We start from the raw sequence: 57,067 nt of genomic DNA on the forward strand, positions 1-57,067 counted from the left end.
TCCTACCGAACCCGTCACCGGCGAGAACTCCTCGCCAGAGAAACACGCGCCAACCGCTCATAACCGCAGGTCCGTGGGGTCAACTTTCCCGAACCCGCAGAGGGTCAGATTTCAGAAAGCGCTGACAGAGGGAGCCGTTAGCGTGCACCCATGCTCGACATGGACGTCACGAAGCAGCCGCGTCGGATCAGTGAATGGGACGCTGTGCTTCACGCCGTCGTGAATGCCGACGACAACGACGAACAGACATGGCTGGAGTGGAAGTCCACGCTTGACCTGCGCTCCAAGGAACAGATGGCTACGGTCGTAGCCAAGGCGATCATCGCGATGGCCAACCGGGAGCCGGACAAGGCCGCCGCCCGCGTCGGAGGCATCGGTATCCTGCTGATTGGTATCGAACCCGGCACCGTGCACGGCGTGAAGCCAGTCGACAACGCCGACCTGGACAAGCTGATCACCCCCTACGTCGGCGCCGACGGCCCGGTCTGGAGTCCGCACTGGACCCGGTTCCAAGGCCGTACCGTGTTGATCATCGAGGTCGCCGCTCCGCAGTGGGGCGACCCCATCCACTGCTTCCACAAGGAAGCGCCGGGCGTCCCCGACGGGGCGGTGTTCGTCCGCAAGCTGGCCCAGTCGACGCGCGCAAACCATCTCGACATCGCCCGGCTGGGCGACCGCAGGGCCGCCCGAATCCCGGACACCTTCGACGTCACGGTCAGCGTCGAAAGCGCCCGTCCGCTGTCGCGTTACGGCTGGCGACCAGAACATCTTGAGCGTTTCCTGGTCATGCAGAAGCAGGAGATGATGAAGCCGCTGATGGCGGTCCGAGAGCAGCGGACCCGCTCGGCGCCGGTGGACACCTTGATCTCCAAGATCATCGCCCAGGATGGCAGGGGCGTCTACGGTCTCGGGCTCAGCGGGTTGAGTGGCAAGATCGCCGAGGACCGCAGCGAGAAGCAGTACGAAGCTGAGGTGGACGCCTACCTTGACGCTATCCGCTCGAAGTGGCCGGCCATCGTGCGCCGTGCCGCCGTACACGTGCTGACATCGGCAAGCTTCGTTCTCAGGAACAACTCGACTCGCAACTACCAGGACGTCCTGGTCGAGCTGCACGTTGCCGGCATTGCCGAGGCCGCCGAGACCGACACCGACGCCAAGGGCTTCGACCTGTTCGCCCAGCTGCCGAAACGACCACGCGCCTGGGGACCCCGTGACAATCCCGCGATGAAAATTGCCGTCCCTAATTGGCAAGCCAGCACGTTCGTGGCCTCCCGCCCGCAGCTGCCGCCGCCTTTCACGATCACCAACGGCGGTAGCTTCACCCTGGCCTTCGCACCCGTGGCCCTACGGCCCCAGCAGCGCCAGGTGCTCGCCGACAACGTGTGCCTGCTCATCCCCACGACCCGCACCGAACCGGTCACCGCAACCTGGACCGCGACCGCCACCAACGCCGACGGGCCACCAGCCACCGGCAGCTTCACCATCGACTTGCACGGCGAGGGCCTTGACGTCCTCGCCGCAGCTCTCCCGCCCCGGCGGCACCGATGACTGACCCCGCCGGACACGATGACGGCGCCGTCATCGACAAGACCGTCGCCGTCCTGGCCGGCGCCGGGATGAACGCGCTACTGACATTGCTGCTAGGGCCCGGCGGGACAGCAATGGCAACACTGATCTCCGCCGCCACACAGCCCACCTTCGAGGAACTCGCCTACTTCGCCCGAGCGGCCAGCGCACGCCGCGCCGCCCGCGCCCAGCGTGCCATCGACGTCACCGCCGCGAGCGCCGGCTGGACTCCCGACAGGGTCGTGCAAACCGCCCTGTCCGACGACCGTCTGCTCGAGATGACCACCCGCGCCCTCACCGCTGCGGCTGAAGCCGCCACCGAGGCCAAGATTGAGGCCCTCGGACGGGCCCTCGCCGCCGGCCTCCTGGCCGACGACCCGGCCCGCGTAGACACCCAAGTCCTCGTACTCGCCGCACTCGCCGAGCTGGAATCCGCTGACCTGCGCCTCCTGCTGCTGATGGACCAGCCCACGGACTATGGCTCACCACGCAGATGGACGAGGCACCAACTGGCCGACGCCGATGACGGCCTCACTCTCGCGGTCGATGCTCTGCTTGCCCGCTGCGCGCGCCTAGGCGTCATCTCCGACGCTTTCGCCGAAAACGTCATGTGGGGCCACCCGACCTGGTGGATCACCGACTTTGGGAAGCACTGCCTCACGGAGCTCAACGCTCACGGGACCGCCGACACGGTGCCAGCAGCGCCAGTCCCGCGTGAAACCCTCTGAGAGGGCGGTTGTGAGCTTTCCGCAGTTCGTCATCGCTCGATGTCGTGACCTTTGAGCTGCGCCGATGTCTGATCGGTGGCGTGCTGGTTGTGCAGGTCATGGGCGAGCGGAAGGCGTATCCCAGCGACCTCACCGATGAGCAGTGGGCGGTGGTGGGCCCGTTCCTGGACGCGTGGAAGGCAAAGCATCCGTCGGTATCGGGGCATCAGGGCCGCTACTCGTTGCGGGAGATCCTGAACTCGATCTTCTATCAGAACCGGACCGGCTGTCAGTGGGCTTATCTGCCACATGACCTGCCACCGAAGTCCGCGACGTACTACTACTTCGCGTTGTGGCGTGACGACGGCACTGACCAGGCCATTCACGATCTGCTGCGTTGCCAGGCAAGGGAGAAAGCCGGCCGCCGGGAAGATCCGTCCGCGATCATCTTGGACACCCAGTCGGTCCGTGCCGCGAACCACGTCCCGGCCGCCACGACCGGCAAGGACGCCGGGAAGAAGGTGCCAGGCCGTAAACGGGGGCTGGCCGTCGACGCTCTGGGGCTGATCATCGCGGTAGTGGTGACCGCGGCGTCGGTCACCACTACCGTGATCGGTGTCCGCCTGCTCGACAAGGTCGTCGAGCACACCCCGACCGTCACCCGGGCGTGGGTGGACGCCGGGTTCAAGCACGACCTGGGCATCCACGGTGCTGTGCTCGGTGTCGACGTCGAGGTGGTCAAACGATCCGACACCAAGCCCGGGTTCGTGCCGATCGCGAAACGGTGGGTGGTCGAGCAGGTCAACGGCACATTGGTGCTGCACCGGCGCCTCGTGCGTGAGTACGAGAGCCGTCCGGAGTCGTCGGTGTCGCGCACGCTGTGGGCCTCGGCGGCCAACCTCGTGCGCCGGCTGACCGGCACCAGCACACCGTCCTGGCGGTGACCCGGCGTGAACACCACTACCGTTCTCGACCTGATCGCCGCCCGTGAGGGGGCCGCGTCGGCTGCCCGCGACGAGTTACTCCAGCAGCAGGCCAAGCTCGCCGCCGCCGTGGCCGCCATCGATGCGGAGCTGGCCGACCTGGCCACCACCCGCCAGACGCTGACCAAGATCCTCGAAAACGAAGTGACCGCATCCGAGCCGGCCGTCATCAGCGAGCCCTACCAACAGACCCTCGCAGCGTTCACCCCCGACCGCGGTGGCCTGCGTGCCAAAGACGTGTGCCGCGTACTCGGCCTCGGCACCGAGCCCAAAGACACCGAAGGTGTCCGAGTCAAGCTGAAACGCCTGGTCAACCGGCAAATCCTGACCGAGAGTCAACCCGGCCTATTCACCCTCAACCCGGAACGGACATAACCTCCCGGACCGCCCTCTGAAACGGCTGCAGACCCGAAACAACGACGACCTCGCCCGGATGCGGCGCGAGGTCGACGCCGCTCGCCGCTACGGCAACCACCCCAACGTCGTACCCGTCCTGGACTTCGGTTCGACCGGCGAATGGTTCGTCATGCCGCTCGCGCAGGACACCGCCGGCAGCCTCCCCGACGCGTTCCACAACGACGAAGCCCTCCGCGAACTCGTCACGTCAATCTGCCACGCCCTGCGGGAACCGCACCAGGACGGATGGATCCACCGCGACCTCAAACCGGACAACATCCTTCGCCTCGGCGACCGATGGGCGGTAGCCGACTGGGCCTCGGACGCCGCCCCCGAGGCCAGACCACCGATCCACGCCGCACCCGAGTCGGCGGCGCATTCGGAACCGAGGGATTCGCCGCCCCCGAGCTGTCCATCAACGCGCACCTCGTCGGCCCCCAACCGACATCTACAGCATCGGACAGATCGTCGGCTGGGCGAAGCTACACCGGATGCCTCAAGCCAATGTCCCCCTGCTTCCCCACAGCGGGCCCTGGCGCACCATCGCCAAAGCCGCGACCCACTCCGACCCCGCCCGCCGGCCCGCCACCTTCGACGAACTAATCGCCCTGATAGCGCGAGAACTGGACGAGCCCGCCGAGGACCCCACCAACCACGGGGAACGGCTTCTCGCCGCGATCCGTTCCGGTGACCCAACCGGCACCGGACAACTGGTAGATCTCGCCGTACAGCACGCCGGTCACTACGAGCTGTACCTGAACGTCCTCGTCCAGCTCGGCCACGACCAAACCCAGGCGGCCGTCGCCGCGAACCCGTCGGCGATGCGGGAGATTGTGCGCGGCGTACTCAAGTTGGACAGCGGCAACGGGGTGACGCTGGAGTACGGCGACGTCGACCAGCTCATCACCTGGCTCCTGATCGTCGCCCGTCATGCCGAGACATGCAGCGAGTGGGATCTGCTCGAAGATACCGCCGACAGCATCTTCTACCTGGACTTGTGGGACCGCTGGGCAGTGCAGTCCGACATCAGCGCGTGGATGGCGGGACTGTCCGGACACGCGGCCTCCGTCGTCGCCGAAGCGCTGCGCCGCAACCCGGAAAGCCGCCCGCACTTCACGCAGCTTGCCACCAACCATCGTGTCGACCATCGGATCCGGCGGGCATTGGACGGCTGAACCGCGCGCCAGAGCGCGAGCCGAACTGGCTGGCGGCGTAGCCCCCGGAGACTAGTCAGGCCAGGTCGGGGTGTGTCCATGTCTAACGCGCACGCCTCTTCGAACGAGTCGGCTTCCGGCAACTGGCGGCCGCTAATCGTCACTACGGTCGCGATGTGCGCAACGACTGCCGCGGACCAGCGGTGGCACGCACTGGACCTGCTCGCCGCCGACTGGCCAATCGGAGTGGAAGGTGCCCGCTCTCACGTCCCCGACGCGACAGCGGGCACCGCCTTGCTCAGCCGCTGAAGGGGAGCTCGATTGCTGGTTCCAGCACACAGTCGAAAGTAAGTTCCGGCTGCACGTATGGCTCGAGAGGGATGATGTGGCAGTTCCAGCGCAAGGTCCATGCTTGATCGGAAGTGAACGCTACCCGCGAGTAGTGATCGTTCCAGTCGAACTCGACGACCTTGGCGCTGCAGTTGTGCACGTCGCTCTTGGGCACATAACCGACGAAGCTGAATCGAACACTGACGTAGAGCCACTCGTCTGAGCCGCCCGAGCCGTCAGTAACTACCGAGTCAAGATCAGGTTCAGCCAAGTCGATCGTTACGTCTTCAACCCAGAAGTCGGGCTTGCCGATCTCCCCGAAGTCGAAGCCCTGGGTGCCAGCCCTTCTACCGGTCAGCTCCTCGCACGCTGCCTGGATTGCCTCATTGAGGAGGTCGTCCTGCGTGGGTTCCCACTCATCGGCACCGGCTGGACGCAGGAGATGCAATGCCCTGGCATAGCTGATTCCCTTGAGTTTTGCCACTCTCTTGGCCATGTAGTCACGGCTCATGGTGCTTGCCCACAATCTCGGCGGATCCCACGCGACCACCGGATTGGATACAGCACGGTGGAGGAATCTGCGTGACGATCGCCTTGTCCCTCTGTGTCACTTCGCCGTGCGTGGCCGACATGCGACAGGAGAAACCGGCGGCGCAGAAGCCCCCGTGCTCGTCATATTACGGCGGAGGGCTCTGTTCGTCCAACTCTGCACCGGGACCGATTCCGGCGGGTCGGCGACACGGTGAGGCGGTGCTGGTACCGGCGTCACGTCGCGGTCGCCGCGCGATCGAGGGAGTGACGGAGGACGTCGTTCCCGGCTGCCGAGATCGGTTGCGCCTAGAATGAGCCGCTCCGCTGAGCTTCGTCACTCGGGCGGTTGGCGGTGAGTTTCGAAGGGCGAGTGGATGCCGGACTATGACCTGAACCGACTTGGGTCGCGCGCTTTCGAGCAAATAATCGTCGCGCTGGGCCGTCTTGAGCTAGGGCCTGGCGTCCAGGTCTTCGGGGACGGGCCAGATGGCGGCCGAGAAGCTACTTTCGACGGAACGATCAACTGGTCATCCACCTCCGTTGGCGGCGACACAACCTGGATCGGGTACACGATCATCCAGTCCAAATTCCAGGTCAAGCCGAAAGCGCAGCCCCACGATAATGCGGTCTGGCTGCAGAACGAGATCAGCCGGGAGATCGGCCACTGGGTCGACGCCGCGAATGAGCACACACGTACCCGGGCTCCCGACTATCTGATCTTCGTCACGAACGTCGACCTGAGCGCAGTCGCCAAGTCCGGCGGCATCGACACGCTGACCGACTTCGTCCGCAAGAAGCTCACCGACAAATCCACCCTCAAGGCCGGCCTGCGGGTGAGGGGCTTCATGATCTGGCATGCCGAACAGGTTCGGTCGATGATCGACGCCCACCAAGATGTCCGATGGGCGTATCCGGGCCTACTCACCGTCGGCGACGTCCTGGCGATGCTGGGATCGGAAACCGTTCCGCTGGGCGGCATGGACATGCGAGACCCACTACGCGAGGAAATGCTGCGCTCGCTGCGACTCGACCGGCACATCCGGCTGAGCCAGGCAGGCGGACCCGGAGACGCCACGCTTTGGCTAGACGACATCGCGATCGATCTTCCCGCCCAGATCGATGAAGATACGGTCGCGTCATCGCGGGCCGTGCGCCACATCCTCGAGCTGGGGGACACGAACTTGCGGCAGCGGCAACCCGACCGCATTGCCCGCCCGAACGTGGTCGTCGTCGGCGGCCCGGGTCAGGGCAAGTCGACCCTGAGCCAGTTGATCGCCCAGGCTTACCGGACCGCCATGCTCGCCGACGCGGACCCCGCCCCACGGGCACGTGAAATCGTGCGAGGGCACCACCGCCGTCCTCGAGCGGCTAGCCATTGCCGTTCCAAAGAACCACCGCTGGCCTGTCCGGGTCGATCTGGCCAAATACGCCGAGGAACTGAGCACCGGCAGCGAGACGACCTTGCTGCGGTGGATCTCTCAAGTGGTCCAAAAGCGGACCGAACAGAACATCCAACCCTCACAACTACGCAGCTGGCTGACCGTATGGCCGTGGGCACTCATCCTCGACGGACTCGACGAGGTCCCTCAGTCGCCGCCCGACGCCTGCTCTACGAGCAGATCGAAGACCTGCTCACCACCGCGGAAGACGTGGACGCCGATCTGCTCGTCGTCATCACCACCCGACCTACCGGCTACGACGAGCGCTTTCCACCGGACCGCTACCTGCACCTGCACCTGCAGCGTCTGCCCGCAGCCGAAGCAGCAGCCTTCTCCGAACGCATCACCAACCTGCGGTTCGCCAACGACCCGGAGATGCGTTCCAAGGTCGCCGACCGCATGCGGGAAGCCTCACGAGACCCCGCCTCTGCCCGCCTCATGGAGACCCCGCTGCAGGTCACCATCATGTCGCTCATCGTGGAGAAGTACCCGAACCTCCCACCGGACCGGTTCGCCCTGTTCGACCTGTACTACCGCACCGTCTGCGACCGGGAGGTCGCCAAGGAGATCCCAATTGCTCGGTTCCTCAACGAGAACCGCGCCCGCATCGACCGACTCCACGAGGAAGTCGGCCTCGTCCTGCAGACAGAGTCCGAAGCCGCCCAAGGCGCCGAAGCCGCCATGAAGCCCTCTGAGCTGCGAGAACTCGCCGCCCGGCAACTGCTAGAAAGCGGCTACCGAGCGGAGGAGGCCCACAGCATCGCTCAGGACCTCGTTGACGCAGCCACCAAGCGTCTGGTCCTGCTCGTGCCACGCGACAAAGGTATCGGGTTCGAGATCCGCAGCCTGCAAGAGCTCATGGCGGCCCACGCGATCACCGAAGGCGAGGACGGTGCGGTACTTGGCCGGCTTCGCCTGCTTGCGCACAACCCACACTGGCGCAACACCTGGCTGCGTGCCGCCGGGAACCTACTGCGATCGGAGCGTTTCGAACGTTCGCTGGTCCAGCTGCTGCGTGACCTCGACAACGAGCCCGGACGCCTGGGATATCGATATCCCACCGCCCCGCTGCTGGCGGCGGACCTCCTCGAGGACAACCTCGCGGTCTCGCGACCCAACTTCGAACGCGCACTCATGAACCGGCTGTTCACCGTGCTCGATCGGCCCCCGGTGCTAGGACTCGACCAGGCGGCACGAGCAATCCTCGCCCTCGCGCGAGTCGGACACCGAGCAGCCGTCTTCGAACGCCTCGCTTCTGTAGCGTCCGCAAGCATGGTTAGCCGGGCGGCGGCATCCACCGTTCTGCTCCGCATGGCCGCGTTGACTAACGACAACGGGCCGTTGACGAGCATCCGCCTCGTTAACGAGACCGTTGGTCTGTCGGACGCCGAGGACCGGGCTGTGGTCGCGTGGCTGAACGTCTACCAGACCACAAGTGACCGGCGCTGGGCCGCCGCGAACCTGGAGATGGCGAGCTACCTCGGAGACCTAGCTGCCAGCACCGGCCTCGCCGCATCCCTGCTCGACACACTGCGCCACGCCCTACGGAGAACCGGCAAGGCGACATTCGAAACCGTCAAGGACGGTAGGGCTGAGATCGCGATCCCCCTCAACGCCGAAGCAACCGACCCGGCCCCGCTCATCGCGGCGCTTGCCGATGCGGACATCTCCGTTGCGTTCGAGCTCGCCCTAGATACCTGCCCGTCATCGTTCTGGGCCGTCGAAGCCTTGCTTGGCTGGCTCTTGAAGCCAACGCTCGACCGGTTACCCGTAGGTCAAGCTGTCCTCGAATCGGTTCGAACCGCCAAAACTGAATCGATCTTAGGTGACTTTTAGCGGTCGGCATCCGGCGCGCCGCGGATGTTGCCGCGCTTGAACGGGGTGTAGTACTCGACGGACACTTCGGCGAGATGGGTCACCTCGCCGCGGGCAGCGCGGAAACCCGGCGCGTGCCGGAGGTGGCGAGGGTCGGGCGCGCGTCTCAACCACTTACCGCGCGGTCGAGGCAGCGTCCGAGGCTAGCTCAAGCTGCAACGCAGCGAATCCGGTAGCTGGACCGGTGAGGTGACGCCCACCAGTGCAGGATCGCAACGGGTCTCTCCGGCTCAGTCGTCCGTTGGCGGGTCAGTCACTCGCCTCTACAGTCGGCTGGTGACAGTCGAAAGTGGAGACTCTCCGGAGCCGTCCCCGAGGCCACCGGCGCCATTGGTAGCCGTAGACCACAGGTGGCGATGGGCAGCAGGCGTCCTAGGGATAGGCACGATGGGAGCCGGCGGCGCTGCTGTCTTCCTCACGGAGGTCGAGGCTGGGCCTGTTGCCCTCCTCCTAGTCGGCCTCATCTTGACCTTCGTTGCCATGAGCGGCCGTCTGCCGAACAGACTGCGCATGGGTGAAAACGAGGCAGCCTGGGAAGCCGTTGCTCAGTACGTGGAGCGGACGGTCGAGGAGGCACCCCCGGAGCAGAAGCCCGACGAGATCAGGCGAGTATCCGAGCTAGCAGCTATCGCCCCGCAGGCTGCCGGCCCGGCACTGGAGGCGGCGGGGTGGGAACTTTGGGCGCTCGGAGTAGTTGGCAATGCACTGCGAAATGCGTTCCCGAACGCAGCCCTCACCCAAGCAGCGGGCCATGCCGACGTCGGATGGGATCTAAAAATGTCCATCGACGAGACGTACGACACGGTCTACATCATCTTCAAAGAAAGCGTACGCTCACTGACGGACCTCGCCAAGACCATTAGACCGTTACTCAAGGAGCCGAACAGCCGCGTCGTCGTCGCGGTTGCCCGCCGGGATACCTTACCCAAATCACTTCCTGCCAACGTGCGGCTAGTGACGATGAGCCGTGATCAGATGAACTCCTCCAGGCGCGTCAGAGAATTGGTGCACTGGCTTACCACCCCTCTGCCCGAGCCGGGGGACGATCCTTCCATGAGTGGAAATTCGAACTGAGATGCCAGCTGGAACTAGAGACGATTTGCCCTCAGTGGCCGAGCTTGCCTCAGGAGTGTGTGATCGCGGAGAAGGTATTTTGGAAAACGCCAGTCAAGCTGAGAGGGCTGGTGCGAGTCAAGGGGTCGCAGGTTCAAATCCTGTCAGCCCGACAACGAAGGGGTTTCCACAGGCCAGCGACTTGCGGGAGCCCCTTTTTCGTGTCTGGCGACGTCAGCCGGGTCGAGCACGCCGCTTGTAGACCCCTTGACTCGACAGGTGCCTGAGATGCCCCTCCTCAACCTCGACCGACTCTGCGAAGGCCTCGAAAAAGGCGACTGGGCCGGCTTCCTGAAAGACTGGGACCGCACCCTCCGGGCCGGGAATCACCCGGAGACAACCCGCTACAACTACCTCCTCGCCGCCGCCCAACTGGCCAGATACCTCGGCGAGGAATCACCGGACCCAGACGCCGACGACGCCGCCCAGGACCCCACCCTCGTCACCAAAGCACACTGCGAATCCTTCCAAGCCTGGATGATCCAAACGCGTTCACCGGCGACAGCACTGAACAAACACAAAGGTCTCCAACAGTTCTTCAAGTACCTGCTCGAAGAAGAAGAGATCGACAAGTCACCGATGGCACGGGTGAAACAGCCGATCATCCCGCAGAAACTCGTCCCCATCATGGGCGACGACGACACCAAGAAGCTGCTCGACTCCACCAAAGGCAAAACGTTCATGGCCCTGCGCGACGAGGCCCTAATCCGGCTGTACTACAACACTGGCGCCCGCCTCTCCGAGATCGGCAACCTCGCACTGACCGATCTGGACATGAACACCGAGTCGGTACGCCTGCGCAGCAAAGGCGCCAAAGACCGCCGAGTGCGTTTCGACCCGAAGACCTCCCGCGCCCTGGCCCGCTATCTCCGCGCCCGCGCCAAACGCAAAGGCGCCGACGCCGTCCCCGAGCTGTGGCTGTCCGAACGCGGCACCAAACCGCTCGCCCCGAACGGCATCAAAATCATGCTGAAACGCCGCGGCGCCGCAGCCGGCGTCACCAACACACACGCCCAGCGGTGGCGGCACAACTTCGCCCACGAATGGCACAAGAAAGGCGGCAACACCGGCGACCTGATGCTGCTGCTCGGCTGGGCCTCCGAAGACATGCCACGCCGCTACGGCGCCAGCGCGGCGGCCGAGCGGGCGCTGGAACTGCAGACGCAGATGGGCATCGGCGAGAAGGTCTGAACAGTGCGGCCGCGGGCGCGGTGGAGACGAACGTTTCTGCCGCGCCAACGGCTGGCACGGGGTGTGCCGTAGTTCGCGCCGGCCTTTGGGCCGGCGAATGGGAGCTGCCGATGTCCCGGGCGTGCCGCACTGGTGGATGGCAGCGCGGGCCGGCCGAGCCGGTACGGAGCCGCGATCACTGCTCGATTACGGGAGGCTTCGACAGGCCCATGGCGGCGCTGACGCGTTCCATCGCCTTTGCCGCCATCTCCTGCTGCTGGTCTTCGGGCAGCCGCACGTAGGCGAGGTCCCTCTCGCACCGCTCCCGCAGGTCGTCGCGGTCGAACCATCGCAGGGGATGGCGCGGGTCGGTGGTGTCGTAGATGCCTTGGCGGTGGGCCTCGATGACGACAAGGTCGTGGCGTCGGTAGTCGTGTGCTTCGTCCGGGGGTAGCAGCGCACCCATCATGTCGTTGCGCCAGTCCTCGATGAGTTCTCCCGCGTCTTCCTCGTCCCAGTAGTCGGCGTCTTCGCGGCCGTTGAGGCCCGGATGCATGTCGAACACGTCACCGATGCTGGGCGGGTCGGTGTTCATGATGACGATGGACAGGGCGAACTCGTCAGCGAGGCTGAGTGGACGGGGGATCCGGCCCTCACCGAGTTCTTTGCCGACCCACATGATGCGTTCGCCCATGCGGACCAGCCAGTGGTTGTTCACCTGGGTCAACACGAAGTCGGGTAGATCCCGCAGAAGGTGGACCTCCCTGATCGATGCCTCGCCTTTGAGGAAGGCGGGGAAGCCGCAACCGAGGGCGTGTTCTACGTGGAATTCGCCGCTCTTCATCGGGGCGAAATCGGAGAACGCCACTGTGCCGTGCAGCGCCACCGCGTCGGCGGCGGAGAGGGGATCGCCGGTGAACGCAGCGTTGAAGAACGTGGCGAAGTCATCAGTGTCGGCTTCGGTGGTGGGCGGCTCGGTTGCTCCCATCAGCTGGTGGAACTCGGACAGGCTGAGCCTCAGTGCTCGGGCGAAGCCACGCACGTTGTCGGGTTTGAACCCATCCAGTTTGGTCGCGGTTTCTAGGCGGCGCCAGGTCGCGACCGAGACTTCGGCGCGTCTCGCCGCTTCCTGTTGGGTGAGGTCGAGTTCTACCCGACGCTCGCGGACGGGGTTGATGGGGTGCTTCGATGACATCCGTCCTCCAGTGAGCGCTCATCGAGTACTCATGAACGTTAGCGCTTGCTGAGCGCTCATGGCAAGCGGATGTGGGCCGGACCCGACACCTTTCGTGGTTCCGGGCCCGGTCGCACCCAAAGCCGTCCCTCGCGGCGCCGGCAGGCACCCACATGTCCTCCGCCTGCATGAACGACCGCGGGCGCCGCCGCTCGTATGCTGCGACAGTGGAATCCGGAGCCTCCATCACGCTGAACGCGCCGCCGGCCACAACCCTGCTCGACCCCCTCCAGGTCGAGGGGGTCGCCTCACTACTCGATCGCCTCCTCGACCAGCTCGAGGGCGCCCACAACGAGGACGGCGACGATGAGGTTGTCGTCGTCCGCTACTGGATCGGCGCCCACCCCGAAGGCGCGCTCGTGCTGCTGGTTCTTGATGCCGACTCGCTTGTCATCGCTGAGGCGGCAGCGCGTGACGCGATGCAGCAGCTCCTGGAACACAGCGAGCACCTCACCGACTGGCTGGTCGACACGTGCGAGGTCGGCTTCAACCAGCAGTTCGTTGACGCCGGCTTGCAGGCCGCCGACGGCCCCGACGTTCCACCCGCCGATCCTGCCGAACGTGCACGGTGGCTCGCCGAGCAGAGCCAGCCGCCCATCGCGATGGCCGGTGTCGATGCGGAGATCGACTGGCGGAAGTACGTCATCGATCACGCCAGTCAGCTACGAGCCTTCGACTCGGACGTCTTCGGCCTCGGAGACGACGAGGACACCGCCAGACTCGCCGCCGGGGCGCTGATCTTCGCCTGCACTCTCGTCATCGACGAACTGTTCCAAGACATCGCGACGCTCGCGAAGAGCAAAGCCTCGATCGCTGACACCGACGATGTCTTCATGGTTCTCGACGACCTGCCGGAACGCTTCGCCCAGCACTACAACGGCCGCTTCGCCCGCCAGTTCCTGATTGCCGCCGTCACGATCACGGGACGGCTCACCGCCGACGGGTGGGCGCCGCCGTCCTGCATCGCGGAGGCGCTCGCCTTGCATGTGGTGGTCGAGAACGCCAAGGTCCTGTTGGACGGCCATGACCTCCTCGACAATGACATCGTCCTGGACGAGATCTACAACGGGTTCGACGACGCCGCCTATGAGGATCTCGATCACGAGTGGCTGTATCGGCGTGACCTCGACGGCTTCGAGGATGACGAGGACTTCACCTCATACTTCGGTACCGGCGAGATGCGGGTCGAGTCGTGGTTCGAGCAGTAGGCGAACGCTGAGGCGAACGTGCATCCGTACTCGGTTCACGTTGACGCGCCCAGAATCGAGAACCCACCGCAGCCCGGCGTGTAACGCCGAGGGCGTTCGAAGCGTCAGAGATGGTTGGCAGCATCACCTGGATGATTACTGGCAGTGACGATCGGATGGTGCCGGACCACTAGGTGATGAACTGCGGAATTGCACTCTGATCGGTGACTCGCTTACCGACATTGAGGCAGCTAGGACAGCGGGCGTGCATGTAGTCGGCTACGCCAACAGGGCGTGGAAGGTCGATGCGTTCTCTGCGGCGGACGCGGTCGTCACCTCAATGGAAGACATCGCCGCAGCTATGTCCTTGTAATAGTTAGCTTGTCACGCCCGTCACTGCTGTCACTCCTGTCACTCTAAGCGGTTGAGATGGGAAAACGTGAGTGACAGGGTTGCAGTGGCCGTGTCACTCAGCCGCGGACTGGCGTGGCCCAGGACGGAAACCGACTCGCCAAGCGGGCTTCGGGTGTCCGATAATTAGTGTGTTGCTGATGGGAGTTGACATGCCGATTTTCGACGACTTCATTCGTAAAGATCATACGCCGGCGAAACCGAACGAGGCCAAGTACAGCTTCCTCAACCGTTCGGCCAGGCCACACTTTGCCGAAGTTCGCCGGCTGCTCACGGAATGGGTGAGCCAGTATCCCACCTCGGAACGCAAGTCGCTGATCAGAAGTATGCAGACCCTAGACGATCACGCTTTTGAGTCGGCTTTCTGGGAACTCTACCTACACGAAGCGTACCGCCGCGCCGGCTATCGCGTTACGGTCCACCCGAACGTACCGGGCTCCTCGAAGCATCCGGACTTTCTATTAGACAAGGATGAAAGCCGCTTTTATCTGGAAGCAGTACGGGCGAATGTCGCATCGGGCTCGCTTGCTGAAAGGCGGCGTTTGAACGACGTTCATACCGTGTTGGAGGGACTGGCAGCAGACAAGTTCGTCATCCGCTTCACCTATGACTCGATCGGCTCGCGGCCGCTGGCCACCACCAAGCTCCGCAGTCAGCTGCAGCAATGGCTTGCGTCCCTTGACCCCCACGCTGTCGCTGCCGAATATACCGCGGACCCTGGCCATCATGCCCTTCCACGCTACCCATTCGAGGCGGATGGCTGGCGCCTGGAGTTCACAGCAGTGCCGCTGCGGCCCGAAGCGTTCGGCAAAGGCGGTCGGCTCGTTTGCATGTTTGGCATGGGACGAGCAGTGGGGGTAGACAACGTGACTCCGCTCACCCGGGCTGTCGATCAAAAGGCAAACCGATACGGAAAACTCGACGCGCCCCTTGTTGTCGCAGTCATGGCAAACACCGAGTATCCCACGAGGGACTACGAGATCCAACAAACTCTATATGGTCTCTCCGCTGCATGCCCTCGGCAAGCGTCCAAACACCCGAGCGACCTTTACCAGGATGGGCACTGGCTGACCCGAAAAGGTTGGCGGCGCGGGCACGCCCCCCTAGTGATCACCGCATGCAACCTAAAGCCGTGGTCCGTCGCCAAGGTCCAGCCTTGCCTGTGGAGCACCCTTGAGGCTGGGGTAAGCATCCCCCTGCAGCCGCGATGGTTGGCACCTGTCTCAGTCGAAACTCCAGAGCCAACCATTTCCGTTGCACAGCCGATAAAGGATCTCTTCGGTTTGCCAGATGACTGGCTGAGCGGCGACGCCTTCTAGCGTCGCCGAGTCGGCGCAGGGTGCGGGCACACGTTACCGGTCCTTGTGACCGCGGCGGTCTGTGCTGTCGTTGCCGGATATCGCTAGTAGGCAGCGCTCGGCAAGAGGCTCACCGCCCGGGTGTCGTCGGCGCGTTCAGTGGCCTCGAGGCGGGCCATCGCTGTCGACGGTCACGATAGCGAGGTGAGCGCCAAAGCGGCCGGCCCACACGCCCTCCGCCCATCCACCGGCCGGTCGGTGACGTGACCACCACGTCACCGGCAACGTCCGCCGATCCCTTTAGCGCCAACGACTCGCCGCGTGGCAAATCACGCAGTGCCGTTGGAGAACTAAGTAAACACCGCCTACAGTGAAGGAACGAGCGCATCGATCGTTCGAAGTTCAATGTTGTATGGGACTCCTTTCGCATCCTTCCTGGTGTTCGCTTCTGTGGTGGCATCAAGGAGCGTTTGTGAATACTCCTTCACCACTAGAATTCCTACGGTGGGCTGAATACCTTCTCGGACGAGACCGTCCCAGCCGGCAAGCAGTTGGTACAAGTCCAGGACACGTCCACTGGTTACCTTCAACTCATATACTCGACGGTTAGTCTCTCCGTCATCAACAAAGATGTCGATCGCTACCGATCCGGCCCAGACCTTTCGCTCATGTACGACACTTGCCGCAGGAAATGTCCCCTTAAGGATATGAACCAATCGATCGCGTAGCGACTTCTCTGAATCGCTACGAGTCGCCTTCTCAGGGCGGAACTCTACATCCCCAAGGGCCTTCAGTAGCTGTTCCCAGTTATCGGCGTGAGGATCAAGGCCCGTCTTGTTGTTCGTTGTACGGAAGTCATTCCCGACTCGAAGTTCACCGATAAAGCGGTTGAAGTCAACGGTCTTCGCGATCTCGGGCCAGATTTCCTCAAAAACGCTGGTCTTGATTACGCGGTCGCGCACCACGAAGTCGACCCCACATCGCGCATTGGAACCTTGATAGTAAGATCGAAGAGGGTATGGCCAACCCTTCTCCTCCTCCGCCTCAGGGTCTTTGACGGAGTAGTCTAGCGTTCCCCTGCGGTAAACGAACTTATGAACTTTCCCGTTCACAACAATATCCCGTGTTATTGTCTTTTCTTCACCTTCGAATGGGATTTCAATGGGCTGGACGACTCTGTGAATCGTGTCTCCGCCAAGCCCCTGATAAGAGATCCTTATCTTGTTCTCCTTGAGGAAGTACCGGTGCATCACTCCGAGGTGCTCGCCGAGCCGAGTAACGAGCACATCAAGGCCCGGCGTTCCACGACGATAGATCGTCCGAAAGTATTTCCATGGAACCACTACCGAAATCTTGGTCCCGGTAGCGGCGGAGCCCAGCACGGTCAGTCCCTTTTCCCAATCGTTCCGGGTTGCCGAGTCCTCGACGTTCATCGTCGTAGACAGCGGACCGTTAACTCGTAAAAATTGGTCGGGCCCGAGGTGCGCGTCCACCGCCGACCGAGTAAGGAGCTCGAAAGTTGTAGCATTGCCGCCCGTCAACAAGGCGAGAGCGTTCTTAAGACCAAAGCCATGTTCGTTCAGTTGACCGCGACTCGCGCCCTGGCCCCCAAGATTGAAGACTCGTTCGGTTATGTCTTTGTAGGGGATGCCGATACCTGGGTCCGCGATTGTCACGCGTACTGAACCTTCGTCCAACTGGACAATATTTATCTCGATGGTGGTGTTCAGAAGCGTGCCGAACTTTTCCTCACGAGCAGAGAATGCATTGTCTACTAATTCTCCCAGTGCTGCGTGAAAGTCTAGTTCCTGCCTGGCAAGCCCCTGAAAGTAGAGGACGGGATCCAATGTCGTCGTAAAGGGTACGGTCGGCACGCTTTACCTCGCTTGTGTAGGCGGTAGTCCGCCGGTACAGCATATGGGACGCCGTGCTCAGCGGACTTGGGGCGCCGTCGTGTGTGGCATTGACGGCTGGCCGCGGCTGACGGGACCCACCGGCCACAGGGGGTCTTGACGCCGCTTGCGCCTTAGACATGGGAACTTTCGTAACGGGTGTCGCTCCGGGCGCCGTTGCCGTGATCGACCCGAGGCGGCGTGCAGTCATGAGTTCGTGACGGCACGCGCGGTGCAGGGTGGCCGGCAGTGTGCCGTGCGGCTCGCAAAGGCGGCGGAAGTGACGGCGGCACGGGGAGACGGTGATCTAGCGCCGAGAGTCATACATCGGCCGACTTCTCGTTTGGTGCCGAAGCGGATGTCGATGGGGGTCGTGGGCAGGGCGATTGCCTGCCACACAGGGCGCGCGCGCACCTCGGCCTCGACTCTTGCGGGGCGAGGCGCAGCAAATCTGCTGGTGGCGCACCCGGATTTATCGTCTGGAGCCGATGGCTACCTCTAGGTAAACTATGGCTGTCCTTAATCTGGGCCTCAGTACGTCAGGCTGTCGGCTCATGACACCGTTGGCGACGTGTACGGAATAAGTGGCACTAATTGTTAGCCATGACCTTGATGCACTAGGGAGCGAACATTGAGTCAGGCGGCGAAACAACCCCTATTGCTCACCCGCTATCAATCCTGGCTCACATCGCGGCAGGAGTCGATAGACAACGGGTTGTACAAGCCATTCTTTGTGAAGGGCTTGGTAGTCCTTGACGCAAATGTGCTTTTAGATCTGTATCGCTACACTCAGGAGCCACGTAGCCAGGTGCTTGCTGCCCTTCGGCTGATTGCTCGCGGCAGACGGTTGTGGCTACCTCATCAGGTAGCGTTGGAGTTTGCTCGCAATAGGCCGAAAGCCGTCGAGGGCAGATTGAAGCGGCTGAGCGCAGTAAGAGGTATCGTCGACGACCAATTTCAATCGGCAGTACGAGCGATTGCAGATGCGCGAAACGAGATGTCGAACCTTCTTCGGGATATGGCGCACGACGATGCGGCTGCTGACATCCTAGGCAAAGAACTCGACGAAGCCGCCATAAATTCGGTGCTAAAGCCGTGGCGGGACAAGCTTTCTAGCCATCTCACAAGGCTGCGGACCGCGGAAAACTTGACACCACGCCATGTCGCGGCAGCAAATGAGCCGCTACTGATTGAGATAGCGACTTTATTTGGGACAAATATTGGGGATCCGCCTGCCGCGAGCGAATTGCAGCGGCTGGTCCACCATGCCGTGAATTACCGCTATCCAAATCGAATCCCGCCTGGCTACGCAGATCAGGGCAAGAGTACCGACCTAGCGAGGGCGGGTGATTACCTTCTCTGGGAGGAGATGCTGCAGCACGCGATGACTCTGCCGGAACCCCGCCGAATCCTGTTCGTCTCGCGCGATACTAAGGAGGACTGGTATGAGAAGAATGAGAAGGGTCAGCCGGTTCGGCCATGGCCCGCGCTTCATGACGAGATGCGTGCGCGGGCAAACGCGGACCTCTTGATATTGACTCCGAAAGACTTTCTGCAGGGCGCTGTCCACTTCCTCGGCGCAAAATTGGAGGCGGGGACATACAAGGAGATCGACAGAGTTTCGAAGGATGTGGATGACGATTTCCCGCGGATAGATCCAATTGACCCTGAAGTACCGCTAGCCAATTTCTCTGCCCCTTACCCATATACGACGCACGGAACCGCTACCGCCCCCAAATCCCCAGGTGTGCACGTGGTGCTTGAAGGTGACGTGGTGGTTTTTGTGGGTCATACAGGAGATCTGCGGGCGCGACTTCGACAGCACATCTATGGCCCACGTCGGTCGTCCGTCTTGCACGACCGAGTCGGGCGGTTGCTCGACACTCCCGAGCGCGACGCCCCTGCGGCTGACATTGCGGAGTGGCTGAGCCGGTGTACGGTCCGGTGGGGTAGAACGGACGACCCTTCGAGCGCTAAAGAAGTTCTCGTCAGGGAGTTGCAGCCGATCTTCAATAGATAGTTGGGCGTAGACGGCGCTGGGATCAAGCTGGGACCGCGCACCGAGGCCACTGGTGCACAGCCCTGCACGGGAAGGCAGATGCGACGCCGGATGTCCATGAAGGGTGGCCGACTGTTCCCGGCGGGCTCGCGGGCAAATTGCTCCGGTCTCATACCGAGACTTGACCTTGGCGCGCAAAGTTCACGGCTGTTGCGGTTTGCGGTGGGGACCACGTGGGGACCGCACGGTATGCACGCAGCTGCGCGGACCTGCACACGTGACATGCCACCGAACGCTCCGTATCGCGTTTGACGTGCGCAAACGCCGACTCCAACGGCCTGGGGGTCAAGGGGTCGCAGGTTCAAATCCTGTCAGCCCGACTTGACAAAAGGCCAGCTTAGCTGGCCTTTTGCATGTCTAGGCATCGATGCGCCAGCCGTGGCGTGACACGTATTTCTGCACGTACGCGTGTACGGTTCACCGGTCCTTTCGGTAGCCGGTGACTCCATGATCGTGGTTGATGGAGGTGGCGCGGAAGTTGGCTGCAGTTGTCCCGGGCTGTCTGCGGTAGTCCCGGCGGCCGATGGGGCGGGCCAGCGCCGCTGGCAGGCCGTGGCCTTGGTGCCGCCGCACCGGCGCCGTCGCGTCTCTGAGCTGACGAGGCGCATGCCGTGGATCCGTACCACTGTCCCTCGCGTCAGTGACCGGTGTGGGGAACGACGGCGTGCCCTCGGCCGCGTGCGATGAGCCAGCGGTTGACGGGAACGGTGACCACGAAGGCGACGGCGAGGGCGAAGGCCAGCGACAACCAGAAGGTGGCACTGGCCAGCCCGGCGTCCATGGCTCCCGGGATCGCCAGAAGTACCAGGTTGTCGACCAGTTCCATCACCCCGATGGAGAGCGTGTCGGCGACGAAGGCGACCCGGATCGCTTGACGCCAGGACAGCCCGGTGCCTGCGACGCGGCGGGCGGTCAAGGCGTATCCGAAGAGAAAGGCCAGGATGATCGCCAGCGCGATGGTGGCGCCGTCGTTGAGGCCGGCGGTGGTGCCAATGGCCATGCCGAGGACCTCGCCGATGGCGCAGCCGGTGAGGCAGTGCAGGGTCGCGCTGATCGCGGTGTGCCAGCCTGTGTGACGGGCATGTGTGCCGGCGTGGTGGGTGTGCTCGTTCATGCGGAGGCCTTTCCGGGGGTACGCCCGAGCCGGCACCGTGGCGGCCCGGCTCGGGCGTGGTGTTCAGTGGAAACGTTTGATGAAGGTCAGCGTGGTGTCGGCGACGTCGCGCCAGCCGCTGTCGATGGTCAGGGAGTGGCCGCGGCCGGGGATCTCGACGATTTCGGTGATGCCGGGGTTGTTCTTCTGCTGTTTGTAGGAGGCGTTGGCGATGGACCACGGGACGGTGTGGTCCTTCTCGCCGGAGATGATCAGTAGCGGGCCGCGGTCGGGGTTGCCGGTGTCGACTTTGGCTTCGGTCCAGGGGTTGAAGTTGGCCACGGCGGCCTGGAACAGCGGTTCGCCGGAGGCGGGCACGGCGAATGTCTCGTACAGTTCGCGGGCTTCTTCTTCGGTGACGGCGTTGGCGAAGCCGTACCGGAACTGGTCGTAGGTCAGCGGGACGGCCCGGTGGTAGTTGGCCGGGTTGCCGAGCACCACGCTGGCCACCCGCAGGGCGGAGATCGGCAGAGGCAGCACGCCGCGGAACGGCGCCGGGTCGATCGCGACGGAGGCGGTCGACAGGCCGCGACCGGCGGTGATCTGGGTGATCAGGCCGCCGAAGGAGTGACCGACGACGGCGGGCTTGCGGTCGAGTTTGCTGATCAGTTCGCAGAAGTGGTCGGCGACCTGGCCGACACTCTTGCGGGCGAAGACCTCGGGGTGGGCGTTGGCTTCCTCGACGGTCTCCGGGTCGTCGGGCCAGCCGGCGACGACCGGCGCGTATCCGGCCGCGGTGAACACGTCGGCCCAGCGCTGCCAGCTGGAGGGCAGCAGCCACAGGCCGTGGATGAACACCACTGGCGGCAGGCCGGAGGCGTTGGCGACTTCGACCTGGGCGAGGTCGGTCTGCAAGGTCATGTCAGTTCTCCGTCTTCAGGATGGTGCGCAGGAAAGTGATGGCTTGGCTGATGGCGGCTTGCGCGGCGTGGGTGCCGCGCAGGGCGTTGAGCATCACGAAGTCGTGGATGGCGCCCTGGTAGCGCACGGCGGTGACGTCAACGCCGGCGGCGCGCAGCTTGTTCGCGTACGCCTCGCCTTCGTCGCGCAGCACGTCGGCCTCAGCGGTGATGATCAAGGCCGGCGGCAGGCCGGCGAGGTCGGCGGTCGTCGCCCGCAGCGGCGACGCGGTGATCTCCGCACGCTGCGACTCGTCGATGGTGTACTGGTCCCAGAACCACTGCATCGCGTCGCGGCGCAGGAAGTAGCCCTCGGCGAACTGCCGGTACGAGCCAGTGTCGAAGGCCGCGTCGGTGACCGGGTAGAACAGCACCTGTCCGGCCAGGTCGAGGTCACCGCGTTGCTGGGCCGTCAGGGTCAGTGCGGCGGCCATGTTGCCACCGACCGAGTCACCGGCGACGGCGATCCGCGACGGGTCGAGGCCGTGCCCGGCGCCGTGTTCGGTCACCCAGCGGGCGATCGCGTAGTTCTCGTTGATCGCTGTCGGGTATTTCGCCTCGGGCGAGAGGCTGTAGTCGGGGAAGACGACGGCCGCGCCGACGCCGGCGGCGAGTTCACGGGCGAGCCGGTCGTGGGTGTGGTTGTTGCCGAACACCCATCCGGCGCCGTGGATGTAGAGGATCACCGGTAGCGGTCCGGTCACACCCACCGGGCGGAAGATCGTCAGCGCCGGCTCGGTGAATGACTCCTTTGTCGTGCCTGGCACCTGCACTTCGGGACTCTGCACCTGGTCGACGGTCTTGCGGCCATCGACCGGCCCCAGGTCGAACAGATACGGCGGATCAGCCGTCGCGTCGGCGAACGCCTGTGCGGCGGGCTCCAGCACTGGGTCGGACATCATGAATCTCCTGTTGTCGATGGCGTCCGGCCCTCAGCCGTGACGCGGCGACAGATTAGGCAGCCAGCAGTGGGCCGAAGTTGGTCGTGAGCGCACAGCTGATGTCCGTCCGGGACCGGTTCCGGATGGCCGTTGTGCGCCACTCACCCGGCATGCCACCGTGAACGGGTGCAGGCGACGCTGAACACACTCGGGCTGGCGCCGCCGGATCGGGCGGACGCGATTCGCAGCCTGGTCTGGCAGAGCGTTGTGCAGGTCGAGATCGACCACCATGTGCCGGCTGCCGACATGTCGGTCTCACTCATCCTGGGCAGCTGTGGTGACCTCGGCGTCTGCGCGACCCGGGCCACCGCGACGACCGTGCGCCGTACGCCCCGGCTGGCGCGTACGGACACCGAGCCGATGATCTTCCTCAGCCTGCAGCGCTCCGGTTCGAGCATCGTCGTGCAGCACGGCCGGGAAGCGGTCCTGACGCCGGGCGACTTCGCCGTCTACGACACGTCGTCGCCGTACAGCCTGCTCTTCGACGGCGGCATCGACGCCACCTTCTTCCGCATCCCCCGGGCCGTGCTCGCCCTGCCGGACGCCGCCATCCGCGATACTGCGGCAGTCCGCATCAGCAGTGCCAATCCGCTCGCCGGCCTGACCTCGCAGTATCTGGCTCGGCTCGCCGACGACCCGGTCATCCTCAGCGGCGGCTACGGCGCAGCCGCGGCGATCCCGACCATCGAGCTGATCAGGGCGGCGCTGACGGTACAACTCGGCGACGACGGGCTGCGCCGTGAACCGTTGGAGAGCACCCTCGCAGCCCGGATCCTCGCCGACATGCGGGCACACCTCGCCGATCCCGAGTTGTCACCCGCGGCGGTCGCCGCCCGCCACCACATCTCCGTGCGGTACCTGCACCGCATCCTGCAACGCGAGAGCATCCGGTTCGGTGAGTGGGTGCGGCACCACCGCCTGGAGGGCACCCGCCGCGACCTTGTCAACGACGGCCGCGCCGGCACGCCGGTGGCCGCGGTCGCCCGACGCTGGGGCTTCACCGACGCCGCGCACTTCAGCAAAGCGTTCCGCACCGCCTACGGCATGAGCCCCCGCCAATGGCGCGCCACCTCCGACCCAGCAGCCCTCCGGTGCCAAGCTGCTGGCAACGGTGCCACCCGGGCTTCGCGCCGGCTATCCGAGATTGAGAGTCGAGGCGAGCTGTGTACGGCGGGTGATGCCGAGTTTGGGGTAGACGCGGTACAGGTGTGAGCTGACGGTGCGATGGGACAGGAACAGGCGTTCGGCGATCTCGCGGTTGGTCAGGCCCGTCGCCGCCAGGCCGGCGATCTGCAGCTCCTGCGGCGAGAGTCGTTCCCGGGCCGATGACACTCGTTGCCGGCTCTGCTCGCCGGCTGCGCGCAGTTCGGCGCGGGCCATATTGGCCCAGGGTTCGGCGCCGAGTGTGTCGAATGTGTCGCGCGCCATCCGTAGGAGGTTCCGGGCGTCTTGTGTCTGACGCTGGCGCCGGAGTTGCCGGGCGAGGTGCAGCTGAAGCCGGGCCCGGTATACCGGCCAGCGACCCAGTTCCCCGCTGAGCGTCTCGGCCGCGTTCAGGGTTGCGTCGTCGGACGTTACGACCGCCGCGTATCGCGCGGCCAGGACGAGGATCGGCGCCCCGACCCGGTCGGCCAGGTCCGGCAGTTCGGTGATCAGGGTGCGGGCCTCGTTGAGGCGGCCCGCGGCGAGAGCCGCGTCGAGCAGGTCCGGGACCAGCCACCAGCGCATGTACCGGTGGTAGCTGGGGTGTGCGGGTTCGAATGTCTGCGCCAGAACGGTGTAGGCGTTGTGGGCGTCGCCCTGGAACAGGTGCACCAGCCCGCGGGCCTGGGCCAGAGCGACCTGGATGTAGCGCATGCCTTCGGCGAGCGGGCTGGCGGCGACCTCGTCCAACAGGGTCGTCGCCTGGACTAGGCCGCCGCGCATCGCTGTGACGGTGGCGATGCTGGTCTGCGCGGCGACGGAGTAGAAGGCTTCGCCGGTCTCCTGCGCGAGCGTCCGGGCCTCGGTCAGTTCTGCATGCGCGGTGTCCCATTGGCCGAGCCACAGCCGGCCCCAGTTGCTGCCGCCGAGCAGCCGGGCCAGTACTCCCAGTCGGCCTTGAGCGCGTGCGTCGGCCGCTGCGACGTCGATGGAGGCGGAGCTTCGGGCGAAGTCGCCGAGGACCAGCGCCGCGCTGCCGAGAAAGCGCATCGCGTCCGGGCCTGCCCCGGCCCGCCCCGCTTCGGTGGCCTGGCGTAGCCGCTGCAGTATTTCGTGACCGCGCTCTTCCGGGACCGTGTAGGCCAGGATCGCCAGCGCCTGCGGGTCGTCCGGGTGTGGTGCGGCCACGTCGACGAGTGCGGCAACCTTCCTCCGGGCCTCGGCGGTCTCCGGGCCGGTTGCCTGGAAGAAGCACCGCGACGCGGCACGCCACAGCAGTTGCATGCTCACTTCGGGATGGCCGGCCTGGTGCGCTGCGGCGGCGATGTCGGTCAGGTCGCGCACCCGCTGCAGTGGGTCGCGGTACTGCGGGTAGCGCACCACTTCCATGACGTTGGTGAGCCTGGCTTGCTCGACCGGTCCGAGCCCGATCAGGTCGCTGCTGGCGAGCAACTGCTCGACCTCGTGCCGGGCGCCTATCTCGCTGGCCAGTTCGGCAGCTCGCAGCAGTAGTGATCGGGCTGTGTGCGAGTCGTCGGTCAGCTCACCGGCCCGGCGCAGGGCCGCGACCGCCGACATCGTCGCCCCGCGGGTCCGGGCACGTTCGGCGTAGCGTTCGAGCTGATCGGCCAGAAGTTCGTCGGTGCCGATCGTGGCGGCGGCCAGATGCCACAGCTGGCGGTCCGGGAAGTCGGCGAGCTGACCGGCAAGTGCGCGGTGGGCGTCTACACGATCGGCCACCGGTGCCTGCTGGTAGACCGCCGAGCGCATGAGCGGGTGTTTGAACCGTAGGGATGCTCCCGTGAACTTCAGGAGACCGGCGTCGATCGCTTCCTGCGCGTCGTCCAGGCCGATCTGCGCGCCGGCGGTGTCGGTCGCGGCAGCGAGCAGCCGGCGCAGATCGCAGGTCGTGTCGGCTGCCAGCACCAACAGCAGGACGGCCGTGCGCGGGGTGAGGCTCTCGGCGCGGGCAGCGAAGGCCGCCTCCAGCCGGCGGTTCAACGGCAACGCCTGGCCGACGGGGTCGCCCGGCGGTTGCCCTGTCACGGTCTTCGGCAGCTCGACCAGCGCGAGGGGATTACCGGCAGCCTCGGTGAGCAGCCGTCGCCGCACTGCGTGCGACAACCGTGGTGCCCGCGCGTCCAGCAGCGCCGCCGCATCGGTGCCGGCGAGTCTGCCCAGCTCGATGTCGGGCAGCCCGGACCGGCGCTGCGGATCGTCCAGCGCTACGGTGCGGGTCGCGCCAACCACCAGGACGGGTTCGGTCGCCACCCGCCGTGCCAGGAATGCCAGCACGTCGCCGCTGGCGCGGTCGAACCAGTGCAGATCGTCGAGGATGAGCGCCACCGGCTGGCCGACGGCGCTCTCGGTCACCAGTTCCAGTACGGCGAGGGCGACAGCGAACACGTCCGGTTCGCCGTCCTCAAGCCCGACGGCCGTCCGTAGCGCGGAGCGGTGTACGGGCGGTAGATCGCCGATGCCGTCGAAGAGGGGGTGCAGGAGTTGGTGGATCGCGGCGTAGGGCAACTGTGACTCGCTCTCCGCCCCGACCGACCGGAGGACCCGCATGCGCTGCTGCGACGCCGATCGTTCCAGGCAGTCGAGGAGCGCGGTCTTGCCGATGCCCGGCTCGCCTCGGATGACCAGCGCCGCGCCGCTGCCCGCGGCCGCATCGGTCAGGAGGTGGTCCAGCAACGCGAGTTCCGCGTCCCGTCCGAACAGGGGCAGATCCGCGTCAGGCACGCGGTCATTCTGCCATCGCACCTCCGTGCGCTTTGGCTGACGCGATTCCAGATGCATCTGGTCGAGAGGCTGGATGAATGCAGCGCCGTCAGACTGTCAGCTCCGATGGTGTCCCGGGCGTCAACCAGTGCAGCCGCTCACCAAGGTTGTCCTGCTCACCGGCGAATTGGCGTTCCACGGCCTCGCGCCCCTGGGAGAAGTGTTGCCAGCCCTCGTAGTGAACGGGTATGACGGTTGCCGGCCGGATCTGGCGGCACACCCTCATGGCTTGCCGGGCGGTCATGGAGTAGTACAGCGGGCCGGTGATGGGAAACCGGACAGCGCCGAGATGCAGCACCGCGGTGCCGATGTCGAAGCGGCGAGCCACGTCGCGGACCCCGCGAAACAGAACGGTGTCGCCGGAGATCCAGAGTGCGCCGCGTTCCTGCCCGGGCCATTGCAGCAGGAAACCGATGACGGTTCCGGCGATCGGCCGGCTGAGAGGTGGGCCGTGCCGTGCGGGGGTCGCGGTGATCGTCACGGTGGGCCGGCCGGTCGCCCGTAGCTCGGTGGTGGCCCACGGGCGCAATCCTTCTCCGTGGCCGAGGCGCCTGGCGGCGGCGACCGTGGTTATCACCGTGCCGGCGCCGGGCAGCAGGGTGCGGCCGGCGATGTCCAGGTTGTCGCCGTGGTGGTCGTGGCTGAGCAGTACAGCGTCGACGGGCGGCAGGTCCGACACCGGCACGGCCGGCCCGGTGGTCTTGCGTGACGAGGTGCCCCAGCCGAAGGCGTACCGCCGGCCGGGCGGGTCGAAGGTCGGGTCGGTCAGGATCCGCCAGCCGCCGATCTCAAGCAGCGTGGTCGGTCCACCTACGTGGGTGATGCGGATCTGGGTCATGGCAAGGCTCCACCGGGATCGAAGGCGAGGCGGTACGGCGGCGCATCGGTGAGAACCGGGTGCGCCGCCGTACCACCAGGGGCGGGTGTTACCGCGCAGGGGTCCGCGCGTGGCGCAGGGCCCAGTCGAGGACGTCGTCGGCTACCCGCTGCCAGCCCTGGTAGGCCGGTAGCAGGTGGGGAAAGCCGTCGTACACCTTGACCTCGGTCACCGTGTCGGACTTGTAGTGATCGGCGTTGGAGCGCTGGATGGCCGGCGGCATGATGTGGTCTTCGCTACCGGAGACGAACAGCAGAGGCGCACGGTCGTTGTTGCGGTAGTCGACCCAGGTGTCCTGGTGGCCGGGCTGGAAGTTGGCCAGCACGCTGCCCCAGAGGATGCCGCCATTGGCGGGGATCGCGTATCGCCTCCAGAGCGCCTCGGACTCCTCGGGGGTGAAGGTGTTGGTGAACGCGTAGGTCCATTCCTCGAGCGAGAGCGGCACCGTCTTGTGCCGGTTGGCCGGACTCTTGAGGACGGGGAAGGTGGACTTGACCTGGGAAAGTGGCACGACCCGTACGCCTTCGGTGGGTGCGGAGTTCAACGCGACACCGACGGCTCCGTAGCCGTGGTCGAGCAGGATCTGGGTGAACGCGCCGCCGGCGGAGTGGCCGATGAGGATCGGCGGGGCCGGTAGTTCGGCGATGACCGACTTGAGGTGGCCGATGATCTTCGGGACCGTGACGTTCAGGATCGGGGCCGGGTCGGCGTTGAGGGCTTCCACTTCCGCCTCGAATCCGGGGTAGGCGGGGGTGAGTACCCGGTAGCCCTTGTTCTCGTAGTAGGCCTTCCATCCTTCCCAGCTGCGCGGCGTGACCCAGAAGCCGTGGATCAGGACGATGGTGTCGGGGGCGTGCGTTTCGGTGCTCATGTCGACTCCTGGAGTGCGATCGCGGTCAGGCGTTGAGGAAGGTGAGAAGGTCGGTGGCGAGCTGGGTCTTGTGGGTGTCGGTGATGCCGTGCGGTGCGCCGGGGTAGACGATGAGCTCGGCGTCTTTGATCAGGGCGGCTGAGGCGTTGCCGCCCACCTCGAACGGCACGACCTGGTCGTCGTCGCCGTGGATGACCAGCGTCGGCACGTCGAACGTGGCGAGGTCGTCGCGGAAGTCGGTGGCGGAGAACGCGGCGATGCACTCGTAGGCGTTGCGGTGCCCGGCCTGCATGCTCTGCAGCCAGAACGCGTCGCGGATGCCTTGCGCCACGTTCGCGCCGGGCCGGTTGTGGCCGAAGAACGGCCCGTCGGCCAGATCTTTGTACAGCTGCGAGCGGTCGGCGAGAGATCCGGCACGGATGCCGTCGAAGACCTCGATCGGTACGCCGCCCGGGTTGTCCGGCGTCCGCAGCATGAGCGGCGGGACGGCGGCAACCAGGACCGCCTGGGCGACGCGGGCGGTGCCGTGGCGGCCGATGTAGCGGGCGACCTCCCCGCCGCCGGTGGAGAAACCGACAAGGGTGGCGTCGTGCAGGTCGAGGTGCTCGATGAGGGTGGCGAGGTCGTCGGCGTAGGTGTCCATGTCGTTGCCGTGCCAGGTCTGGGTGGATCGGCCGTGCCCGCGACGGTCGTGGGCGATGACCCGAAAACCGTGCTCGGCGAGCATCAGCGCTTGGGCTTCCCAGCTGTCGGAGTTGAGGGGCCAGCCGTGGCTCAGCACGACCGGGCGGCCGGATCCCCAGTCCTTGTAGAAGATCTGTGCGCCGTCGGCGGTGGTCACGTACCCCATGGTTGGGCTCCTTCGGATGTGGTGGTGAGAGGTGTGGCGGGGGTGCGGTGGCCGGCGCGTGCCGGCCACCGCGTCGGTCAGCGGGTTGACCTGGCCATGCGCTGGATCAGCTCGGTGGTGGGGCCGGGGTTGCTCATCATGGCGACGTGCGAGCTGTTGATCTCGACGGTGCGGGCGCCGGCACGCTGTGCCATGAATCGCTGGGCGGCGGCCGGGATCAGGTTGTCGGCTTTGGCTACCAGGTAGCCGGACGGGATCGTCTTCCACGCGGGTACACCGGACAGCTGACCGAGGGTGTGTACGTCGGCCGGGCGCTGTGTGGCGGCCATGACCGCGGTCGTCTTACGGGGCAGGTCGGCGGCGAAGATGTCGCGGAACACGGCGGCCTTGACGTAGGCGTCGTAGCTGGGTTTGCCGTCGATGTCGGTGATCGGCCGGACATCCAGCGCTTCGAAGTTCAGCTTGCTGCCGGTGAACTTGTCCTGCAGGCCGCCGACGGTGTCGCCCTCGGCCGGTGCGAACGCGGCGATGTAGACGAGGGCTTTCACGTTGGGGTTGCCGGTCGCCGCGTTGGTGATGAGGACCCCGCCGTAGGAGTGACCGACGAGCACGACGGGTCCGGTCACCGTCTGCAGGATGCCGGCGAGGTAGGCCGAGTCCGAAGCGACGCCGCGTAGCGGGTTGGCCGGTGCCAGCACCGGGTAGCCGTCGCTCTGCAGCCGGGCGACCACGTCGTTCCAGCCGGACGCGTCGGCGAAGGCGCCGTGCACCAGCACCACCGTCGGTTTCGGCCGGTCCCTGGAAGATGCCGAGGCGGTGGCGGCCGCGCCGAACAGTCCGGCGGCGACGGTGAGGGCCAGCACGAGGACGAGCAGCAACGAGCGTTGCGGCCGGCGGCGTGCGTGCCGGAAAGCCGTCCTGGGTGTCGCGTCGGTTCCGGTGCGGGCGTCGTCATTCATATCCAGTCCCTGGGTTTGTCGGCCTGTCGCGGTGGCCGCGACCTGTGCCATGAACCTAGAAAAGACGGCGGTCGGGCCGCTGCTGTCAGATGACTGCACCTGGCCTCGGATCCGTTGATGACCTACGCCCTGGAGTCGTCACCACGTCCAGTTAGAAGCGCCGTCGCATGACTGCAGTAGCGAAGCCCCGTCGTATGACGGATGCTGCGGCGCTCGTGACGGCTTACCGTGCGCAGACGCAGGTCCCGCGGAGGGCTGCGCGGCAGCGGTCAGCGTCGATCGTGGGTCGAGGGCGGCCAAGATGCCGCTCGGTCTGCGACCATCGTTTCAGGGCAGACGATCCGTTCAACCGGATCTTTGTACGGTAGGGGAGCTGCGGGGCCTTGAGGCTTTCGTCCGTGGGATCAGACGGTCCGGCACCGCACCCGTCCTGTGTGGCGCTCCATGAACCGGCCTCGGCGCAGCTGCGCTCGTCAGGTGAGGCTGAAGCGGTAACCGAGTCCGGCAGTGGCTCGCAGGCCGACAGTGGATCAGCTGGTGAGAGACGCCAGGACGGCCGCGTTGCATTCCTCGGCGTGGGTGACCGGGACCGCGTGCGGGGCGTGGGGGACAGTTGTCACGCGGATCTTCGGCGCGCTGCCGGCCAGCCACCGTGTGACTCGCGCGGGGTCGGTGAGCGCGTCGCCGCCGCCGACGATGGCGAAGACCGGCACGTCGACAGCGCCCAGTGCTGGTCCGAGATTCGCGGTGTCCGCCGCGATGATCGAGTCGGTGACCGCTTTGGCCGACGCCCCCGCAGCCAGTGCCACATGAAACTGTCGTGTCGGTTCGTCGACCGCGGGGAGCCCGTCCACGGCGAACATTCGGCCGACGACCTCGTCGAGCATGGCGACTCGATGGTGCATCGACGCGGCCACCAACCCGCCACCGCTGTGGAGTGTCACGGCATCGGCCGGGTCCGGGTCCGGCGGCGGGCTGATCAGCACCAACCGGCTGAGACGCGTCGTGCCGTGCACCTCCACGTAGCGCAGCACATCGGCGCATCCGGACGAGAAGCCGACGAGCGTCGCGTCATGCAGTTGCAGACTCTCCACCACCCGCGCCAGGTCCGCAGCGAACGTCTCGACGTCGTAGCCGTTCCACGGGTGCGAGGAGCGACCGAACCCACGCCGGTCATAGGAGACGACCCGGTACCCGGCGGCCACGAGCGGACGCACCTGCTGATCCCAGAGGCGCTGCGACAGCGGCCAGCCGTGCACGAGCACCACCGGAGATCCGGAGCCGACGTCCTCGTAGTACAGGTCCACGGGCACGCCGTTGTCCGTGCCGACGACAAGCCGCGACATGGTTCCTCCCTGGTGCCGGCATCGTCGACCATGCTGCGCCCCACCGCCGGCCCGGCAATCGGTCAAATGACTGCACCCACGCCATTCCACCGCAACCGGACCGACCCGCGAGGGAGGACAACCGTTGGACATCGTCGGACGCGAGAGTGAACTGGCGACTCTGTACGCGATGATCGACCGCAGGCCGGGAACCCCGTCGAACCTGACCCTGCACGGCGACCCCGGCATCGGCAAGACCGTCCTGCTCCAGGCCGGTATCCGCTACGCCGAGGAGCGCGGCATCCGCGTCATCGGCGGCACCGGCTTCGAGAGCGAGGCCAAACTCGCCTTCGCCGGTCTGTACCAACTGTTCGGCCACTTGCCGAGCTACCTCGACCGCCTGGAGCCTTTTCACCGTTCGGTCCTGCGCCGCGTGCTCGGACTCGACGACGGCCCGCCCCCGGACCGCCTTGCCGTGTGCACGGCATCGCTTGCCGCCCTCAGCGCGATCGCCGCCGACGGTCCCGTGCTCATCGCGGTCGAGGACGCCCACTGGGTAGACGTCCCGACCCGCGAGGTCATGATGTTCTTACTGCTGAGAATGTCGACCATCGACGTCCGCGCGATCTTCGCCCGCCGGCCACTGGTCGCCAGCGAACGGGTCACCCCCGGCATCGGCATGCTCGAGATACCGCCGCTGGAACCGCTGGCCGCTGCGGAACTGCTCGACCTGCTTCACCCGGACCTTCCCGCACCGGCCCGCGAACGCATCCTGCGCGATGCCGCCGGCAACCCGCTGGCCCTCGCCGACCTGCCGCACGCCTTCGGCACGAATGCCGCCGTCGGCCTGGAGATGCTCCCGGCCGCCGCGCCGCTACGCACCCGCCTCGAAGCGGGCTATGCCGGCCGGGTGACCACGCTACCGGCGCCGACCCGTACCGCGCTGCTGGTGAGTGCCCTCGACGGCGACCCCCTCGACCGCACCGCCGACGCCGCCCACCCCTCCGTGCTGTCACTCGATGACATCGCCGCGGTCGAGCGACTCGGCCTGATCACCCGGGACTCGACCCCGACCCGGCTGACGTTCCGCCACCCACTTGTGCGCTCCGCCATCGTCAACACCGCCGCCCCCGACGAGATCCGCGCCGCGCACCTGCACCTGGCCCAGCAATACCGCGGCAACCCGGAACTGCGCGTCTGGCACCTCGCCGCCGCCACAATCGAACCCGACGAGGCGATCGCCCAGGAGATCGAACGCGGTGCCGCGTTGATCAGCTCCCGGGGTGGCACCGGGCTGGCCGTCGCCGCGATGCAGCGGGCCGCCGCACTGAGCCCATCACCCGACGACGCCGCACGCCGCCTCCACGACGGAGCCGAGCTGGCCAGCGCCTCGGGACAACTGGACCTGGCGCAGCGCCTGCTCGACGAGGCCCGCCATCACACCGACGACCCGAGCCGGTCCGCTCGCGCCCTGACGGTACGCGCCGAAGTCCTGTTACGACGCGACGGCGACCTCGCCGCAGCCGATCAGCTGCTCGACCGGGCGATACGGCAGACCAGCGAGCCGGCGGGCCGGGCACGGGCCACGAAGCTCCTGCTGATGAGTGCCTTCTACAGCGCCGACCACGACCGCTGGGCCCACTGCGCCGCCCTCATGCAACACTGCGACGACGAGGAGCTGCACCTCACGTTCGCCGTGCTCGGCGGCCTCACCGCCGGCGGCGAGACCCTCCGACACCAACTCACGGCGGCATTCGACGATCTTCCCCTCGACGCCCCGCCGGGCCGGGTCGTCGACCTGTGCCGGGCCGCCATGGCCGTCGACGGACTGCGCGAACGACGTACCTGGCTACGCGGCCTGGTCGAACGCGAAAGCGGCACAGGCGCCGTCACCCACGCCGTCGCCGGGCACCTGCTGAGCGCACACGATCACTTCCTTGCCGGCGACTGGGAGGCCAGCGAGAAAGCCGCCGACGTCGGTATGGACCTGGCCGTACGCCACGGCCTCGAACCCGCCGTCAACGACCTGCGCTGCCACCTCGGTTGGCTCGCCGCGGCGCGAGGGGACGTCGAGACCGTTCACGAGTACAGCCGGACGATCGAACGGTGGGCCGGACCCCGCAGCAGCCGCGCTCATCTGGCCCAGTCCACCCGCAACCTCGCCCTTGCCGCGCTGACCGACGGTGACTACGAGGCGGCGTACGAGCACGCGACCACCCTCGTTCGCCCGGGACATCTGCCGGGCTTCGCCCATGCCGCGCTGTGGGCCACCCTCGACCTGATCGAAGCGGCGACCCGGATCAACCGTATCGACGAGGCGCGGGCCCACCTGGCCGCCGCGGAGGCCGCGGGGCTGGCCGACCTGACACCACGGCTGCGGCTGCACATCTACGCCGCCCGCGCGATGCTCAGCCAAGAGGACCCGGTAGGCCTGTACCGGCAGGCGCTGGCCCTGCCCGGAGTCGAACGCTGGCCGTTCGAGCACGCCCGCATCCGGCTCGCACTCGGCGAGCACTACCGACGACACCAACAGCCCGGCGCCGCCCGACCGGAACTACGCCGCGCCACCGACCTGTTCGCCCGCCTCGGCGCCACCATCTGGAGCCGGCGGGCCGAGCAGGAACTACGGGCCACCGGCATCGCGATCACCGGCGCAGGCGGTCCGACCCGCACCGACTCGCAGTCGATCGACCTCACCGCGCAGCAACTCGAGGTCGCCCACCTCGCCGCTGCCGGCCTGAGCAACAAGGAGATCGGGCAACGGCTCTACCTGTCACCACGAACCGTCGGCGCACACCTGTATCGCATCTTCCCCAAGCTCGGCATCACCTCACGGTCTGCGCTACGCGACGCCCTCGACAAGCTCACGTAGCCGCGCACCAAGACGCAGCCAGCAGCGGCGGACATGCCCAACCACACGCCATTCGAGCTGGGCACGCGCATTCCGGATCTCGCGAACGCCGATCAGCGCGGCCATCAACGCTCCAAGCACCGAAGAATCGACACTTCCGAGTTGCGCCCGGTTTGGTGGAGCTTCTCGAACATGGTTGGCGACCAGTGAGGCGCATACGCCGTCGGCCACCCGGGCGCACCGGATTCCTGCTCATCGTCGGCGCGACGGCGCTCTCCGCTGCTCGCGCCCAGTCCAGTCGGCGCCGCAGGCGCCTCCATGCCCGAACCTCGCAGCCACCGGACTCGCGCTGTCGGGCCGGCCTCGTCCGCCGGCCGCAACTAACCCTCACGACATCGAGCTACACCGTTGCCTTGACGGACCCCCGTTACCGCCATGACCTTAGCCATCTGCCGACAGGCAGTCGACACTGAAGCCGTCGCTCAGATCGAGATCCTCGTGCGCCGTCTCGGGCTGCCGGAGGCCACCGTCGTGGCCGAATTGAAGCGAGCCCGCAAGAAGTTGGACCAATTAACACTCCTCAACGACTACGCCCGCCGTGCCGGTCAGCCGCCGATCGACATCAACGGCTTCACGCCGACCGTCCACGCTCTTGACGGCGCCGCGCACGGGCGCGCTCCGCAGGGGGACCCGCAACTGTGGGTCCGGCAGACGAGAAAGATCATCAAGGCTGTTCAAGAGATCAGGAACTGGGTTGGTGAGCCAGGCGAGGTTGAAACCGCTTTCCGCGCCAGGGGGCGCGTCGCGGTCTGCCCGCAGTGCCGTGCGCAGCAAGTGCCAGCGCGCGGTGCGGCTTGTCCCGTGGGCGCTCAGTTGGGATCAAGGTGTGACGGCAGCCAGCTCTCCATGCGGCTGATATTGCGGGCGGCCGCCGTGCTGTCGGGTTCGTTGAGGTAGCCGTGGTAGGCACCGACCTCGCGGATCATGAGGAGGTCGACGCCTGCGGCGGCGAGCTCGGCGCCGTACTGCTGCCCGGAGGCTCGCAAGGGGTCTATGTCGGAGTTGAGGATCATCGTGGGTGGCAGCCCGGTGAGGTCGTGGCCGCCGGGGAAGGCCTACGGCTCGCCCGGGTCGGCGGGGTCCCGCACGTAGTTGAGATTCATCCGGCGGATCGCGTCAGCACCGACCAGATCGGGGTCCGGCAGGGTTGTCACCTTGGCGTGCAGCTCGGCGGCCGGGTAAACGTCCGCCGGTTGAGTCACTGCCCCTGGGGTGCGGCGGGTTAGTGGTGAGTCCGAGCCTGACCCCGGCGCCCTCGGGCCTGGCTGTTGAGTGTCGCCGCAACGTACCCGTCTGGCCGCCCCGAGCGATTCGGTGAGTCCGTCCATCACTCGACCGCACCTGGGCTTCGGTGGACGCCGAACCGTGGGCGGCACGGGCGGGGGAGCCGATCGCGGCCGGCTCGAGCGCCGTGTACGTCGGGTTGTGCGCGATGACCGCTCCCGGGCGACCTGGTCCTACCGGGTGAGCCTGCCTCTTGGCATCGCGGCCTCCTCGGTGTCCATGAGGGTGCCCCATAGCCTTCACTTTCGGCATATTGCAACGACACCGAACCGCATCGTTGCGTTAAATATGCAACGAGTGCAACGATTTAGTGCCGTTGAACTGCACCTATACTAGAAGACCGCAACGTAAGGCTTTCGGGATCGATGAAGGCAACGTAGCGTTTCTGTTGTCAGAAACAAGCAACCGAAGGGCCTCGCGATGCGGAAGTTCGCCACCCCCGCCCCGGTCTCGGCCGTCCTCGACATCCCCGCGGGGCGTATCCGGTTCATTGCCGCCGATCGGGCCGACACCACGGTCGAAATCCTGCCCGCAGACGCCTCCCGCAGCCGTGATGTGAAGGCGGCGGAGCACATCTCGGTCGGTGCCGCCCGGGAAGCCTCCGCGACCCTGGACGCCGGCACCAGCTACGGCCGCATCCACAACGCGCTAAACAACACCGACGGCGCCGCCGCCGGCCTGAACATCCACGCAACCACCGCCCACGGCGACATCACCGCCCGCAGCCTGTGAAGGAGCACCTCATGACCACCGTGACCAATGCCGGGCAGGATCGCCCCGAACTGCAGAAGGCCATCAAAGCGTTCGTAGACGCCGGCTTCGCCGGACTGCAGATGCGGGTCCACGACGATCAGGGCGCATGGGTAGGCAGCGCCGGAGTACGCAAGCTGGGCGAGACCACCAGACCGCCGACCGACGGCCGGTTCTGGGCGGGCAGCGTCGCCAAGACCTTCACCGCCACTCTGGTCCTGCAACTGGTGGCCGAGGAAAAGATCACACTGGACACCTCGGTGGCCGACCACCTGACCGACCTCGGGCTGGATGAGCGGATCACGGTACGGATGCTGCTGCAGCACACCAGCGGCCTGTTCAACTACACCGGCGAGTACTACCCCGACGGGACGGTCGCAGCGGGCATCCCCGCCACGGGCAAGGAATGGGTGGACACCCGGTTGCACACCTACCGGCCGCAGGAGCTCGTCCAGCTGGCGCTGTCCAAGCCGATGCGGTTCGAACCCGGGACCGACTGGAGCTACTCCAACACCAACTACACGCTGGCCGCGCTGCTGATCGAGCAGGTCGCCGACGCGTCATACGGCGAGCAGATGCAACAGCGGATCCTGGGGCCGCTCGGGCTGCGGGACACCGTCCTCGCGGGCAGTACCACGGACCTGCCCGAGCCGCACGCCCACGGCTACTGCCGCTACCAGGACGGCGAGGACTGGAAGGTGGTCGACGTCTCCCGGCAGAACCTCTCCATGCTGCCCGCGGCCGGTGGCGCCATCTCGACCACCCAGGACCTGCTGACGTTCTTCTCCGCGCTCAACTCCGGCAAGCTCCTGCCGGCCGCACTCCTGGCGCAGATGCGCACGCCCCAGGGGCCGATCGACTACGGCCTCGGACTGTTCGTGCAGGACCTGGGCCCGGACTGCGGCGGCACCATCTACCATCACAACGGCGGTGCCCCCGGCGGCTACGGGGCCCTGATGTACAGCACACCCGACGGCAGCAAGACCATGACCGCCGGGATCACCATGGGAGACGCCGCGATCAACCCGGCCGAGGTGTTCCCGGCCGCATTGGACACACTCGTCAAGACGGTGTTCTGCAGCGATCACGCCGGGCACTGACCCAGCGCGCGGACTGCCTCCCACCACTTGCTGGACGCCAGCCTCGCCACGTGCTTGACGTGCGGAAACACCGATATCAACGGGTCGGGCATCAAGTGCTGCCCCTGGTCGCGCCCGGCCTTCTCAACCGACCCGGTTGCTGCACGGCGAACGCCGCCCGCACCTCGTCAAGACGGTGCGGGCGGCGTCGTGTGATGTCCGGGCGTGAAGCGCGGACGGTGTGGTACCTGACTCAGACCAGGCGCCGGACCACGTAGTTCTTGCTCCAGATCTTCTGCTTGGAGACGGTCTTGCCGGTCCGGGGCGCCGACCACATCTTGCCGCCACCGGCGTAGATGCCGGCGTGCGTGCCGCGCGAGCCCTTACGGATGATGATCAGGTCACCCGGGCGCTTCGCCGACTTGGACACGGCCTTGCCGTACCGCTGCTGCGAGTTCGCCTTGTGCGGCAGCTTCTTGCCCGCTGCCTTCTTGTAGACGTACTTGGTGTAGCCGGAGCAGTCGAACCGCTTGGGTCCGGCGGCGCCGAACTTGTACTTTTTGCCCTTGTGCCGGGCCGCCTCGGTCACGACCCGCTTGCCGGCCGCCTTGGATTTGGCGGCCTTGGACGCCGCGGCCTTGGACGCCGCGGCCTTGACGGTGATGCCGGCCTGGCTGAATGCCACGCTGCTCTGCGAGAACACCTGTGTGGCGGCTACCGCAGACGACTGCGGAGCGGCGCTGGCTGACTGTGGTGTGCCGAGCCCGCCGGTGAGAAGACCGAGACCCACGGACAGGGCGAGAGTGCCGGTTCCCAGGGTGCGGGCGGGCCGGCTCGAGGTGCGTACGCGCACGGTGAAGGATTCCCTCCGGCACGCCTGCGAGGTTAGCTGTCGGATTCGGGCTCGAAGGATTGCCCGGCCGCGTGGTGGCGGCTTCACCCCAAGGTCTCCGGCCGGGTCGCCGCGGACGGCGTGCCGGTCGGGGACCGATAGTGGTTCCCCCGTCCCTGCCCCTGAATGCCTCATGACTCGTCATGCGGGCTCGTGCCGCCGGACCGGGGCAGGGCTCGGCGTGGTCCGGGTCGGCACGACCGGCGAGCAGGTGCCCGCCGCCCCTCCTTGATAGCTCGACCCGGGACGGGGCTCGCCCACCGTATCGATTACATACAGTGACGACCGATCTGAGTCATGTCCGTTTTGGAAGAGCACTGCGAAGTTTGCCGAAACAGCATGCTCATGGGTGGTGACACTGGGGTGTTGTTGATCTGTGAAAGGGAACACGATGAAATCCGGAGCGTCGCTCTCCGTGGCTTCGACGGCGGTCCTCCGCGCCGACGGTCCCGGCCGACCATCGGCCCGTCGATCGTGACCGTTCGTGCCGTTGAACGATGATGCGTACCCCCGTCGACGGCACTGCCCGGCCCGGCGGGCTGAGGCGTGCACCCCGGACGGCACGCAAGAGTTCGGGGCCGCCTGCGGGGGCTTTCGGCGGGTAGCCGGGCCGGAACGCGGGGGCTCGGTGGACGTGTTCCTCTAGGCCTGGCGGTGGAGGAGTGGTGGCGGGACCGGCCGGTACGCCTCTGGGTGGCCCGGCGGCTGTACGACTACCGCCACCTGGCGAACCTGCGCGGCCCCGGCGTCCGGCCGTGGGTCCTGCGAGGCGAACTGTGCGGGCGCGGGCCGGACAACGAGCCGCTGGTGCGGTGCCACCGGCCGGTGGCGTGGATCGCCGACACCGCCCTGCGCGAGGCGATGACCGAAGTGGAGGCGCAGGGTTCGGGGGAGTGGGGCCCGCTGGATCGGCGGACCAGCGCCTGATCCCGGCCTCAGAGCAACTCTTTGAGAACGGCCTCCGCCGCACCGCCCAGCGAGGTCCCGTCCGCCGCGGCCCGCGCGCACAGGTCGATGTAGGCGTCGCCGGGGTTCCCGCCGAGCACGTCCAGGGCGAGCTGGATGGTGGCGCGGACGGCCAGGGCCCCGGCGTATCCGGTGAGCAGTTCCTCGGCGCCGGGGTCGGACACCGGTAGGCCCGGGACGTCCAGGTCGAGTTCGCGGCTGGTGGCGTACAGCTGCGCCACCCCGGCGATCAAGGGCTCCATCGCGGCGTCGTCGCGGCCGTAGAGGTTCAGCACGGCGAGCGGTGTGCCGCGGCCGCCGTACAGCGGGACCGAGATCGACGCCCGCAGCCCCAGAGCCGGGGCCACCTCGTGGAAGCCGGGCCAGTCGATGGTCGCCGCGATGTCGGGAACCCCGACCGGTTCGCCGGTCTCCAGCGCCTGCAGGCACGGCCCGGCCCGGTCCGCGAACTGTGCCTCGTCGACGGCGAGCGCGATGTCGCTGCTGGCCACGACGGTGGTGTACTCGTCGCCGCGCAACGTCGTGATCGAGGCGTAGTCGGCGGCGGCGACCCGCTCGGTGGACAGGGCGGCGATCGTGGTGAGTCGTTCCGGGATGCCGGAGGCGTGTTCCGGTGTCTCCGCCAGCGTGACCATGGCTTCGGCCAGCGGCCCGTGGCGCTGGGGCGATACCCGTTCCGGGTGCTGTGATGTCGGCATGAGCGCATCCCCCGTGTTCAGCGGTTCCGACTACCGGGCACGCATACCCGGCCGGCGCGGACCTACGCGTGGGCGGCGGCGTTTCCCGGCGCGGAACCGGGGCATACGGCGCACATGTCTGAGCATCGGCGTCCACACATCGACGACAGCCTGGGACTGATCTCGCAGGGCTACTCCTGGCTTCCGGGACGGTTCCGGCGCGCCGGCGGCCCGAGCATCGTGCACACCCGGCTGATGGGCCTGCGGGCGGTCGCGTTGCGCGGGCCCGAGGCGGTGCGCTTCTTCTACGACGAGTCGCACGTGCGGCGGCACGGCGCGATCCCGGAGCCGGTGCAGGGGACCCTTTTCGGGCATGGCGCCATCCACACGCTCGACGGTCTGGACCATCGCAACCGCAAAATCATGTTCCTGTCGGCGCTCAAGGACGTGCGCGAGGTGGGACGGCTGGCGGAACTGACCGGGCAGATCTGGGACGAGGCGGCCGGGCAGTGGGCGCGGCAGCCGCAGACGGTGCTCTTCGACGAGACGGCCCGGGTGCTGACCAGGGCGGTGTGCGAGTGGGCCGGTGTACCGCTCGCCACCGAGGACGTCGCGGACACGGCCGCCGACTTGACGGCGCTGGTCGACGGGTTCGCCACCCTGGGACCGCGGCACTGGCGGGCCCGCCGGGCCCGGGGACGCTGCGAGCGCCGGCTTGCCGATCTGATTCAAGGGGTACGCGACGGTACGGTCCCGGCAGCCGCCGATTCGGTGCTGGAGCTGGTGGCCCGCCACACCGGGACCGACGGCCGGCTGCTCGAGCCGAAGCGCGCCGCGGTCGAGCTGCTGAACGTGATCCGGCCGACGGTGGCGGTGTCCTGGTTCGTCGCGTTCGCCGGCCACGCGCTGCACCGGTGGCCGCAGCACCGGGAGAGGCTGCGGGCCGGCGACCGGGCGTGGGCTGTCGCTGTCGCGCACGAGCTGCGCCGGTTCTACCCGTTCGCGCCGTTCGTCGGCGGCCTGGCCGCGCGTGACCTGACCTGGCAGGGCGAGCGCATCCCGGCGGGCGCGATGGTGTTGCTCGACATCTACGGGCAGAACCACGACCCGGCACTGTGGCCGGACCCGTACCGTTTCGATCCCGGCCGTTTCCTCGACCGGGAGCCCGGCCGCGACGAGCTGATCCCGCAGGGCGGCGGTGACCCCCGCACCGGCCACCGGTGCCCGGGCGAGGATGTCACTGTCGCGCTGCTGGCAACCCTGCTGATCCGGCTCGCGCGGCTCGACTTCGAGGTGCCGGAGCAGGACCTGGACATCTCGCTGCGCCGGATCCCGGCCCTGCCGCGCAGCCGGGTGGTGCTGCGCGTGACCGGCTCGGCGCGCTCCGAGGGCGCCTCGGACGCCGTGCGGCACGCCACGCCGTACCGCTGACAAGCCGGCCGGACCCGGAATCTGCTGCGTCGCGTCCGCACCCACGGTGTTGATCTGCTGCGCCGCGTCCGCACCCGCGGTGTTGATCTGCTGCGTCGCGTCCGCACCCGCGGTGTTGATCTGCTGCGCCGCGTCCGCACCCGCGGTGTTGATCTGCTGCGTCGCGTCCGCACGGCGGTGTTGATCTGCTAGCGATGCGATATCGCGGTTTTGACCCCATGATCACAGCGATTTCGTAGCGCTAGCAGATCAACATCTCGCCGGGGCGGCGCGTCGGCGCGCACCGGGCAACCGTATTCGGCCGGCACGATCCGCAGGCGACGTCGACGCACATGCCGGCCAGGCCCTTGACCGGGCCGGCCCTTGAGCGGCCAGGCCCGGCCCTGGCAGCGTCGGCCGGTACAGTCCGAAGAGGACTGCCGCGCCCGGTTCGACCACGCCCGGCGTCGCGCAGGCAACCATCTTCACGCGTCATGTCGCTCCTGGCGGAGAGGCGAGGCGGAGAGGCGAGGTGGGGTGGCGCACGTATTAGGGGCGCGGGCCCGGTGACTGTTAAGTTGCCTTAACGATAGTGGTCGATCTGGAGGTATCGATGGCGCGTCTGGCCGGCTCGTCCAAGCTGCTGCGCGCCATGAACGAGAGTGCGGCGTTCGCCCTGCTGCTGGATCCGGGCATGCTGACCCGGGCCGACCTGCGCGAGGTGACCGCGCTGTCCACGCCGACTATCTCCGAGGCGCTGCGCCGGCTGACCGACGCCGGGCTGATCAGGGTCGCCGGGTACGCCAGCGGCCGCCCCGGGCCGAACGCCGAGATCTACGCCGTCCAACCGGACGCGGCCTACGCGGCCGCGGTGTCCGTCCGCGACGTCGGTACCAGCGGAACCCCGTCGGTGGCCGCCGCGCTCTGCGACCTGACCGGCGTCGTCCGTGCCCGGTTCGAGTCACGCGTCGACTTCCTCGGCGCCGACCCGATGGCCGTCGTGTCCGACGTGGTCGCCGAGCTGCGCGAGCGAGCCGGCGTCCCGGCCGGCCGGATCCGGCACGTGCAGCTCGGCGTGCCGGGCTCGTACGATCCGGGAACCGAGACGATCCGCCTGGTCGACGTGCCCGGCTTCGGCCGTCCCGGGCTGGTGCCGGAGATCGCCGCGGCGCTGGGTACGCGCGTCGGCGCCGACAACGACGTCAACCTGGCCGCGGTGGCCGAGCGGCGGCGGGGCGCCGGCCGGGACACGGAGAACTTCGCCCTGCTCTGGATCGGCCAGGACGGTCTCGGTCTGGCCATCGACATCAACGGGACACTGCTGCGTGGCGCCCGGGGCGGGGCCGGGGAGATCGGTTACGTGCCGCTCTGTTCGCCGGACTCACCGCACCGCAAACTGGACCTGCAGGACCTCTTCGGTGGCTCGGCGATCATGGAGCTGGCCCGGGAGAACGGCATCGCCGGCGACACCCCGGCCGCGGTGGTGGCCGCGGCCGCGACGGCCGGTCCCGGCGAGTTCCTCACCACGCTGGCCGAGCGGATCGTGGTCGGCCTGGCCGCGGTGGTCGCGGTCCTGGACCCCTCCGTGGTCGTGCTCGCCGGACCGATCGCGCAGGCCGGCGGCGACCTCCTGCTCGCCGCCGTGAGCGACGCCTTCCGGGGGGCCGTCCCGCTGGAGAGCTCGATCGCCGTCACGGCTGTCGAGGACGACGCGGTGCTGCTCGGCGCCCTCGACGCGGGCCTCGCCGCGGTCCGCGAGGCACTGCTCACCACGATCCGAGACGGCTGACCGGGCCGTCTTCCGGTATCCGGGCAGGCCGGCCGCGCGCGCTCGGCCTCGAACGCCGTTGCCGACGGGAACGCGACGGTGAGCACGTCGGTGAAGCCGCGGTCCGCCGCCTGCATCTCGCACGTGCGCTTTGACCTAGCTCGGCGAAGACGTCGCGCGCCGCGGCCAGGACGCGGTTGCGGTTACGTAGGCCGTGTCCGGGCGCTCGCGCGGTGAGGCGATGCGGGTGACCCCGCACCGCCTCGTCATCCGCACCGCCCCACCGCGGCGGGATCAGGTCAGGCCGAACCGCTGGTTGGCCTGCCCGTTGCAGTCGTAGATCTGGATCTGCTGGCCGTTACCGGTGCCCCACACGTCCAGGCAGCGCCCGGACTGCACGCCGGTGATCGTGCCGTTGGTGTTGACGTTCCACTGCTGGTTGGCCTGCCCGTTGCAGCTGTAGATCTGCACGGCCGAGCCGTTGCCGGAGCCGGCCGCGTCCAGGCACCTGGTGCCGTACACGGTCAGTTGCCGGCTCGACGTCAGCGTCCACACCTGGTTCGCCTGGCCGTTGCAGTCGTAGAGCTGGACGCGCGTGCCGTTGTTCTGCGACGCGCCCGGCACGTCGACGCACCTGCCGGACTGGGCGCCGACGATCCGGTTCCCGGTGCCCGGCGTGGTGGAGGCCGACGGGCTCGGCGCCGGTGAGGACGGTGCCGGGCCGGCGGCGTTGAGCGCGTTGAGCACCGACGTGTAGGCCGCCTTCTTGTTGCCGCCGCCGTCGAACAGCAGCGGGTTCTCGTTCGCGCGCCACGAGTCGCTGTCCCGTACGCCCCACACGGTGATGCCGATGCAGCGCGGCACGTTGAGACAGGCTTGGGTCAGCCCGGCGTACTGCGTGGTCGAGGCGTTGGTGACGTCGACCTCGGTGGGGGTCACGTCCACGCCCAGGGCGGCGAAGTTCGCCAGCGTGGTCTGGAAGTTGCCGGGCAGCGAGCTGCCGCCGGTGAAGTGGGTCTGCAGGCCCACGCAGTCGATCGGCACGCCACGGGCCTTGAAGTCCCGGACCATGTTGTAGACGCCCTGCGTCTTCCCGTACGACCAGTTCTCGATGTTGTAGTCGTTGTAGCAGAGCTTGGCCGACGGGTCGGCGGCGCGCGCGGTGCGGAACGCCACCTCGATCCAGTCGTTGCCGGTGGACTGCAGGTTTGACGAGCGGCGGCTGCCGTCCTCGTTGAAGGCCTCGTTGACCACGTCCCAGGAGTGGAGTTTGCCCCGGTAGTGGGCCATCACGCCGTTGATGTGCTCGATCATCGCCTGGCGCAGGGCGCTGCCGCCGAGGCTCTGCATCCACCCCGGCTGCTGTGCGTGCCAGGCGAGGGTGTGCCCGCGGACCCGCATGCCGCGCTCGGTCGCCCAGTTGTAGATGCGGTCGCCGGCGCTGAAGTCGAACCGGCCCCGCTGGGGCTGCGTGGCGTCGGGCTTCATCTCGTTCTCCGCGGTGACCATGTTGAATTCCCGCGCGGCGATCGACGTGTACGCGGCGTCACCGAGCCGGCCCGCCGCGATGGCCGTGCCGAAGTACCGGCCGGACTGTGCGGCAGCGGCGCCCAGGGTGCCGGCCGCAGCGTCGGCATGGGGCATCACCATCAGGGCGCCGAACGCCCCGACGGCGGCGACGGTACCGACGATGAGCGCCCGGAACTGCGGCGAACGCCGTCGTGCGGGGGTGGGGGAGTTGACTGGGGATCTGTCGACCACGAGAGCTTCCCTTCTCGGCTCTGCGTCCGGCCGCCGAGATACACACGCCGCTGTGCGGGTGAATGGCGGCCGGTGGGGCGCACGAGCCGGATCAAAAGCGATTGGCTTCAATGCACCGCCATGCTGGCACGGCAACAAATCGGAAACAAGAGATTCCGGGTTTTCTCCGGAAGTACCAGCAGTCTGACCAGCTGTTCGGACTCTCTATGCGGTGGTTCCGCCGATAGTGCCGGAAGTGAATCCGAGAGTTTCGGGACCCTGCTATTCGCGAAAAATGACTCCCTCAAAATTGTTACGCTGCGCCTTACGCGCTTTTGAGCTGCTGTTTCGAGTTCAGGTCGACGGAGCATTGTTGAGTTTCTTGGGAGCGCTCCCGTACGGTGGCTGGCACCCTGACGAGGAGGGCTTTCGATGGCTGGAAGAAGAGCGTGGAAGCATCGGGTTCTCGGCACGGCAGCCGCCGCCGCGGCGCTGCTGATCGTGGCCGGAACCACGGTCCTGACCGGCGGCACCGCGTCGGCCGAGCGGGCCGGCACACTCGCCGCCACCCCGGGATGCGGCAAGGCACCGACGTTGCGCGACGGCACCTACACGATCCAGAGCGGCGGCCGGGCCCGGACCTGGACGCTGCGGCTGCCCGGCAACTACGTCAGCAGCCAGGCCTACCGGCTCGTCGTCGGGCTGCACTGGCTCAACGGCAGTGCCGCCGACGTGGTCGGCAACGGCTTCTACGGTCTCCAGCAACGCGCCGCGAACAGCGCGATCTTCGTGGCGCCGCAGGGCCTCGACGCCGGCTGGGCCAACACCGGCGGCCGCGACGTCACCCTGGTCGACGACATCCTGCGGGTCGTCGAGAACGACCTGTGCGTCGACACGTCGCAGCGGTTCGCCCTCGGCTTCAGTTACGGCGGGGCCATGAGCTACGCCCTCGCCTGCGCCCGGCCGACCGTGTTCCGGGCGGTCGCCCCCATCGCCGGCGCCAACCTCAGTGGCTGCTCGGCGGCGTCCCAGCCGGTCGCCTACTTCGGCATCCACGGCATCCGGGACAGCGTCCTGAACATCTCGGCGGGCCGGTCCATCCGGGACACCTTCGTGCGGGCCAACGGCTGTACGGCGCAGAGCCCGCCCGAACCGGCCTCCGGCAGCGGAACTCACGTCACCACCACCTACGCCGGATGCCGTGCCGGATATCCGGTCCGGTGGGCCGCGTTCGACGGCGACCACGTGCCGCTGCCGGTGGACCGCAACGCGTCCTCGTCGTGGGTGTCCGCCGAGGTGTGGCAGTTCTTCACCCAGTTCGGCGCCACCACACCACCGTCCAGCCCGGCACCCGGGCCGAGCAGCTCCACCACGCCGCCGCCCGGGACGGCGTGCCGGGCCACCGCCACCGTCAACGCCTGGAACAACGGGTTGACCGCCGACATCACCCTGACCAACACCGGCAGCACCCCGCTCAACGGCTGGGCGCTCGCCTTCGACCTGCCGGCCGGTCAGACGATCACCGGCGGATGGAACGCCGGGTACGCGCCCGCGTCGGGGCGGGTCACGGCGACGAACGCCGGCTACAACGCGGTGGTGGCGCCGGGCGCGTCGGTCAGCTTCGGGTTCCAGGCCACCCATACCGGCAACAGCGCGCCGCCGGCGGCGTACGCCCTCAACGGCTCCGCCTGCACCGGCGCCTGACCGGGCCCCGGCGGTAGGGTCGCCGCGGAAACCCGGCCGGAGAAAATCCGCTCACCCGTGCAACCCGCCAGGCCGGTCGTCTCCTCTAGCTCTCGATGAGAGGAGACCGGCTGGTGGATGCCGAGTCAGAAGAGGGGTTCCGCGAGTTCGCCGGTGCCCGGTTCGCAGCGCTCCGGACGCTCGCCTATGTGACCTGCGGGGATTGGCAGGCCGCCGAGGACGCGGTGTCCGGGGCGCTGTCCCGGCTGTACCTGCGGTGGGACCGGGTGGCCGCGCCGGAGGCGTACGCGCGCAAAGCGGTCATCCGTGCCGCTCGAAGGGCTGAGCGTGGAGGAGACCGCCGAGGTGCTCGGGTGTCGCCGGGCACCTCGAAGAGGCATTCGAGGCCGAGATACGGCCACGCCGCTCGTTGATGGTTCGGCCCGGTGTGGCAGGCGTGTCAACGAGTGGCGGCCTATTCGTGGCCTGTTGGTCAGCGGGTTCGGAGTCGCTGGTTGACCTGATCCAGGTCGAATTTGTCCGGGGTGAACTGGTCGGGGTGGTCCAGGCCGAGCCATGCCAGCCGTTCCTGGTGTTCCGGGTGGTTCGGGTCGGTGAGTACCTCGATCAGGTCCTGGTATCCCCAGATGCCGCCGCAGTCGTCGGGTGGGGCCGCGCGCCGTCCGCCGACACAGATCGGGTAGGTGGTGGCCGGGTCGGCGGGTGTCGTCTTCTCGACCAGGATGTCGTGCTCCCAGTCGTCGCCGAAGTCGTAGGTGTAGCGGATTTTGTCTTTGACCGCGGGTGCGACCTGTTCGAGGGTGACCGGGCCGTCCGATCGGTGCCCGAGGTCGCGGTCGGCCCGTCCGAACTGGCCGTACGCGGTGTCGAAGACGTGCAGGTGTCCGCCGTGCCAGCCGAACGCGGCGAGGATCGTCTGGTGGAGCCGGTTGAGGGTGATGTCGCCGGGTACCAGCAGCCGCCGCCAGATCGGCGGTCTGGCACCGCGCAGACTGACCTTGACCTGGTAGATCGGTGCCGGGCCGTTGGACTTTTTGCGTTTGGTCGGGAGTTTCGCGGGTGTTGGCCGGCGGGCCGCGGGCAGGTCGAGGCCGAACGCGGCCGGGCCGCCGGAGTTGCCGATCAGGGCGGCGAACTGCTGGAGCACGTCCATGGCGGTCCGGTCGGCGGTGTGGCCGGACGCGGTCGCGTCGCGCGGCCGGCGAGCGGGAGGCAGGGTGTCCAGGCGGCTGCGGGTGAGTACGGCGAGTGGGGCGTATCCCGGGCCGTCCCCGTCGTCGATCAGATTCGGATCGACCGGGGCATCGTCGTTCGGACCGTCCTCCTCGTCGTGGACGGCACGCGCCTCCAAGGCTTGCTCGACATGCCAGCGGAATTCCGGCGCGCCCAGCTTCTTCGTACGGATGCTCACCCCGTCCTGCCGGGCGCCCTGATGGATCGCGGCGACCGCGGTCGGTAACTCCTCGGCATCGAGCAGGTAGATCTGTTCCGCAGCGCCACAGTGCTGGTGATCGACCGTGATCATCAGCGCATGGTCGCGGCCGGCCCGCTGAAAGGCGCCGATCAGCACCGACATCATGTCCTGGTCGTCATGCATCCGGGTGAACGGCCCTGCCGTCAGCGGCTGCGCCAGATCGTCGGCCCAGGACGGGCCCGCGACGCTGTTGGCGCGCATCCGTGCCGAGGCTGCCCGGGCGGCCTCGGTGACCGGCTTTTCTGCCTCGCCGCCCACCGCACCGATCGCGGTGAGCAGCGTCAGCGCGGCCCGGGTGCCGCGCGCCTCGATCGCTGGGATGAAAGCACCGGCAAACGCCGCCACCATCTCCTCGCCGCCGGCCCGGCTCATCGCCACGAACAACGCACCGGCCAGTTCCGCTTCGAGCGGATCATCGACCTCGGCCAACGCGGACGCGTCATCGACCAGGTCGGTCAGCATCTGTTCGGGGTCCGGTCCACCTTCTGCGCAGTCGGGGCACCCGCAGGCCTGCTCCGTGCCGGGCACGATGGTGAGATCTGGGCGGCGGGCCCGGCTGGTTCCCCGCTTTGCGGGTCGTCGGCTTCGAGAACTCATCGCGCCAGTCTGCCGAACGGCCGGTGCTCGTCGGGTGACCACCCACCGCCGGGCGAATGCCCGCAGGCCCGCCGCGCGGCTATTCCGGCGATGACTCGGTGAGTAGATCGTGACGCCACGCGGCGAAGCGGGTCAGCATCTCGTCGAGGTCCCGGTCGGCGATGCCGTACTGGGCGAAATCCGCCGGGTCCAGCAGGCTGGCCTGTCCGAGGGCTGCGGCGAAGATGCGCCGGTCGAAGCCGGAATCGGCCCGCTCCGCAAGACGAAGGAGATCTTCACCGGCGCGAAGGTGTCGTAACGCCGAGCCGCCTGGACCGCGTACCCACCGGCAAGAGCGAAACCGTACCGTCCGGCGGCCTCAAGCCCGAGCCCGAGCGAGCCGTTCGTGAAACGGATCCACCTACGCGGCAACCGGACGGGCGGCGGCGAGCTCCGGAAAACGCTCTTCCCAGCGCCGCCGCAGCTGCGGCGGCAACCACAGGGAGGGCCACAGTTGGAGAAGCAGGCCACCGTCGAGCCAGGCGCACAGATCCTCGACGCTGCCCGCCTCGCTGAGCACCACCTTGTACATGCCGACCAGGCGAGCGGGTCTGCTCAGGTCATATTCTGCGCGGCCTGACCAGTCGAGATGACGTGGCAGAGAAACCACGCCACAGGTCGGCCCCTTCAACGCGGCGAGCGAGTCAGCCACGACATACGGCTTTCGCTCGCCGTAGGGGAGGTAACCCACCGGCGGTCGGGCCATATCCGAATCCATGTGCTCAGAAAGCTCGCCCACGGCTTCAGGGTACTTGCCCTCTACCGCGGTGCTGAGTCACCGCCGGTCGTCGCGATGCGCTGTCGCGGCGGCCGGGCCGGTGCGCCGGGTGGCCGGACTCCGGGTGGCCGTCGTCCGGGCGGATCTCCTGACGTAGCCGGCGCAGTGACCGGGCGATCACCCGCGACACCTGCATCTGCGACATCCCGACCCGGCTGCCGATCTCGGCCTGACTCTGGTTGCCGTAGAACCGCAGGATCAGGATCGTCCGCTCCTGGTGGTCGAGAACGGTCATCGCCCGCTGCAGGGCGGCCCGTGCCTCGACCAGGTCGTACCCGTGGTCGGCGCCGCCCAGGGTGTCACCCAGCAGGCGCCGGCCGCCGTGCCCGATCGGTGTGGACAGCAGCAGCGCGGTGTGGACGCGGGCGCCCTCGAAACCTTCGCGCACCTGTTCCTCGGCGACGCCCAGGTGCCCGGCGATCTCGGCCGCGGACGGCGGCCGGCCGAGCTGCTGGGTCAACTCCCGGGTGGCCGCGGTGACCAGGAAATACCGGTCCTGGAGCCGGCGTGGCACCCGGACGGCCCAGGTCGTGTCGCGGAAGTAGCGTTTCAGCTCGCCGATGACGGTCGGGATCGCGTACCCGGCGAAGTCGATGCCCCGCTCCGGGTCGAACCTGTCCACCGCCTTGATCAAACCCACGGTGGCGGCCTGCACGAGGTCGTCGTCGGGTTCGCCGCGACGGCGGTACCGGGAGGCGAGCCGGCCGGCCATCGGCAGCCACGCCTCGATGGCCCGGGCGCGCAGTGCCGGCCGCGCGGGGTGCCCGTGGGGGAGCGCGGCCATCGCGGCCAGGATGTCGTCCGGTGCGGAGGCCGGCGAGGAGGCTGGCGGGTCGGCGACCGTGAGCGTTGATGCGCCAGCAGCACCGGGCACGATTCCTCCCAGGGGGAGTCTCGATGCCGGGGTCCAGGGCAACGGGCCCGTCGCGGGCTCGCCGGGTCATTCTGAAGCCGGCGCCCGGCGCGCGGGAGATCAACCACGAACGATGCGCCGGCGGGCCCGCGAATTGTTTACCCGCCCCGACCGGCCGGGTAGCCTTCGGATATCGGAGTCGCCGCCCGACGGTGACCCCGACGACGACACGGCGGCCGTCCAGACTCCGCGGCCTCGTCCTCGAGCCCCCTTCCGCCCGCCCGGCCCCCTCGTGCGCGGCAAGCAATCCCCCTAGGAGTCGCGCCATGAGCGCATCTGTCACCCGGCGGCAACGAGCGGCCGGCAGTGATTTCGCCGCACTGAACCGCCAGATCATCGACGCCGGGCTGCTCGAGCGGCGGCCCGCCTACTACGCCGTGCGGATGAGCGTCGTGACCGCCCTGTTCGCCGGTGGCTGGGCGGTGTTCTTCCTGGTCGGCTCGTCCTGGTGGACCCTCGCGGTGGCCGTGCTGCTCGGGGTGATCTTCTCCCAGGCGGCCCTGCTGGCCCACGACATCGCGCACCGGCAGGTCTTCCGGACCAAGAGACCCAGTTCCGTGGCGGGCCGGATCGCGGCGAACGTCGTGGTCGGCATGAGTTACGGCTGGTGGATGGAGAAGCACACCCGCCACCACAACAACCCCAACCACGACGATCTGGACCCCGATGTACGGCCGGAGGTGCTGATCTGGGCCACCGAGTCGGCGTGGGGCCGTCGCGGGATCAAGGGTTTCATCAGCCGTCACCAGGCCGGGCTGTTCTTCCCCCTGCTCACTCTGCTCAGCATCGACCTGCGCATCTCCAGCATCAAGGCGCTGTGGCGTCCGGGTGTCAAGCACCGCGGGCTGGAGGCGGGGCTGATGGCCCTGCACTTCGTCGTCTACGCGGCAGCGCTGCTCGTGGTGCTGTCGCCGGTGCGGGCCCTCGTGTTCTTCCTCGTGCACCAGGCGGTCTTCGGGGTGTACCTCGGCATGACGTTCGCGCCGAACCACAAGGGCATGCCGCACCCCGCCGGCGACGAGGACTACCTGCGCAAACAGGTGGTGACCTCCCGCAACGTCACCGGGGGACCGATCGTCGACATGGCGCTGGGCGGGCTGAACTACCAGATCGAGCACCACCTGTTCCCGGCGATGCCCACGCCGAACCTGCGGCGGGCGCAACCGATCGTCCGGGCGTACTGCGAGCGGGCCGGCGTTCCCTACGCGGAGACGAGCCTGATCGAGTCGTACCGGCAGGCGCTGCGCCACCTGCACGAGGTCGGCGCGCCGCTGCGCGCGGAGCGGGGTCTCGTTCGGGGGACATGATGGCCCCGGGGGGCCGGAGCGCCATAGCGTGGTGTGCTCGGCTCGATGACATCGAGCGTGTCGCTCCAGACCCCGGCGGCGCAGATTTCTTGCGGCCCCGGAGCCCTCATGCGCGACCTGTCACAAGTATCGGCCCGGCCGGACCCGGCCGCCGATCTCGGCCACGCCGACGACTCCACTCTCGCCCGGTTGATATCCCGTGGCAGCGCGGCCGCGTTCGCCGTGCTCGTCGACCGCACCTTGCCGGCGGCCCGCGCCGAGCTGATCGCCGCCGCGCAGGCTCCGGTCCCGGCCGGCAAGCTGATCGCCGCCGCGCGACCCCCGGTCCCGGCCGGCGAGGTGCTCGCGGCCAGTTACCTCGAGGTGTGGTACCTCGCGGGCTGCCACCACGACGCCGGGGCCGACGTCCGGAGCTGGATCGTCGGTATCGTGCGGCGGCGCCTGGCCGAGCTCGCCCGCGGGACGCCCGCCGACGGCCTCCGGCCCGGCCCGCGACCCAGCTATGCGGAACTGGAGGTGGCCGGCCCTGCTGCGCCGGGCGGTCGGTCACTTCCGGCACTTCCGGCGGAGCTGAAAGGCCACGCCTGCTCGCGGCGGGGCTGGAAGGCCGCGCCTGCTCGCGGCGGGGCTGGAAGGCCGCGCCTGCTCGCGGCGGGGCTGGAAGGCCGCCGGTGAGGCGCGGCGCTCAGTTGGCGGACAGGTCCGGCAGGTCGGGCAGGCGGGTGACGATCGTGGCCGCCACGTCGCTGAGCCGCCGGTTGTTCTTGCGGGCGAAGTCGCGGATCAGGGTGAACGCCGCGTCCGGGCTCAGCCCGTGTGCCTGCGCGACGACGCCTTTCGCCTGCTCGATGACGATGCGGCTGTTCAGCGCGCCCTGCAGTTGCCCGGTGAGCACCTCGCCGCGCCGGATGGCGCGTTCCTGCAGGAGGCCGATCACGGCGACGTCCGCCAGCGACTGCACGATCGAGGTGTCCGTGCCGCTCAGCTCGGTGGCGCTGCCGAACACGCCCATCGCCCCGATCACCTCCTTGCGCAGGCGCAGCGGGAAGGCGTGCACCGACGCGAAGCCGGCCTGCGTGGCGCGGGGTGCGAACTGGGGCCACGTGTCCGCCGCCGCGGCCAGGTTCACATTGGTGACCGGCCGGGCGGTGCGGAAGGCGTCCAGGCACGGCCCGTCGTCGTGCTGCAGCTGGAACAGATCCAGGATCCGGGCGCTCTCGTCGGACGCGGCCATGAAGGTCAGCCGGCCACGGTGATCGGCGAGCATCAGCCCGACCTCACCGGTGTCGAACAGCCCGGCCACGTGCTGGGTGAGCATCTGGAGGAACTCGACCACGTCGAACTCGTCCACGAGCGTGTCGGCGACCTCGACGAACAATGTCGCGAGCCGCTCGGCGGAAACGGTGGTCACAGCGGTTTACCGCCCCTCTGACGAAGACCTGCCGATGGCGGTCACGGCCGGCCGGACCCGAACGAAATTCTACGCGCCACCACGTCGCGCGCCACATTTCCCAGGGGCCTGCCCTCGGCGTACGCATGCGCCCTCAGCTGCGCCAACGCGTCGGTCAGCGATATACCCAATTGCACTGCCACCATCCCCTGTGCCTGGAACAACTCGGCCCGCTGACCCAACACCTCGTCCAGCCCGTCGGCCACCTCACCCGGCGTGGCGTCCGCCTGACCGTCGAGCAGCGTCGTGACCGCCACGTCGGCGAACGTCAGCGCGTCGCGGAACTCGCCGGCCGACAGGGAGCCCCGCTCGATCCGGAAGACGTCGAGGGCGCCCAGGCGAGCGGCGCCGATCTGCAGCGGGAACGCGAACACCGCCCGCATGCCGTACTCGTGCAGCGCCGGCGTGTAGACCGGCCAGCGGCCCACCGCGCCGTCGGTGAGGTCGGGCACCAGCACCGGCGAACCCGTGGCGAACGCATCCAGGCAGGGACCCTCGCCGAGCTCGAACTGAAGCTCCTCGATCGGTTCGCAGGCCGGCTCGGACACCGCGGCCACGCCGCGCATGCCGTCCTCGGCTATCACACTGACCCCGACACCGGAGGCGGACAGGGCGCGTTCCGCGGCCTTGCACAGGCGGCGCAGCAGTCCGGGGACGCCGCCGCCGTCGCCGTGCCGGGCCGGTTCCTCCGCGACCAGGCGGGTCACCTGAAGGAGACGCTCATCCATGACGCTCATCGGGCGGCCGGTCGCACGGCGCCGGCTGTCATCGGGCGGGCTTGGCTGTTCACCGGCTGCACCTCCCCCTGACTCGGGTAACCGCCGAGGGCCAGGGCAGCAGCATGTCCGATGGTTCGACTTGTAGTAGTGACACTACGCCACAGCGGCGACCGGTGTCCCGGCCGCCGGCACCCGAAACCCGGCGGTGACCTCAGTAGATCCCGCTGGGGCGGGCCGGTCCGGCCCTCGGGCGCATCATGCTACGGTCAACGTGTTGTAACGGTGATTCCGTAGATGTTGCCGCGACGGCATGCCCGCCGCGACTCGCATGCGAAGTCAGGCTGGAGCGGCCTGCGGCTGAGGCTCCAGCTCCCGCCAGCCACTGCCCGAGCCGCGCCACGCATCGGCAACGATCAGTGCGGACCCGCGCCCCGGGCACTCCTGCACGCGATAGCGCCCCGACGTCCCGCCGATCTGGACCAGGACGTCCCATTGGGAGCCGTCGCTGCGAATGTAGACATCGCGCCGGAATCGCGCCGTGTTGCTGCCGTTCCACCAGTGCTGCTGAACCATCACGCGGCAACCGTACAGGCGGACAGCGCCCGGATCGCCTTCCGAGGGCGGTAATACCCGAACAAACATTGAAGGATCTTGAATGACGCCTAACCACGACCACGCCACCCTGTTCCTGGCGCCGCCCGCGCGGCCCGGGGTCCAGCAGGAGCGTCCGGAGGCACCCGTCGACGGCAGCGCCGCGGCGATGCGCCGGCTGCGCCACCCGTTCGCGGTCCCGGCGGAACCGGCGCCCGCCGCGGCCCGGGCCGTCCACATCGCCTGAGCCACCAACACTGCCCGAGCGGTGGTGCATGGCCGGCGATCGTCCGGGTAATGCTGTGCCGCACCGACGTCCACCAAGGAACGGAACTCACGTATGGCACTCGACAGCAGCGTTCCCGCGGTCCTCTTCCGGGCGCCCGCCGGCACGGAGGAGCCCGCGGAGTCGACGACCGGTGAGTGGCACGGCGCCGGTGAGCGGTCCCTGAACCCGTTCGCCGTCGAACCGGCCGACCGGGCCCCCGCGGTGACCACCGCGCGGTAGAGCCTCGTGCCGGACGGGAAGGCCCGCACGGCGGCCGGCGACTCCCGGGCGCGGAGCGTCTGGCGCCGGCTGCGCCGCCGGGCCGGCTGGCTGGACCACCTGGTCCGGGCCGGGCGCCGGTACGACGAGGCCGACGGTGGCCGGCTCGCCGCCGCGGTGACGTACTACTCGTTCTTCGCCACGTTCTCGCTGGGCCTGCTGGGTATCGCGATCTTCGGCTTCGTCCTCGGCGACCCGGCCGTGCTGGACGCGGTGGAACGGTACGCGGCGGAGAACGTGCCGCACGTCGACGTGCGGGTGCTGCTCGACGCCCGCAACACCATCGGCCTGATCGCGTTCGTCGGCCTGCCGATCTCGGGCTGGTTCTGGGTGGACGTGCTGCGGTCGTCGATCCGCAAGATCTGGCACCTGCCGGAATACCCGGGCCGCCTCGCCGTGCGGGTGCTCCTCGACCTCGTCGTGCTCGCCGGCCTGGGGATCCTGCTGGCGGCGACGCTCTCGGTCGCGTTCGTCACCAACATCGCCGCGAACCGGTTCGTCGACGCGGCGGACACCGACGGCACGTCCGCGCGGTGGCTGCTGGCCACGGCCGGGCTGCTGATCGGTCTGGGTGTCAACACGGCGCTGGCCGCCGGCATGCTGACCGGCCTGCCCCGCGTGCGGATGCCGCTGCGCCGGGTCCTGGGGCCGGCGTTGCTGGTCGCGGTCGGCCTGGAACTGCTCAAGACGGCGGGCCGGCTGTACGTGCGGGCCACCGAGGCCAATCCGACATATCACTTCGTCGCGGGCTCGGTGGGCCTGCTGGTCTTCCTCAGCGCGGTCAACCAGATGGTGCTTTTCGCCGCCGCGCTGACGGCGACCAGCACCACCGGCCGACCGGCCGACCTCGCGGCCGGGGGTGGCCTTTCCACCAAGGACGATCGCGCGGTGGCGGATTCCGCGGACGAGAACGAACGCACGGTGGCGGATTCCGCGGACGAGAACGATCTCGCGGCGGAGGGCGACGGCCGCGGCGGCCGGTCCGGCTGAACGGGCGGGAGGCGGTACGCGCGTCGGAACGCGCGCGGTGACTGGCGTAGTCTGGGCCTGTCGCTCCAGACTCCGGCGGCTGCGTGCCTTCCTGCGAGTGAGCCTGAGAGGGCAGACATGACTATTTCCAAGACAGTTGTCATCGCCGTACTCCGCGAGCGTGGCCAGCACATGCGGGCCGAATTCGTCGACCGGGAACTCCCCGAGAACATCGACCCGCAGCGGCACGGCGGTCTGCTGGCCATGCTCAACCTCGAGCCGAGCGATTTGACCGAAGCCGACTCGGCATGAGAGTCGCCCTGCTGGGGCCGGTGGCGTGGCGGACCCCGCCACGCGCGTACGGCCCCTGGGAGCAGGTCACCGGTCTGCTCGCGGAAGGCCTCGTGTCCGCCGGCGTCGACGTGACGCTGTTCGCCACCCTGGACTCGATCACCAAGGCCGCGCTCGACGGCGTGCTGCCGCACGGGTACGCGGACGACCCGTCCACGGACGGCCGGGTCGCCGAGGCGATGCACGTCTCGCACGCGCTGGCCCGGTCCGGTGAGTTCGACATCGTGCACAACCACCTCGACTGGCTCCCGCTCGCCTTCGCGGACCACTGCCGGGCGCCGCTTGTCACGACCGTGCACGGGTTCTCCAGCCCGGCGATCCTGCCCGCCTACCGGGCGAGCGGTTCGGCGTTCGTGTCCATCTCCGACGCCGATCGCAGCCCGCACCTCGACTACGTGGCGACGGTGCACCACGGTGTGGACGTCGGCGGGCTGCCGTTCACCCCGGCGGCCGGCCCGGGGCTTGTCAGTTTCGGCCGGATCCACCCGGACAAGGGCACCCACACGGCGATCGAGATCGCCCGGCGGGCCGGGCGGCCGCTCACCATCTGCGGCATCGTCCAGGACGAGTCGTACTTCACCGAGCGGGTGGCGCCGCACATCGACGGCGATCGGGTGGTGTTCCTCGGCGCGGTGGGTCCGGAACGCCGCGCCGAGATCCTCGGGCGCGCGGAGGCCCTGCTGCACCCGATCGACTTCGCGGAGCCGTTCGGCCTGTCCGTCGTGGAATCCATGGTGTGCGGCACGCCGGTGATCGCCTATCCGCGCGGCTCCCTGCCGGAGATCGTCGACGAGGGTGTCACGGGCTACCTGGTGCGCGGCGTCGACCAGGCCGTCGCGGCGGTGGGCGCGATCCGCCGGATCAGCCGGACGGGCTGCCGGGAACAGGCCCGCAAGCGGTTCGGCGCTCCCCGGATGGTCGCCGACTACCTGGCCGTGTACGAACGGCTCATCAGCGGGTCCGCAGACTGACGCGCCGCCCGTCGCACGATCCGTTCCCTCGGCACG

The 57,067-nt window shown here is 67.8% G+C and carries 53 protein-coding genes, 1 pseudogene and 1 riboswitch; of the genes and pseudogenes, 31 read left to right on the top strand and 23 right to left on the bottom strand.

Annotated features, from left to right (window positions below):
• Positions 1-150 precede the first annotated feature (150 nt).
• The 6 genes and pseudogenes from LPA41_RS32905 (at position 151) to LPA41_RS32925 (ending at position 4,827) form a co-directional block, all read left to right on the top strand.
• A complete protein-coding gene (locus LPA41_RS32905) occupies positions 151-1,548 on the top strand; it encodes an RNA-binding domain-containing protein (protein ID WP_229075018.1) in 1,398 nt (465 codons plus the stop codon).
• The gene (locus tag LPA41_RS32910) at positions 1,545-2,294 is read left to right on the top strand and encodes a hypothetical protein (protein WP_229075019.1); all 750 of its coding nucleotides are present in this window, start codon (positions 1,545-1,547) and stop codon (positions 2,292-2,294) included. Before LPA41_RS32905 ends, LPA41_RS32910 begins: the two co-directional genes overlap by 4 nt.
• Before the next feature lie 98 nt (positions 2,295-2,392).
• On the top strand, positions 2,393-3,217 hold the full coding sequence (locus LPA41_RS32915; protein WP_255690907.1) for an IS5 family transposase: 825 nt from the start codon (positions 2,393-2,395) through the stop codon (positions 3,215-3,217).
• A gap of 6 nt (positions 3,218-3,223) precedes the next feature.
• Positions 3,224-3,631 carry a hypothetical protein gene (locus LPA41_RS32920; RefSeq protein WP_229075021.1) on the top strand — a complete coding sequence of 136 codons (408 nt, stop codon included), beginning with the start codon at positions 3,224-3,226 and terminating at the stop codon, positions 3,629-3,631.
• Between the two features lie 25 nt (positions 3,632-3,656).
• Positions 3,657-3,923: pseudogene (locus LPA41_RS43385) on the top strand (serine/threonine protein kinase); the annotation flags it as partial.
• 220 nt (positions 3,924-4,143) lie between these two features.
• Positions 4,144-4,827 carry a hypothetical protein gene (locus LPA41_RS32925; protein ID WP_229075022.1) on the top strand — a complete coding sequence of 228 codons (684 nt, stop codon included), beginning with the start codon at positions 4,144-4,146 and terminating at the stop codon, positions 4,825-4,827.
• 277 nt (positions 4,828-5,104) lie between these two features.
• On the opposite strand, the gene LPA41_RS32930 is transcribed toward LPA41_RS32925, so the two are convergent.
• Positions 5,105-5,647 (bottom strand): hypothetical protein, encoded by a 543-nt coding sequence (locus tag LPA41_RS32930; RefSeq protein ID WP_229075023.1) that lies wholly within the window; start codon positions 5,645-5,647, stop codon positions 5,105-5,107.
• A gap of 394 nt (positions 5,648-6,041) precedes the next feature.
• Here LPA41_RS32930 and LPA41_RS32935 point away from each other — a divergent pair, with 394 nt between their 5' ends.
• The 3 genes from LPA41_RS32935 (at position 6,042) to LPA41_RS32945 (ending at position 11,285) form a co-directional block, all read left to right on the top strand.
• Positions 6,042-8,942 (top strand): NACHT domain-containing NTPase, encoded by a 2,901-nt coding sequence (locus LPA41_RS32935; protein ID WP_229075024.1) that lies wholly within the window; start codon positions 6,042-6,044, stop codon positions 8,940-8,942.
• Between the two features lie 519 nt (positions 8,943-9,461).
• Positions 9,462-10,055, top strand: a complete 594-nt coding sequence (locus LPA41_RS32940) for a hypothetical protein (RefSeq protein ID WP_229075025.1) — start codon at positions 9,462-9,464, stop codon at positions 10,053-10,055.
• A gap of 267 nt (positions 10,056-10,322) precedes the next feature.
• Complete coding sequence (locus LPA41_RS32945) at positions 10,323-11,285, top strand: tyrosine-type recombinase/integrase (protein ID WP_229075026.1); 963 nt, start codon at positions 10,323-10,325, stop codon at positions 11,283-11,285.
• A gap of 175 nt (positions 11,286-11,460) precedes the next feature.
• On the opposite strand, the gene LPA41_RS32950 is transcribed toward LPA41_RS32945, so the two are convergent.
• The gene (locus LPA41_RS32950; RefSeq protein WP_229075027.1) at positions 11,461-12,459 is read right to left on the bottom strand and encodes a helix-turn-helix transcriptional regulator; all 999 of its coding nucleotides are present in this window, start codon (positions 12,457-12,459) and stop codon (positions 11,461-11,463) included.
• 206 nt (positions 12,460-12,665) lie between these two features.
• Between LPA41_RS32950 and LPA41_RS32955 the strand changes: the two genes are divergently transcribed.
• From LPA41_RS32955 to LPA41_RS32965, 3 genes are all read left to right on the top strand, one after another.
• Complete coding sequence (locus tag LPA41_RS32955; RefSeq protein ID WP_229075028.1) at positions 12,666-13,706, top strand: hypothetical protein; 1,041 nt, start codon at positions 12,666-12,668, stop codon at positions 13,704-13,706.
• 181 nt (positions 13,707-13,887) lie between these two features.
• Positions 13,888-14,058 (top strand): HAD hydrolase-like protein, encoded by a 171-nt coding sequence (locus LPA41_RS32960; RefSeq protein ID WP_255690909.1) that lies wholly within the window; start codon positions 13,888-13,890, stop codon positions 14,056-14,058.
• Positions 14,059-14,248: 190 nt separating this feature from the next.
• Positions 14,249-15,415 carry a hypothetical protein gene (locus tag LPA41_RS32965; RefSeq protein WP_229075029.1) on the top strand — a complete coding sequence of 389 codons (1,167 nt, stop codon included), beginning with the start codon at positions 14,249-14,251 and terminating at the stop codon, positions 15,413-15,415.
• Positions 15,416-15,759: 344 nt separating this feature from the next.
• On the opposite strand, the gene LPA41_RS32970 is transcribed toward LPA41_RS32965, so the two are convergent.
• Entirely contained in the window at positions 15,760-17,268 is a 1,509-nt protein-coding gene (locus LPA41_RS32970) for an ATP-binding protein (protein WP_229075030.1), read from the bottom strand.
• Between the two features lie 649 nt (positions 17,269-17,917).
• Here LPA41_RS32970 and LPA41_RS32975 point away from each other — a divergent pair.
• Entirely contained in the window at positions 17,918-19,306 is a 1,389-nt protein-coding gene (locus LPA41_RS32975) for a PIN-like domain-containing protein (protein ID WP_229075031.1), read from the top strand.
• 676 nt (positions 19,307-19,982) lie between these two features.
• On the opposite strand, the gene LPA41_RS32980 is transcribed toward LPA41_RS32975, so the two are convergent.
• The 3 genes from LPA41_RS32980 to LPA41_RS32990 form a co-directional block, all read right to left on the bottom strand.
• A complete protein-coding gene (locus LPA41_RS32980; RefSeq protein ID WP_229075032.1) occupies positions 19,983-20,459 on the bottom strand; it encodes a DUF4396 domain-containing protein in 477 nt (158 codons plus the stop codon).
• Positions 20,460-20,522: 63 nt separating this feature from the next.
• Positions 20,523-21,359, bottom strand: coding sequence for an alpha/beta hydrolase (locus LPA41_RS32985; protein ID WP_229075033.1), 837 nt, complete (start codon positions 21,357-21,359; stop codon positions 20,523-20,525).
• Between the two features lies 1 nt (position 21,360).
• Positions 21,361-22,296: an alpha/beta hydrolase gene (locus tag LPA41_RS32990; RefSeq protein ID WP_229075034.1), complete on the bottom strand. Its 936-nt coding sequence runs from the start codon at positions 22,294-22,296 to the stop codon at positions 21,361-21,363.
• A gap of 168 nt (positions 22,297-22,464) precedes the next feature.
• Here LPA41_RS32990 and LPA41_RS32995 point away from each other — a divergent pair, with 168 nt between their 5' ends.
• Complete coding sequence (locus LPA41_RS32995) at positions 22,465-23,550, top strand: helix-turn-helix domain-containing protein (protein ID WP_229075035.1); 1,086 nt, start codon at positions 22,465-22,467, stop codon at positions 23,548-23,550.
• On the opposite strand, the gene LPA41_RS33000 is transcribed toward LPA41_RS32995, so the two are convergent.
• The 6 genes from LPA41_RS33000 to LPA41_RS33025 form a co-directional block, all read right to left on the bottom strand.
• Positions 23,473-26,223: an AAA family ATPase gene (locus LPA41_RS33000; protein ID WP_229075036.1), complete on the bottom strand. Its 2,751-nt coding sequence runs from the start codon at positions 26,221-26,223 to the stop codon at positions 23,473-23,475. The genes LPA41_RS32995 and LPA41_RS33000 overlap by 78 nt on opposite strands.
• Before the next feature lie 88 nt (positions 26,224-26,311).
• On the bottom strand, positions 26,312-27,100 hold the full coding sequence (locus LPA41_RS33005) for an MBL fold metallo-hydrolase (RefSeq protein ID WP_229075037.1): 789 nt from the start codon (positions 27,098-27,100) through the stop codon (positions 26,312-26,314).
• Between the two features lie 88 nt (positions 27,101-27,188).
• Complete coding sequence (locus tag LPA41_RS33010) at positions 27,189-28,010, bottom strand: alpha/beta hydrolase (RefSeq protein ID WP_229075038.1); 822 nt, start codon at positions 28,008-28,010, stop codon at positions 27,189-27,191.
• A gap of 25 nt (positions 28,011-28,035) precedes the next feature.
• On the bottom strand, positions 28,036-28,860 hold the full coding sequence (locus LPA41_RS33015) for an alpha/beta fold hydrolase (RefSeq protein WP_229075039.1): 825 nt from the start codon (positions 28,858-28,860) through the stop codon (positions 28,036-28,038).
• A gap of 77 nt (positions 28,861-28,937) precedes the next feature.
• Positions 28,938-29,819: an alpha/beta fold hydrolase gene (locus LPA41_RS33020; RefSeq protein ID WP_229075040.1), complete on the bottom strand. Its 882-nt coding sequence runs from the start codon at positions 29,817-29,819 to the stop codon at positions 28,938-28,940.
• Positions 29,820-30,349: 530 nt separating this feature from the next.
• A complete protein-coding gene (locus tag LPA41_RS33025) occupies positions 30,350-31,165 on the bottom strand; it encodes an alpha/beta fold hydrolase (RefSeq protein WP_229075041.1) in 816 nt (271 codons plus the stop codon).
• A gap of 124 nt (positions 31,166-31,289) precedes the next feature.
• Between LPA41_RS33025 and LPA41_RS33030 the strand changes: the two genes are divergently transcribed.
• The gene (locus LPA41_RS33030) at positions 31,290-34,016 is read left to right on the top strand and encodes a LuxR family transcriptional regulator (RefSeq protein ID WP_229075042.1); all 2,727 of its coding nucleotides are present in this window, start codon (positions 31,290-31,292) and stop codon (positions 34,014-34,016) included.
• Positions 34,017-34,430: 414 nt separating this feature from the next.
• Positions 34,431-34,952: a hypothetical protein gene (locus tag LPA41_RS33035; protein ID WP_229075043.1), complete on the top strand. Its 522-nt coding sequence runs from the start codon at positions 34,431-34,433 to the stop codon at positions 34,950-34,952.
• On the opposite strand, the gene LPA41_RS43390 is transcribed toward LPA41_RS33035, so the two are convergent.
• The gene (locus LPA41_RS43390; RefSeq protein WP_374238237.1) at positions 34,865-35,068 is read right to left on the bottom strand and encodes a hypothetical protein; all 204 of its coding nucleotides are present in this window, start codon (positions 35,066-35,068) and stop codon (positions 34,865-34,867) included. The genes LPA41_RS33035 and LPA41_RS43390 overlap by 88 nt on opposite strands.
• A 42-nt stretch (positions 35,069-35,110) precedes the next feature.
• A complete protein-coding gene (locus LPA41_RS33040; protein WP_229075044.1) occupies positions 35,111-35,257 on the bottom strand; it encodes a hypothetical protein in 147 nt (48 codons plus the stop codon).
• Positions 35,258-35,759: 502 nt separating this feature from the next.
• Between LPA41_RS33040 and LPA41_RS33045 the strand changes: the two genes are divergently transcribed.
• Together LPA41_RS33045 and LPA41_RS33050 are read left to right on the top strand one after the other, a co-directional pair.
• Positions 35,760-36,071 (top strand): hypothetical protein, encoded by a 312-nt coding sequence (locus tag LPA41_RS33045; protein ID WP_229075045.1) that lies wholly within the window; start codon positions 35,760-35,762, stop codon positions 36,069-36,071.
• 11 nt (positions 36,072-36,082) lie between these two features.
• A complete protein-coding gene (locus LPA41_RS33050) occupies positions 36,083-37,189 on the top strand; it encodes a serine hydrolase (protein WP_229075046.1) in 1,107 nt (368 codons plus the stop codon).
• 232 nt (positions 37,190-37,421) lie between these two features.
• Here LPA41_RS33050 and LPA41_RS33055 read toward each other — a convergent pair whose 3' ends face one another.
• Complete coding sequence (locus tag LPA41_RS33055) at positions 37,422-38,021, bottom strand: C40 family peptidase (protein WP_229075047.1); 600 nt, start codon at positions 38,019-38,021, stop codon at positions 37,422-37,424.
• Between the two features lie 6 nt (positions 38,022-38,027).
• Positions 38,028-38,202, bottom strand: a riboswitch (cyclic di-AMP (ydaO/yuaA leader).
• 404 nt (positions 38,203-38,606) lie between these two features.
• On the opposite strand from LPA41_RS33055, the gene LPA41_RS33060 reads away from it, so the two are divergent.
• Positions 38,607-38,987, top strand: a complete 381-nt coding sequence (locus tag LPA41_RS33060) for a DUF6098 family protein (protein WP_308036654.1) — start codon at positions 38,607-38,609, stop codon at positions 38,985-38,987.
• Between the two features lie 8 nt (positions 38,988-38,995).
• On the opposite strand, the gene LPA41_RS33065 is transcribed toward LPA41_RS33060, so the two are convergent.
• Positions 38,996-39,724, bottom strand: coding sequence for a GAF domain-containing protein (locus tag LPA41_RS33065; RefSeq protein ID WP_229075049.1), 729 nt, complete (start codon positions 39,722-39,724; stop codon positions 38,996-38,998).
• 114 nt (positions 39,725-39,838) lie between these two features.
• Between LPA41_RS33065 and LPA41_RS33070 the strand changes: the two genes are divergently transcribed.
• A complete protein-coding gene (locus tag LPA41_RS33070) occupies positions 39,839-41,134 on the top strand; it encodes a cytochrome P450 (RefSeq protein WP_229075050.1) in 1,296 nt (431 codons plus the stop codon).
• Between the two features lie 592 nt (positions 41,135-41,726).
• Entirely contained in the window at positions 41,727-42,902 is a 1,176-nt protein-coding gene (locus LPA41_RS33075) for an ROK family transcriptional regulator (RefSeq protein WP_229075051.1), read from the top strand.
• Positions 42,903-43,175: 273 nt separating this feature from the next.
• Here LPA41_RS33075 and LPA41_RS33080 read toward each other — a convergent pair whose 3' ends face one another.
• A complete protein-coding gene (locus LPA41_RS33080; protein ID WP_229075110.1) occupies positions 43,176-44,531 on the bottom strand; it encodes an endo-1,4-beta-xylanase in 1,356 nt (451 codons plus the stop codon).
• A 522-nt stretch (positions 44,532-45,053) separates the two neighbouring features.
• Here LPA41_RS33080 and LPA41_RS33085 point away from each other — a divergent pair.
• Complete coding sequence (locus LPA41_RS33085; RefSeq protein WP_229075052.1) at positions 45,054-46,325, top strand: cellulose binding domain-containing protein; 1,272 nt, start codon at positions 45,054-45,056, stop codon at positions 46,323-46,325.
• A gap of 113 nt (positions 46,326-46,438) precedes the next feature.
• The gene (locus LPA41_RS33090) at positions 46,439-46,738 is read left to right on the top strand and encodes a hypothetical protein (protein ID WP_229075053.1); all 300 of its coding nucleotides are present in this window, start codon (positions 46,439-46,441) and stop codon (positions 46,736-46,738) included.
• Between the two features lie 59 nt (positions 46,739-46,797).
• On the opposite strand, the gene LPA41_RS33095 is transcribed toward LPA41_RS33090, so the two are convergent.
• The gene (locus LPA41_RS33095; protein WP_229075054.1) at positions 46,798-48,261 is read right to left on the bottom strand and encodes a plasmid pRiA4b ORF-3 family protein; all 1,464 of its coding nucleotides are present in this window, start codon (positions 48,259-48,261) and stop codon (positions 46,798-46,800) included.
• Between the two features lie 244 nt (positions 48,262-48,505).
• On the opposite strand from LPA41_RS33095, the gene LPA41_RS43395 reads away from it, so the two are divergent.
• On the top strand, positions 48,506-48,694 hold the full coding sequence (locus tag LPA41_RS43395; RefSeq protein WP_229075055.1) for a hypothetical protein: 189 nt from the start codon (positions 48,506-48,508) through the stop codon (positions 48,692-48,694).
• A gap of 102 nt (positions 48,695-48,796) precedes the next feature.
• Here the strand turns inward: LPA41_RS43395 and LPA41_RS33105 are convergent, their stop codons facing one another.
• Both LPA41_RS33105 and LPA41_RS33110 read right to left on the bottom strand, forming a co-directional pair.
• On the bottom strand, positions 48,797-49,174 hold the full coding sequence (locus LPA41_RS33105; RefSeq protein ID WP_229075056.1) for a hypothetical protein: 378 nt from the start codon (positions 49,172-49,174) through the stop codon (positions 48,797-48,799).
• 4 nt (positions 49,175-49,178) lie between these two features.
• Positions 49,179-50,087 carry a SigB/SigF/SigG family RNA polymerase sigma factor gene (locus LPA41_RS33110; RefSeq protein WP_229075057.1) on the bottom strand — a complete coding sequence of 303 codons (909 nt, stop codon included), beginning with the start codon at positions 50,085-50,087 and terminating at the stop codon, positions 49,179-49,181.
• Positions 50,088-50,392: 305 nt separating this feature from the next.
• Between LPA41_RS33110 and LPA41_RS33115 the strand changes: the two genes are divergently transcribed.
• Together LPA41_RS33115 and LPA41_RS33120 are read left to right on the top strand one after the other, a co-directional pair.
• On the top strand, positions 50,393-51,433 hold the full coding sequence (locus LPA41_RS33115) for an acyl-CoA desaturase (protein ID WP_229075058.1): 1,041 nt from the start codon (positions 50,393-50,395) through the stop codon (positions 51,431-51,433).
• Between the two features lie 108 nt (positions 51,434-51,541).
• Complete coding sequence (locus LPA41_RS33120; RefSeq protein WP_229075059.1) at positions 51,542-52,108, top strand: hypothetical protein; 567 nt, start codon at positions 51,542-51,544, stop codon at positions 52,106-52,108.
• 10 nt (positions 52,109-52,118) lie between these two features.
• On the opposite strand, the gene LPA41_RS33125 is transcribed toward LPA41_RS33120, so the two are convergent.
• The 3 genes from LPA41_RS33125 to LPA41_RS33135 form a co-directional block, all read right to left on the bottom strand.
• Positions 52,119-52,844: a GAF and ANTAR domain-containing protein gene (locus LPA41_RS33125; RefSeq protein ID WP_229075060.1), complete on the bottom strand. Its 726-nt coding sequence runs from the start codon at positions 52,842-52,844 to the stop codon at positions 52,119-52,121.
• A gap of 41 nt (positions 52,845-52,885) precedes the next feature.
• Positions 52,886-53,611: a GAF and ANTAR domain-containing protein gene (locus tag LPA41_RS33130; protein ID WP_229075061.1), complete on the bottom strand. Its 726-nt coding sequence runs from the start codon at positions 53,609-53,611 to the stop codon at positions 52,886-52,888.
• Between the two features lie 327 nt (positions 53,612-53,938).
• Positions 53,939-54,175, bottom strand: coding sequence for a hypothetical protein (locus LPA41_RS33135; protein WP_229075111.1), 237 nt, complete (start codon positions 54,173-54,175; stop codon positions 53,939-53,941).
• A gap of 82 nt (positions 54,176-54,257) precedes the next feature.
• Between LPA41_RS33135 and LPA41_RS33140 the strand changes: the two genes are divergently transcribed.
• From LPA41_RS33140 to LPA41_RS33160, 5 genes are all read left to right on the top strand, one after another.
• The gene (locus tag LPA41_RS33140; protein ID WP_229075062.1) at positions 54,258-54,440 is read left to right on the top strand and encodes a hypothetical protein; all 183 of its coding nucleotides are present in this window, start codon (positions 54,258-54,260) and stop codon (positions 54,438-54,440) included.
• A gap of 93 nt (positions 54,441-54,533) precedes the next feature.
• Positions 54,534-54,701 carry a hypothetical protein gene (locus LPA41_RS33145; protein ID WP_229075063.1) on the top strand — a complete coding sequence of 56 codons (168 nt, stop codon included), beginning with the start codon at positions 54,534-54,536 and terminating at the stop codon, positions 54,699-54,701.
• Positions 54,702-54,707: 6 nt separating this feature from the next.
• The gene (locus tag LPA41_RS33150; RefSeq protein WP_229075064.1) at positions 54,708-55,730 is read left to right on the top strand and encodes a YhjD/YihY/BrkB family envelope integrity protein; all 1,023 of its coding nucleotides are present in this window, start codon (positions 54,708-54,710) and stop codon (positions 55,728-55,730) included.
• 117 nt (positions 55,731-55,847) lie between these two features.
• Positions 55,848-56,021 (top strand): hypothetical protein, encoded by a 174-nt coding sequence (locus LPA41_RS33155; protein ID WP_229075065.1) that lies wholly within the window; start codon positions 55,848-55,850, stop codon positions 56,019-56,021.
• Positions 56,018-57,031 carry a glycosyltransferase family 4 protein gene (locus tag LPA41_RS33160; RefSeq protein WP_229075066.1) on the top strand — a complete coding sequence of 338 codons (1,014 nt, stop codon included), beginning with the start codon at positions 56,018-56,020 and terminating at the stop codon, positions 57,029-57,031. Before LPA41_RS33155 ends, LPA41_RS33160 begins: the two co-directional genes overlap by 4 nt.
• Positions 57,032-57,067 lie beyond the last annotated feature (36 nt).

It is taken from the genome of Actinoplanes sp. DH11, from assembly GCF_020873875.1.
In the GTDB taxonomy this organism is placed as follows: domain Bacteria; phylum Actinomycetota; class Actinomycetes; order Mycobacteriales; family Micromonosporaceae; genus Actinoplanes.

Excerpts from the sequence above, each read along its gene's own strand:
- LPA41_RS32905 (WP_229075018.1), top strand. The coding sequence starts at position 151 with ATGCTCGACATGGACGTCACGAAGCAGCCGCGTCGGATCAGTGAATGG.
- LPA41_RS32910 (WP_229075019.1), top strand. The coding sequence starts at position 1,545 with ATGACTGACCCCGCCGGACACGATGACGGCGCCGTCATCGACAAGACC.
- LPA41_RS32915 (WP_255690907.1), top strand. The coding sequence starts at position 2,393 with ATGGGCGAGCGGAAGGCGTATCCCAGCGACCTCACCGATGAGCAGTGG.
- LPA41_RS32925 (WP_229075022.1), top strand. The coding sequence starts at position 4,144 with ATGCCTCAAGCCAATGTCCCCCTGCTTCCCCACAGCGGGCCCTGGCGC.
- LPA41_RS32930 (WP_229075023.1), bottom strand. The coding sequence starts at position 5,647 with ATGAGCCGTGACTACATGGCCAAGAGAGTGGCAAAACTCAAGGGAATC.
- LPA41_RS32935 (WP_229075024.1), top strand. The coding sequence starts at position 6,042 with ATGCCGGACTATGACCTGAACCGACTTGGGTCGCGCGCTTTCGAGCAA.
- LPA41_RS32940 (WP_229075025.1), top strand. The coding sequence starts at position 9,462 with ATGAGCGGCCGTCTGCCGAACAGACTGCGCATGGGTGAAAACGAGGCA.
- LPA41_RS32945 (WP_229075026.1), top strand. The coding sequence starts at position 10,323 with ATGCCCCTCCTCAACCTCGACCGACTCTGCGAAGGCCTCGAAAAAGGC.
- LPA41_RS32950 (WP_229075027.1), bottom strand. The coding sequence starts at position 12,459 with ATGTCATCGAAGCACCCCATCAACCCCGTCCGCGAGCGTCGGGTAGAA.
- LPA41_RS32965 (WP_229075029.1), top strand. The coding sequence starts at position 14,249 with ATGCCGATTTTCGACGACTTCATTCGTAAAGATCATACGCCGGCGAAA.
- LPA41_RS32980 (WP_229075032.1), bottom strand. The coding sequence starts at position 20,459 with ATGAACGAGCACACCCACCACGCCGGCACACATGCCCGTCACACAGGC.
- LPA41_RS32985 (WP_229075033.1), bottom strand. The coding sequence starts at position 21,359 with ATGACCTTGCAGACCGACCTCGCCCAGGTCGAAGTCGCCAACGCCTCC.
- LPA41_RS32990 (WP_229075034.1), bottom strand. The coding sequence starts at position 22,296 with ATGTCCGACCCAGTGCTGGAGCCCGCCGCACAGGCGTTCGCCGACGCG.
- LPA41_RS33005 (WP_229075037.1), bottom strand. The coding sequence starts at position 27,100 with ATGACCCAGATCCGCATCACCCACGTAGGTGGACCGACCACGCTGCTT.
- LPA41_RS33010 (WP_229075038.1), bottom strand. The coding sequence starts at position 28,010 with ATGAGCACCGAAACGCACGCCCCCGACACCATCGTCCTGATCCACGGC.
- LPA41_RS33015 (WP_229075039.1), bottom strand. The coding sequence starts at position 28,860 with ATGGGGTACGTGACCACCGCCGACGGCGCACAGATCTTCTACAAGGAC.
- LPA41_RS33020 (WP_229075040.1), bottom strand. The coding sequence starts at position 29,819 with ATGAATGACGACGCCCGCACCGGAACCGACGCGACACCCAGGACGGCT.
- LPA41_RS33025 (WP_229075041.1), bottom strand. The coding sequence starts at position 31,165 with ATGTCGCGGCTTGTCGTCGGCACGGACAACGGCGTGCCCGTGGACCTG.
- LPA41_RS33035 (WP_229075043.1), top strand. The coding sequence starts at position 34,431 with ATGACCTTAGCCATCTGCCGACAGGCAGTCGACACTGAAGCCGTCGCT.
- LPA41_RS43390 (WP_374238237.1), bottom strand. The coding sequence starts at position 35,068 with ATGATCCTCAACTCCGACATAGACCCCTTGCGAGCCTCCGGGCAGCAG.
- LPA41_RS33045 (WP_229075045.1), top strand. The coding sequence starts at position 35,760 with ATGCGGAAGTTCGCCACCCCCGCCCCGGTCTCGGCCGTCCTCGACATC.
- LPA41_RS33050 (WP_229075046.1), top strand. The coding sequence starts at position 36,083 with ATGACCACCGTGACCAATGCCGGGCAGGATCGCCCCGAACTGCAGAAG.
- LPA41_RS33065 (WP_229075049.1), bottom strand. The coding sequence starts at position 39,724 with ATGCCGACATCACAGCACCCGGAACGGGTATCGCCCCAGCGCCACGGG.
- LPA41_RS33070 (WP_229075050.1), top strand. The coding sequence starts at position 39,839 with ATGTCTGAGCATCGGCGTCCACACATCGACGACAGCCTGGGACTGATC.
- LPA41_RS33075 (WP_229075051.1), top strand. The coding sequence starts at position 41,727 with ATGGCGCGTCTGGCCGGCTCGTCCAAGCTGCTGCGCGCCATGAACGAG.
- LPA41_RS33080 (WP_229075110.1), bottom strand. The coding sequence starts at position 44,531 with ATGGTGATGCCCCATGCCGACGCTGCGGCCGGCACCCTGGGCGCCGCT.
- LPA41_RS33085 (WP_229075052.1), top strand. The coding sequence starts at position 45,054 with ATGGCTGGAAGAAGAGCGTGGAAGCATCGGGTTCTCGGCACGGCAGCC.
- LPA41_RS33095 (WP_229075054.1), bottom strand. The coding sequence starts at position 48,261 with ATGCTGACCGACCTGGTCGATGACGCGTCCGCGTTGGCCGAGGTCGAT.
- LPA41_RS33115 (WP_229075058.1), top strand. The coding sequence starts at position 50,393 with ATGAGCGCATCTGTCACCCGGCGGCAACGAGCGGCCGGCAGTGATTTC.
- LPA41_RS33120 (WP_229075059.1), top strand. The coding sequence starts at position 51,542 with ATGCGCGACCTGTCACAAGTATCGGCCCGGCCGGACCCGGCCGCCGAT.
- LPA41_RS33130 (WP_229075061.1), bottom strand. The coding sequence starts at position 53,611 with ATGGATGAGCGTCTCCTTCAGGTGACCCGCCTGGTCGCGGAGGAACCG.
- LPA41_RS33135 (WP_229075111.1), bottom strand. The coding sequence starts at position 54,175 with ATGGTTCAGCAGCACTGGTGGAACGGCAGCAACACGGCGCGATTCCGG.
- LPA41_RS33140 (WP_229075062.1), top strand. The coding sequence starts at position 54,258 with ATGACGCCTAACCACGACCACGCCACCCTGTTCCTGGCGCCGCCCGCG.
- LPA41_RS33145 (WP_229075063.1), top strand. The coding sequence starts at position 54,534 with ATGGCACTCGACAGCAGCGTTCCCGCGGTCCTCTTCCGGGCGCCCGCC.
- LPA41_RS33155 (WP_229075065.1), top strand. The coding sequence starts at position 55,848 with ATGACTATTTCCAAGACAGTTGTCATCGCCGTACTCCGCGAGCGTGGC.
- LPA41_RS33160 (WP_229075066.1), top strand. The coding sequence starts at position 56,018 with ATGAGAGTCGCCCTGCTGGGGCCGGTGGCGTGGCGGACCCCGCCACGC.